Raw genomic sequence first — 55,474 nt, 5'->3', positions numbered from 1 at the left:
GCGACGTCCTGCCGACGGACCCCGAGGTGGCCGCGCGGACGCTGGCGCGGGTGGAGACCACCGCCGAGCAGAGCCTGACCGAGCTGCGCCGCATCCTCATCCTCCTGCGCGGGCTGGACGCACCGGAGACGCGGCCGCAGCCGTCGCTGGCGGACCTGGACGACCTGGTCGCCGGGTACGGCGCGGCGGGACTGCCCGTCCAGGTGGAGATCTCCGGGGACCGGCGGGATCTGCCGAGCGGGGTGGAGCTGTCGGCCTACCGGATCGTCGAGGAGGCGTTGACCAATGCGCTGAAACACGCCCAGGCGACGATGGTCACGGTATCGCTGCGCTTCGGCGGGACCGATCTGGAGGTGCGGGTGCTCGACGACGGGACGGGGAACGGAGAGGCAGGGCACGGTGAAGCGGGGCCTGGAGGGCACGGCCTGGTCGGGATGCGGGAGCGGGTCGCGGTGCTCGGCGGGGAGTTGGAGACGGGCCGGGGCCCCGGTGGCGGGTTCCGGGTGGCGGCGCGCCTGCCGCTCGGGGAGGGCGCATGACGATCCGGGTGCTGATCGTCGACGATCAGGAGCTGATCCGGATCGGTTTCCGGCTGTTCCTGCAGACCCAGCCCGACCTGGAGGTCGTCGGCGAGGCCGCCGACGGCCGCGAGGCGCTCGCCCGAGCCGCCGACCTGTGTCCCGACGTCGTCCTGATGGACGTCCGGATGCCGCGCATGGACGGCGTCGAGGCGACCGCCCGCCTCACCAGCACGTCCCGTCCGCCGCGAGTGCTGGTTCTGACCACCTATGACCTGGACGAGTACGTGTTCGGCGCGCTCAGGGCGGGCGCGTCGGGGTTCCTGCTGAAGGACGCCCCCCGCGAACGACTTCTGGAGGCGATCCATGTCGTCCACGAGGGTCAGGCGCTGCTGTCCCCGTCGATCACCCGGCGCCTGATCGAGGACTACGCCGAGCGCACCGATCCGGTCACGCCGTCACCCGATCTCCTGGCCGGTCTGACCCCGCGCGAACGCGAGATGCTGCTCCTCGTGGCGCAGGGCCTGTCGAACCAGGAGATCGCCGCCCGGCTCGTCGTCACCGAGGCCACCGTCAAGAGCCACGTCGGCAGCGTGTTCGCCAAACTCCACCTCCGCGACCGGGTCCAGGCCGTCGTCCTGGCCTACGAACACGGCATCATCGTTCCGGGCCGCCGCGCCCCCTGACGTCCGGCAGAGGCAGGCGAGGCGGCGAAACCCAGCATGCCTCCGCGCAGAGATCGCCTCACCGCGGGGTGGTGGTCAGGTCAGGCAGGCTCGCGGCAGGCAGAACTCGGCAGCTTGCCCGCCTTGGGCTCGGTCGTGGGGCTGAAGACCAGAGTCGGCTGCAATCCGCCGAAGCCTTCCCGTGGTCCGATCTCCACCGCGCCGTCGTCGGTGTCGAGCACGACGAAGTCCAGCACCTCGCACCAGAACGCCGCCAGCCGCTGCGGATCCCGGCAATCGACCACCAGTTCGGAAATGCGACAAGCCATGAGCGGCACCCCTGCGACGCGTCGACCGCACCCAGCCGATCCTTAAACGGCCCAGGGTCGCTACCGGCCACGGCGATGGCGCCCCGGGGCGATGCCGTATTCGCGTTTGAAGGCGTTGGCGAAGGCGTATTGCGACGTGTAGCCGACTTGAGCGGCCACCGCGCCGAGAGGGGCGTCGGAGTCGCGGAGCAGGCGTGCCGCGGTCGCCAGGCGCCACCAGGTCAGGTACGCCAGCGGCGGTCGTCCTACCGAGGTCGTGAAGCGGCGGGAGAAGGCGGCGCGTGACAGTCCCGCCTGCGTTCCCAGCGTGGCGACGGTCCAGGGGTGGGCCGGGTCGCGGTGGATCGCGGCCAGGGCCGCGCTGATGGCCGGGTCGGTGAGCGCCGCCGCCCAGCCCGTGGCCTCGCCCGGCGCGGGCTGCTCGGCGAGCCACGCCCGAAGTATGTAGAGCAGAAGGGTGTCGAGCAGGGCGGGCACGATGGCGTCCGTCCCCGGCTGCGGTCGCTCCAGCTCCGCGCCGAGCAGGTCGACCGCGGCGCGCAGGTGCGGATGATGCCCGACGCGGGCGGGCAGGTGCAGGAGCGGCGGCAGATCGTCCAGCAGCGGGTGGCTGTATCCGGCGTTCAGTTGGTAGGCGCCGCACAATGTCACCGTGGCCGGGGCGTCGGCGTGCACGCGGCCGACCGGCGCGGCGGCGTACCTGCGTTCGAACCTCGGGTCGTCCTGCGGGTCGCAGACATGGTCGGCGAGCGGTGTGGACGGGGCGTCGGCCAGCCCGTGCTCGCCTCCGTGCGGGAGGAACAGCACATCGCCGGCGGCCAGCGGAAACGGCTCACCCTTCGGTGGGATCACCCAGCAGGGGCCGCGCAGGACGATCTGGAAGCCCGCCGCTCCCGGGACCGTCCTGAACCGCTGCCCCCACGGGGCCTGCCATTCCACGAGGGCCGACCGCGGCTCACCGGTGCGCATCACCGCGATCACGTCGCTCAGCACGTCCACCCGAGAAGGCTAGCCGCGTCTTGGGCGAGAGACGCTTGCGTATGAATTCGAGATCAACACGCATTGGTCGTCTGAGCGTCGGGCCTTACGGTCGAGACGACCGAAGATCACTAGATGACGGGGGCGGCTCATGGCGGTTCGGCGGGACTCGATGATGATGGCGGCTCGCGTCCACGCGTACGGCGGGCCGGACGTGATCCGCTACGAACGCGTGCCCCGTCCGACCCCTGGGCCGGACGAGGTGCTGGTGCAGGTGGCCGCCGCCGGGTTCAACCCCTCGGACGTCGGGTTCCGGGCAGGCCTGATGCGGGACATCGTCCCGCTCGACCTCCCGTTCACCCTGGGTGCCGAGGCCGCCGGGACGATCGTCGAGAAGGGAGAGGGCGTCGAACACCTGCACACCGGTGACGCCGTCGTCGGACGGCTCGACAAGAGCGGCGCCGCGGCCGAGTACCTGACCGCGCCCGCCGCTCTGATGGTGCGCGCTCCCCGCGACATCCCGCTCGCCCATGCGGCGGCGCTCCCCGTCGCCGGACTCACCGCGTGGCAGGCCGTGTTCGAGCACGCGCGCCTCGGGCCAGGCACACGTGTCCTCGTCAACGGCGCGGGCGGCGGGGTCGGGATGTTCGCCGTCCAGTTCGCCCGGCACGCCGGCGCGCACGTGATCGCCACCGCGAGTCCGCGGAGCGCGGAGCGGGTTCGCGGCTACGGCGCCGAGCAGGTCATCGACTACACGCGGGAGCGCCCGCACGAGGTCCTGGACCGTCCCGTGGACGTGGTGCTCAACCTGGCCGCGATACCGCCCAAGGAGGCGGCGGAGCTGTGCCGGGCGGTCCGGCCGGGCGGAGCACTCGTCTCGATCACCGTTCCGGTGGAGCCTTCGGCCGGAGCCCAGGTGACGACCGAGCACTTCGTCGCCCGCAACGACCCCGATCGGCTGGCCGAACTCGTCACCCTCGTCGACAAGGGCGTGATCCGCGTGGACGTCGCCGCCGCCCGCCCGCTCGCCGAGGTCGCGGCCGTGCACCGGGACGCCGAGGCAGGACGCGGCAGCGGCAAGACCATCCTGATCCCGTGACGCTACGTCCGCGTCCAGGTGGTGAGGCGAGCGCCGCCGGCGGCGACGGCCCGGCCGTCCGGGCTGACGGCCACGCACGTGACCCCGGGCGTGGCGCCGTTCTGGAGCCCGGCGATCCTCCTGCGCCGGGTGACGTCCCACAGGGTGACGGTGCCGGTTTCGGAGCCGGTCGTGAGGACGCCGCCTCCGCTGGACGCGAGGCAGGTCACGCCAGAACCAGGCCCGGCCAGGGTACTGATCGTTTTGCGCACGGCGACGTCCCAGAGCGTGACCGTCCCGGTGCCGGTCGAGGTGGACAGGACCGCCTACCGGATCGTGCAGGAGGCGCTCACCAACACCGCCCGGCACGCCGGGCACCGCCACGGTCCCCGGCGCCGGGCTGCTCGGCATGCGCGAGCGGGTCACCGCCCTCGGCGGCCGCCTGCGCGCGGAACCGCGGAGCGAGGGCGGCTTCAGCGTCCAGGCCGAACTCCCCGTGGGCCGGCCGTCGTGATCCGTGTCCTGCTGGTCGACGACCAGCCGCTCCTGCGCGGCGGGTTCCAGGCGCTGCTCGACGCCGAGGACGACATCGAGGTGGTGGCCGAGGCCGCCGACGGCGAGGAGGGCCTGGCGCTCATCAGGGAGCACTTGCCCGACATCGCGCTCATCGACATCCAGATGCCGGTGATGGACGGCATCGAGGCGACCCGCCGCATCGCCGCCGACCCGGCGCTGGCCGGGGTGCGCGTCGTCATCCTGACCAACTACGGGTTCGACGAGTACGTCTTCAACTCGCTGCGCGCCGGTGCTGCGGGCTTCCTCGTCAAGGACATCGAGCCGGAGGACCTCCTTCACTCGGTCCGCGTCGCCGCGCGCGGTGACGCGCTGCTCGCGCCGTCCATCATCCGGATGCTGATCGGCCGGTACGTCGCGGTGCCGCTCGGCACGGACGCCGGGACGGCGCTGAAGGAGCTGACCAACCGCGAGCGGGAGGCCGTCGCCCTGGTCGCGCGGGGCCTGCCCAACGACCAGATCGCCGCCCGCATGGCGATCAGCCCGGTCACCGCGAAGACCCACGTCAACCGGGCCATGGCCAAGCTCGGCGCCCGCGCCCAGCTCGTCGTCCTCGCCTACGAGTCCGGCCTGGTGTCCCCGCGGACCTGACCGGGTGAAGACTGTCGGGCATGGAGTTCTTCGTCTACCACCGCGACCGTCCCGGCTCCCGGGAGCTGCGCGAGAAGCTGCTGGAGGAGCACTGGTCCTACATGGACCGGTACGCGGCGGAGATGATCGCCCGCGGCCCGACCTTCGACGGCGAGACGCTCACCGGCAGCGTCCACATCGTCGACCTGCCGGACCCCGCCGCCGCCCGCGCGTTCGCCTTCGACGAGCCCTGCTACCAGGCCGGCGCGTACCGGGACGTCCTGATCCGCCGGTGGCGCAACCGGCTCGCCCGCACCATGTGGGACTTCCCGGGCGACCTGACCGGCGGCTACCTGGTGCTCGGCCTAGGTTCAGGCGAGGCCACCGACACCACCCCGCCCGGCCAAGACGGCCTGATCGCCTACGGCCCACTCCTGTCCGACGACGCCACCACCTGGCTCGGCACCGCAGCCCTCGTCCAGACCCCGGCCCCGCAAACGGCCCGCGCCACCCTCACCCCGGACCGCTACGCCGCCCTAGAAACCCACCAATGGCAACCCGGCGGCCGCCGCTGATCACCCCGCCCCCATAAAGAATTCCCGACGCCCGAATTCTCCGCGTGCCCGCGGCGGCCAGAACGACGATCAAGCACTGGCCGGTTCTGGCAATGTGTGCAATCGGCCACGGACCGGGTTGCGCCACAGCGTTAGCGTCCAGTGAAAGCCCGTTGGGGGGAGCCAGGGACGGCGAACACTGGAGATCCTTTTTCGCAAGGTTGGCCGCAATGTCAGATCGCCTCTTGGAGGCGCACCTGCACGAGGTCCTTTACAAACATGGGACGAGGGTCGATGCGGGCAGCCTGCGAACGTACATCAACGAGTTCCTGCCGGCGGAGTACCGCGTCGAGGTGGCCAGCTACGACCGGGAACGCGATCGCGTCCCGCCCCGGTGAATCGGCCGAGGCGCCCCTGAGCGTGGAGGTGGACATCGCCGAGGTCGATATCGGCAGGAGAGTGGCGCGGGCGTACACATGCGACGACCACAGGAAGCTCGACATCTTCCTTTCCGGCGGGAACGAGATCTTGCTCAACGAGGTCACCCCGGGACGCCGGCTCCATCTCGAAGGACGGGTACTGGCCGGGCGCAGGGAGTTCTACGATTCGCTGCTCGACCGGCTCAAGGTGCCCCGCAACGGCCATCTGCTGGAGATCGGCGGGGTGCGCATCCCGGATCCGGCCGCGCGGACGGAGGAGTTCCTCGAGGACGAGCACTATTCGTTCGTTCTCTCCCCGATCCACGGCGATCTTCACGCCGGAAACGTCCTCTTCGGCGGCGGCGGATTCGGGATCATCGATTACGCCAGGATGCGCGAGCGGTTTCCCGCGCTCTACGACATCGCGTACCTCTTCGCCGACCTCAAGTCGCGGCTCGTCGCGGACCGGTTCGACATGCCCACGCTGGCCGCCCTGGAGCGGTCGCTCATGGACGGTGATGAGCGCGGCTGGATGCGGCGACTTGTCCAGAGAAGTCGGAATCGCCAGCACATTCGTCAGCTATCGCTGTTCGAGTACAAGAATCTTCCGGAGGAGATAATGTTTTTGGGGAAGCCGACCACGTTTTATTCACTCATGGGGCTGATCCTGTTGGGGCGCCTGAAATTCGATGTGCCGGAAGTGGAGAAAAGGGCCTGTCTGGTGCTGGCCCATTATGCGTTCGAGAGGGCTCGATGACCCGGTTCATCTTTATCTGCTACGCGTTGGACGGCGAGCATCTCGACTTACTCCGGGAGCGGCTGAGGCTCATCGCCCTGGGGGCCGGCGACGTCGGCCTGCAGACCTACGCCCACATCCGCGACGCGCAGAACTGGCACACCGGGCACCTGTCCAAGAAGGAGGTCCTCGAGGCGGCGTTCGCGCGGATCTCCCAGGCCGACGCGGTCCTGCTCGACCTCACGAGCAGCGCGGGGTCCAAGCGCGTGGGCCTGAACATCGAGGCCGGGTACGCCAAGGCACTGGAGAAACCGATCCTCGCAGTGTGGCATAAATCAGACAGGCCACCCATGACCACCGACCTCGCCGACTACGAGACCTGGTACGAGGAGAAGGCCGGGCTCAGAGCGGCGGTCCGCCGACTGCTCACCCAGGCGCGGTTGACATCCGTCACACCCGCTTGACGGTCACCTTCGCGGTTCCGGTACGTAGATCCAGCCGTCCTCCTCGAACCCTTTGTCGGGAAGCCGCACCGACACCCGGTCGAAGGCGTCCGCGGCCAGCCGCCCGTATCCGTGGGCGATGACGTCCCGAAAGATGACATCGGACACGATGAGGGCGAGGTCGGCCTCCTGATGGTCGGCGAGCGCACGGCGCAGGGAGGGGGAGTCCAGGAGGCGGTGGACGGCGATCGTCGACTCCCCGAGCCATCCGTTGATGCCGCTGCTGACGTGGCCGCGGTGCAACGCCGCCCTGATGCGCAGCCGGGCATGCGCGTTCAGGTCCGCGTTGGTCTCGGCCAGCGCGTCGACCAGGCCCTCGATGAGCCGCGGGATGACGCGGCTCTCGTCCAGGGCGGCGGGCAGGACGTCGAACTGGCCGTCCCCCGACCTCTGCAGGTCGGTGTGCGCCGTGGGCAGCCCCGCGTGGCGGCGGGCGTCGTCGAGCAGGTCGACGAAGCGCCGCTGAGCGCGGGCCGCCTCCGGGGTGCGGAAGCGGCTGAACCGCTCGATGTCCGCCGCGAAGCACAGCCGCACTCCCGACGCCGCCGGGGCGGTCTTCTCGGCCGGCCGGGCCGGGCTCGCGATGGGCGTGCGCTCGCCCGGCAGTGTCAGGGCGAACCGTGCGGGCTCGCGGCCATGCGCGTGCTCCACCCGGCGCGATGCCCGGACGACCGACACGTCCGCGCGCAACGCGCCGGTCAGTTCCGGCAGGGCGACCGGCGCGCTGACGACGGCCTGCACGAGGTAGCCGACCGGCTCGCCGCCTGCGGCCGACCGCCCGGCGGGTTCGGTACTGCCGAAGAAGAGGCCGGCGGCGTGGCCCTCCAACTCCGCCGACGAATACGCCAACCGCCCCGCGTCTGAAGGCGGGCGTTCCCGGGCCGCCGGTCTTGCCACGGTCGCGGTCGTACCGCCCTCGCCGTCGTCACCGAACCGCTCTTGCAGGGGGTGCAAGGCGAGCACGGTCACCCGCCGGTCTTCGAAGCACACCCGCAGGTACACCCCGGCGTACCGGGTCCGCGACGGCGGCCGGCCCAGAACGCACGCCAGCCGCAGGCCGAACAGGTCGTGGCCCTCGGGAACCGGCTGAGCGCCCAGGTGGTCGGGAAGGGCGGGGATGGCGTGCACCCGGGGCCTCTCGATATCGACGCGGGTCACCCGGACGAGACGCGACCGCCGAACGGTGCACACGTCGACCGTCGCCAGAAAGCGGTCGCGGGCCAGCGGACGACCGTCCGACTTCGTGGCGTCCTCATCGGACCATGGGAAGATCCGCATGAAACCGCCTGTCGCCGATGAGGTAGGCAGCGTGTCCGCCGATCAGCGCGGCGCCGCTGCGGCCGTGCGCGATCTGGTCCGACGAGGCGCAGATCACCGCGGGCACCCCTTCGTCCATCCCGGACGCGACCAGCGACCGGCAGAGCCGCGCGATCGCGTCTCCGTTCAGGATCGGCTCGTACACCTCCAGGTGGCGTACCTGCCGGTAGGCCCTGCCCGGCCTCGCGGGAACGTCCTCGACCACCGTCCGGACGTGTTCGAAGCGGGCGCCGAACGTGTCGGGCACCAGGTGGTGGAGCTCGGATTCCGCCAGTTCCTCGGCCAGCTCCCGCCGCAGGCACTCGGTGGCGTCCTCCCGGTAGGCGCCGGTGGAGAACCATCTCTGGAAGGCGCCCAGGGATGATGCCGGCAGAAATCCCCTCAGGTCCGAGCGCATGTCCTCGGCGAGGGGAGCGGCGCGGTCGGCACGGTATCCGAGGGCGTCCAGGATCCGCGCCGCGGGCCGGAAGTACTTGTAGACGCCACCCGGCGGATTGAAGGATCCGGGACGGCTCGGCGAATGCAGCAGCACGTGCCGGTCGTCGTCCCTGATCCGCAGCAGCGCGGCGAACGACACTCGCATCTCGCGCCGCTCACGCCGGCCTGCCGCCATCTCGCTGACCTCCCGCCTCCATCCTGCGCCGTGCCGCCATCGGGTTCTGTGGCACTTGCCATAGAACCCGGAGGTTCCTGTGAGGAGTGGACGGGAGGGTGACCGCCGCGTCGCCGACCTGCCCGACGGGCTTACGGAACCGGCGTGATGCCGCCGTCGATGCGGAGGTTGATGCCGTTGACGTAGCCGGCCAGGGGGCTGGCGAGGAAGGCGACGGCGGCGGCGATGTCGTCTTCGGTGCCGAGGCGTCCGCTGGGGTTCGGGGCGTACTCGGCCAGGACCTCCGGCTCCAGCTCGCGCCATTCCGCCGGGCGGCCCTGGGCGGCGGCGCGGTCCTCGAACATGCGGCGCATGCCCTCGGTGACGATCACGCCGGGGCTCACGGTGTTCGCGGTGATCCCCGACCCGGCGAGGTGGCGGGCGAGGCCGGTGGTCATGTTGACGACGGCGGCCTTCGCGGCGGAGTAGTCGACCATGTTCGGGAGGGGCGTGGTCGCGGCGCGGCTGCCGACGTTGACGATCCGTCCCCAGCCGCGCTCGCGCATCGGGGGGACGAGCCCGCGGATCAGCCGCACCGCGGACACCACGTTGCCGTTCATCGCGTCCAGCCAGGCGGACGGCTCGGCGGTCTCCCAGTCGTGCTCGGCGAACGGGCCCGCGTTGTTCACCAGGACGTCCACGCCCCAGCGGCGGGCCCGCGACGCGACCTCGGCGGCGGCCTCGTCGTCGGTGAGGTCGCCGAGCACGACGTCGCACTCGCCGCGCACGCTCTGCGCGACCTCCGAGGCCCGTCCCTCGTCACGGCCGTGCACCAGGACGGCGCAGCCCTCGCCGGCCAGCCGGCGGGCCACCGCCGCGCCGATCCCGCCGCTGCTCGCCGTCACCAGTGCGCGCCGTCCCGAGAGTCCGAGGTCCATGGCCGGAACCCTAGGCGGAGCCTCCGACAGGGAGGTCCGAGGACGCGGACACCTTGACGGGCGCCGGCGCGGGACCGTCCTCGCCGCGGCGGCGGAGCCCGAACCAGACGAGGACCGCGCTGGCCAGCGTCACGGCCACGTTCACGCTCAGCGCGAAGTGGAAGCCGGTCAGCTCCCCGCTTCGCGTCGCGGCGACCGCGCTGAGGATCGGGACGCCCGCGGTGATGGCGACCTGCTGCGTCATCAGGGTCAGCCCGGTCGCCAGCCCCTGCTCCTCGTTCGGCAGGCCCGAGGTCCCCGTGACGGTGTACGCAACGATCGCGCTCACGTGCCCGAAGAAGCCGATGAACAGCGCCGGGATCAGGATGACGAGCGCGATCCGGCCGGTGCCGAGGAACACCAGGGGCAGCGTCGCCAGGCCCTGCACGGCCAGGCCCGTGGTCAGGACGGCCCGCCCGCCGAAGCGCCCGATGACCCGTCCGCCGATCACCCCGGCGGCGACGGACGCCAGGCCGGGGACGCCGAAGACGGCGCCGGTGGCGAGCGGCGAGAAGCCGAGGACGTTCTGCAGGTAGAGCGTCGTCAGGAAGATCATCGCGGGCTCCATGACGAAGATGACGAGGCCCGCGTAGTTGCCCCACTTCACCGTGGGGCGGCGCAGGATGCGCACCGGGGCGAGCGGGGCGGGCGAGCGCAGCTCGATCACCCAGAAGGCGGAGAGCAGCAGGACGCCGGCGATGGCCGCGGGGACGTTCCGCTCGACGACCGCGTAGATCACGGCCAGCAGGCCGCCGGTCACGGTCACGGCCCCGGGCAGGTCCAGCCGTGTCCGGGCGGGACGGCTGCTCTCGCCGATCAGGGCGGGGGTGGCCACCAGGATGGCCACCGCGACCGGGACGTTGATGAAGAACGCCGCCCGCCAGCTCAGCAGACCGACCAAGGCGCCGCCGACCAGCGCGCCGACGGTGAAGCCGGCGGACAGCAGGGCGCCGTTGAACCCGAGGACGCGCTCGCGCAGCGCGCCCTCCTCGAACGTGCTGGTGATCAGGGACAGCGCGGCGGGCGCCGCCATCGCGGTGGCGAACCCCTGCAGCGCGCGAGCGGCCAGCAGGGTCTCGGGGCCGGACGCGAAGCCGCCGAGCAGCGAGGCCGCCGTCAGCAGCGCCATCCCGGCCAGGAACAGCCTGCGGCGGCCGAACAGGTCCGCCATCCGGCCGAACACCAGCGTGAAGCCGGCCGCGGGCAACGCGTAGGCGGACGCGATCCAGGACAGGTCGGTCACGTTCAGCCCGACGCCCTCCCCGACCATCGGCAGCGCGACGTTCAGGATCGAGAAATCGACGGACAGCATGAACCCGGCACCGAGCAGGACGAGAACGACCAGGCGCTGCCGGCCTTCGATGCGCGGAGGTGACATGGCTTCAGTGGGCATGCGAGAACACACCTTCCACAAAGAACAGAAATGCGCAGGTGGGGTGGTCAGGGGGCGTCTTGCTCGGCTTCTTCGGCGATGCGCTTGATGTTCGCCAGGCGGCGGTCCCAGTCGGCCGCGAGCGCGGCCATCCACCGCGCCGTCGCGTTCAGGGCGGCGGGACGCACCGCGTAGCGCACCTCGCGTCCGACCCGGCTGCAGGTGACCAGCTCGGCGGCGTCCAGGACGGCGAGGTGCTTCACCACCGCCTGCCGCGAGACGGGGAGCCGTCCGGCGAGCGTGGTGGCGGTGGCCTCGCCCTGTTCGGCGAGGAGATCGAGCAGGCGGCGCCGCGTCGGATCGGCCAGCGCCGCGAAGACGCTGTCGACCGACGCGACGCCGTCGCGCGGGGTGTCGGTCACGCGGCCTCGGCGCGGGACTTGAAGGCGTCCAGGACCTGGGGCCAGCCGCCCGAGTTGTCCTCCAGCGCCTTGCGGCGCAGGTCCTCGGAACCGGCCAGCAGCGCGAACCCGCTCTCGACGACGCGGAGCCGCGTCTTGGCGCCCTCCGGGGTCAGCGTGAACTCCACGAGGGTGCTGTTGTCGTCGCGCAACTCTTCTCCGGGAAAGGCGCTGGCCCAGCGGTAGGCGACGTACGTCGGCGGCTCGACCTTCTCCACACGCACGGGGAAGTCCCCGTACTCGGAGTTCTTCGCCACTGTCGACTCGCCTTCCTTGGCCGCGCCGGTCGGGCCCGGCTCGTCGTTCACCCAGAACCCGGGATCGGTCACCAGCGACCAGACCCGCTCCAAGGATGCCGCGATCAGGGTTTCGCGTTCAATCCGGTCCTCACTCATGTGATCGCTCCTCACTCGTACCGTTGTTGCAACCACAGGGTTGCACATGAGCCATCGAGGCGCAACCCTACGGTTGCACTACCGGCATGTCCGGCATCAACAAGGCGGGGCGTCCGCCAGAGGAAAGACAGGACCGGCCGGACGGGCTTCACTCGCGGTGACGCGACCGCGAGAGGAGCCGTCCCATGCCGGAGAAGCCTGGTTCGGAGTTCTGGAAGGACCTCAAGCCGATCGAGAACTCGCAGAAGCCGGACGCGCTGCCGGAGGTGTACCTGCCCAAGGTCGCCACCGACGACGACCGCTACTACGTGCCGTTCACCGACACCGTCGGATCGAGGCCGCTGTGGATCAACGTGAAGGACAACACGTGGTCCGACATCCTGCGGTCCAAGGAGGCCGGGCTCGTCAACCGGCACTACCACCCGCACGAGGTGTTCGCCTACACCATCTCCGGCAAGTGGGGGTACCTCGAACGCCCCTGGACGGCGACGGCGGGCGACTTCGTCTACGAGGCGCCGGGCGAAGGGCACACCCTCGTCGCCTACGAGGACGAGGAGCCGATGAAGACGCTGTTCATCGTCAAGGGCCCGCTCATCTGGCTGGACGAGAACGGCGACCCGGACGGCTACTTCGACGTCCACGACTACATCGACATGTGCCGCAAGCACTACGCCGAGGTCGGCCTGGGCGCGGACCTCGTCGACTCGCTGTTCCGCTGAGCCTCCCGGCCACGACGTAGGCTCCGCCCGAGGACACCCCACCTCGGGAGGAGCAGACCATGCCGGCGCCCGCACCGATGATCTCCCAGGCCAGCACCGAGGACGTCGACCCGCGCGACCGCATCGACTACTGGGAGGACTACAACCGCAGGGCTCTGGTCGGGCTGGCCTGCACGTCCTACTCCGAGCAGGGGCTGCTGGCGCGGCAGGCCAACTTCCGGCTCGGGGACGTGCGGCTGGCCGACATCAGCGGCAACGCCCACGCCATCGAACGCACCCCGCAGATCGCCAAGGCCGTCCCGAAGGAGTCGGTGTTCGCGTCCCTGCTGGTCGAGGGCGAGGCGGTCTTCCTGCACGAGCACGGCTGCCTCGCCGCCACGGCCGGGGACCTCGTCCTGTACGACACGCGCCGCCCCTACCTGTTCGGGTTCTCCTCGTCCATGCGGCAGTTCCTGGTCGACGTCCCGCGCGAGGTGTTCGCCGAGCGGTGCGTGGCGGGCGGCGTCCCCGCGCCGATGGTGTTCGGACGCGGTACGGCCCGGGAGGGCGAGCTGCTCCGGACGCTCCGCTCCGTCCTGGAGGCGCCGCACGCGACCGCCCGGGACGGCGTCCTGGACCTGCTCGGGCTCCTGGCCGCCGAGCGCGCCGGCGGACGTCCCGCGCCCGCCGCGTACCGGACCCGGCTGATCGTCGCCGAGGACTACATCGAGCGGCACCTGCACGACGCCCGCCTCTCCCCCGGCCGGGTCGCCGCCGCGCTCGGGGTGTCGGTCCGGCATCTCGGCCGGATCTTCGAGCCGGCGGGCACCACCCCGTCCCGGCACATCCTGGAACGCCGCCTCCGGCGCGCGCACGGCGACCTCACCGCGCCGGACGCCGCCCGCGGGACCATCGCGGACGTCGCCTACCGCTGGGGCTTCTCCAGCCAGGCCCATTTCGCCCGCCACTTCCGGGCCCGGTTCGGCCGCACCCCCTCGGAGGTGCGCGCGGAAGCTTGCGCAGGTGAACGCCCACCTGAAGGATGAGCACGACACTCCAAACAAAGGCGGCAACGTGGACATCACGGTCAGCTACCAGCCCACGCCGGACGAGGTGGTCCGGGCGTTCACCCGGGGTCTCCGGCGCCAGCTCACGGCTCTGTACGCGGTCCTGGTGTCGGCCCTGCTCGTGGGCTCCGCCGTCTTCTTCCTCACCGGCGAGCTGAAGCTGGGCATCGCGCTGCTCGTGTCGTCGGTCCTCGCGCCCCTCGCGGGCAACTGGTGGCTGCGCAAGCGCGCCAGGCAGCAGCTCGCGTTCCTCTGCGTCCCCACGACGCTGCGGGTGACCGAGGAGGGCTACGAGGCCCGCACCGACCAGTCCACCACGATGATGCGCTGGTCGATGCTCTCCGACGTCGCCGCGACCCCGGAGTTCTGGGTGCTCTTCGTGAACAAGCAGCCCGCCGCGTTCCTCCCCAAGGCCGCCTTCGACCCCGCCCAGCGCGCCGAGATAGACGGCTTCCTGGCCGCCCGGACGCCGGTCGGAGCCAAGTGAGCCGCGTTCCACGGCTCGCCACCACGTACAGCCTCTTCGTCCCGGACGAGGAGACCGCCCGGAACGGCGCCCAGGAGCTGGGCGCCCGCGGCCACGCGCTCGTTCGCGTCGCCCCCGCGCCCGGCTCCGGATGGCGGATCGACAGCCTCGACGAGGGGCCCTTCCCGGACGACGACGAGACCTGGTGGACGGCCGCCGAGAGCCGGATCGTCTCCCGGTTGAGCGAGGACCTGGGCGGTACCGTCCGGCTCTCGATGGCCTTGCCGGAGACGGCCCGCCGCTTCCTCCCCGAGGGAGAGACGATCTGCGACCGGACCGCCGGGCAGGTGCGGGACGCGCGCCTGTCGGCGCTCTCCTCCGAACCGGCCCGCGCGCCACGCCCTGTCATCGTCCACGATCTCGCGAACCCGGAGCCCTCGGACGGCCCCACGGGCGAGCCCGTCGTGCTGCTGGGTCTGGACGACGTCGACTGGGCGGCGCTGACCGGCGCCTACGGGCCGGCGGACGACGTCCCGGACATCTTGCGGGGCCTCGCCGCCAACGACGAGGCGTGGGACGAGTTCACCGAGGAGTACTTCAGCACGGTCGTCCATCAGGACACCTGCTACGACTGCACCTCGGAGACCGTCGGGTTCCTCGTGCAGCTCGCCCGCGCACCGCGGCTGACCCCCGAGTACCGCCTGGACCTGCTGATCCACCTGGCCTACATCGCCACCATCGACCCCGTGCCGGTCACCGCCGAGGCCGGCACGAACGAGGCCGGCTCGTACGAGGCCGGCTCGTACGAGGCCGGCTCGTACGAGGCCGCCTCATGCCGGGCCGTCATCGAGCGGATTCCCGACCTCATGGCGCTCTGGCCGGACGCGTCCGCGTCGGCACGCGCCTGGCTGATCGTTCTGGCGGCCCTGGGCATGGACGGTGGCGCGCCGCCCGAGTTCGAGGCGTTCCGGCGTCGGGTCGAGGGGCCGAGCCCGGCGCTGGACCTCGCGCTCGCCCTGGTCTCCGGCGACGAGGACGGCGCGCTCAAGCTGACGATCGCCGCGGCCTCATGGGACCAGCGGGTCCCGCCGCTGCTGGAGGCTCCGATCCCGCTGCGGGCCCGCCATCTGAAGGTTCTCGTCCACCTCGCCCTGGAAGAGCTCACCCCGGCGAGGTAGCCGTTTCAACGGCCCTGGAAGTCGGGGGGACGGTTCTCCAGGAAGGCCGTGATGCCTTCCTTCGCGTCGTCGGTGGCGGCCAGGTGGACGAGTTCGCCGAGCAGGTGCTCGACCTGGTCCTCCAGGGGGCGGCCTTCGATGGCGAAGAAGGCGTCGCGGCCCCGGCTCAAGCCCAACGGGCTCTTGGACGCGATGACACGGGCCAGCTCGTCCACGCGGGCGTCGAGGTCGGCGCGCGGGACGACCTCGGTGACGAGGCCGATCTCGCGGCCCTCGGCGGCGGTGATGCGGGCGCCGGTGTAGTAGAGCTTGAACGCGTGCTTGGGGGCGACGTTCCGGTTGATGATCGCCATGATCATCATGGGCCAGAGGCCGACGTTGACCTCGGGGGTGGCGAGCTTGACGTCGTCCGCGGCGATCACCAGGTCGCACGCGGCGGCGAGGCCGAGGCCGCCCGCGACGGCGTGGCCGGCGAGCCGCGCGATGATCGGCTTGCCGAGCGCGGGGAAGGCGGTGAACAGGCGGAACGGCGCGCTCTCCCGGATGGCGGAGGCGTCGGCGACCGAGCGGCCGTCCGCCTGGGCCCGGCCGAGGCCGCCGAGGTCGGCGCCGGCGCAGAACGCGCGGTCGCCGGCGCCCGTCAGGACGATCACCCGGACGCCGTCGTCGGCCTTGGCGCGCTCGAACGCGTCGAGCAGCTCGCCGGTCATCCGGTCGCTGAGCGCGTTGCGGGCGTCGGGGCGGTTCAGCGTGATCCGCGCGATCCGCTCGTCCACCGAATAGAGGATCGTCTCGTACATGCCCCGCCCCTTTTCCGCCGGTGAACCGCGAACCGCCCCTCAGAGCATGCCGCATGCTCCGAGAGGCGGTGCCGCGCGGTGCGTCAGACGCGCTCGATGATCGTGGCGTTGGCCTGGCCGCCGCCCTCGCACATCGTCTGGAGACCGTAGCGGCCCCCGGTGCGCTCCAGCTCGTGCAGCAGCTTGGTCATCAGGATGCCGCCGGTGGCGCCCAGCGGGTGCCCGAGGGCGATCGCGCCGCCGTTGGGGTTGGTCTTCTCCAGGGACGCGCCGGTGTCGTGCGCCCACGCCAGCGGGACGGGGGCGAACGCCTCGTTGACCTCGAACACGTCGATGTCGTCGATCTTGAGGCCGCCGCGGTCCAGCGCCTTCTCGGTCGCCGGGATCGGACCGGTCAGCATGTAGACCGGGTCCGAGCCGCAGACGGCGAGGGTGTGGATGCGGGCGCGCGGCGTCAGGTTGTGCCGCTTGACGGCCTCCTCGGACGCGATCAGCAGCGCGGACGCGCCGATGGAGATCTGCGAGGCGACGGCCGCGGTGATGACGCCGCCCTCGCGGAGGGTCTTCAGCCCGGCCATCTTCTCCAGCGTGGTGTCGGGGCGGGCGCCCTCGTCCTTGGACAGCCCGGCGATGGGGGCGACCTCCCGGTCGAAGTAGCCGGCCTCGATGGCCTTGGCGGCGCGCTGGTGGCTCTCCAGCGCGAACTTCTCCAGGTCCTCGCGGGTGTGGCCCCACTTCTCGGCCATCATCTCCGCGCCGCGGAACTGGGAGATCTCCTGCATGCCGTAGCGCTCGGCCCAGCCCTCGCCGTACGGGAAGGGCATGCCCTTCTCCAGGGCCATGGCGACGGACGAGCCCATCGGGACGACCGCCATCTGCTCGATCCCGGACGCGACGACGAGGTCCTGGGTGCCGGACAGGACGCCCTGCGCGGCGAAGTGGATCGCCTGCTGGGACGACCCGCACTGCCGGTCGATGGTCACGCCGGGCACGGTCTCCGGCAGCCCGGCCGACAGCCACGCGGTGCGGGCGATGTCGAGGGACTGCGGGCCGACCTGCATGACGCAGCCGGTGATCACGTCTTCGACCGCGGAGGGGTCGACGCCGGTGCGGTTGACGAGCTCCTTGAGCACGTGGGCCCCGAGATCGGCGGGGTGGACGTCCTTCAGGGCGCCCTTCTTGGTACCGACGGGGGTACGGACCGCGCCGACGATGTACGCCTCGGCCACTGCGCCTCCAAGTTGTGGGGTTCCGTCCCGAAACCGAGTGAGATTCGGTCGTCAGTATGAGATTACATCCCCGAGGGCGCAACACCATGTGAGCTGAGTCTCGGACGCCATGCCCATCCTCCGCTCCGCGGCCTGTGGCTACCCGCCCCGCTCCGCGGCCCGCGGCTCGGGGCGCAGGACCGCGCCGTCCGCCTCGTCGCCGAGGGACGCCTCGGCGAGCCGCCGCAGGACGTCCGCCAGCTCGGGATGCTCCTCTGGTGCCCACCCTTCCAGGTGCCGGGCGAGGCCCTCGCGGCGCGCGGCGAACAGGCGCCCCGCGGCGGCCTCCCCGGACGGCGTGATCGCGAGGACCCCGTCCTGCCGCCGGACGTACCCGGCGTCGACGAGCAGATCCACGTACGGGCGGCCGTGTTCGACGGCGACGCCCGCGCGGTCGGCGAGGTCCTGGCCGCTGACCGTCCCGTCCTTGGCGATCCGGCACAGCGCCCACACGCTGCCCGCGGGCAGCGAGACCCCGGAGAGCGCGCCCAGCCGGTCGTAGAGCTCGAAGGCCGTGGCGTCCTTGCGCATCAGCTCGCTCAGGGCGCGCTCGATCTCGTGCCTGGACGACCGGACGGTCGGCGCCGCCCCGAAGCCCTCGCCGTAATCGCGCGCCTGCGCGGTCGCCCGCAACGGCACCTCGCGCAGGAACCACGTCAGCACGCACGCGACCGCCACCACCGGGACGGCCCAGAGGAACACCGAGTCGATCGACTGCGCGTAGGCGTGCAGGACGTCCTGCTTCACCGCCGCGGGAAACCCGTCGAGCACGCCGGGATCGCCCTGCACCGCCGCAGGGTCGAAACCGGGCGGCAGGACCCGCGCCAGATCCTCGACCTGGTCGGCCAGCCGGCTGCTGAAGACGGACCCGAACACGGCGACGCCGAACGACCCGCCGATCTGCCGGAAGAACGTGACGCCGGACGTCGCGGAGCCGAGGTCCTTGTACGACACCGCGTTCTGGACGGCGATGACCAGCACCTGCAGGACGAGCCCGAGCCCGAAGCCGAGCAGCGCGAACCGCAGGCTCATCGAGAGCGTGGACGAGTTCTCGTCCAGTCGCGAGCACAGGTACAGCGCCACCGCGATGACCGGGGCGCCGATCACGGGGAACACCTTGTAGCGGCCGAACCGGCTGATCAGCTGGCCGGACCCGACCGAGCTGACCAGCAGGCCGAGCATCATCGGCAGCAGGTGCACCCCGGACAGCGTCGGCGAGATGCCGTGCACCACCTGGAGGAAGATCGGCAGGAACGTCAGCGCGCCGAACATCGCGAAGCCGACCGCGAAGCTGATCGCCGCGCCGAGCGCGAACACCGGGTTCGCCAGCAGCGCCGGCGGCATGACCGGCTCGGCGGCGCGCCGCTCGACGAGCAGCCACACCGCGATGAGGGCCACCGAGCCGGCGGCGAGCCCGATGATCGGCGCCGACGCCCAGGCGTAGCGCGTGCCGCCCCAGGTCGTCATCAGCACGAGCCCGACCGCCCAGCCGACGATCAGCACCGTGCCGAGGTAGTCGATGCGGTGCCGCTCCCGCTCGCCCGCCGCCCGCAGCACGGCGGCGATCACCGCGAGTGCCAGCACCCCGATCGGCAGGTTGATGTAGAACACCCAGCGCCACGACAGGTTGTCGACGAACCAGCCGCCGAGCAGCGGCCCGCACACGCTGGACACGCCGAACACCGCGCCGAACAGCCCCTGGTAGCGCCCCCGCTCGCGGGGCGGCACCACGTCCCCGACGATCGCGACGGCGAGCACCATCAGCCCGCCGCCGCCGAGGCCCTGGAGGGCGCGGAACCCGATCAGCTCCGTCATGTCCTGCGAGAGGCCGCACAGCGCCGACCCGACCAGGAACAGCACGATCGACGCCTGGAACAGCCGCTTGCGCCCGTACTGGTCGCCGAGCTTCCCCCACAGCGGCGTCGAGGCCGTGGCCGCCAGCAGGTACGCCGTCACGACCCACGACAGGTGGTTGAGCCCGCCGAGGTCGCTGACGATCGTCGGCAGCGCCGTCGACACGATCGTCTGGTCCAGCGCCGCCAGCAGCATGGCGAGCATGAGGGCGCCGAGGATGACGTAGAGGTCCCTGCCCTTCGGCATGGCCCGCTCGTCCCGCGCCTCCATCGCCGCAGTCATGCCGCCCCCTGCCGCCCGCATGCCGGGTGTGCTGGGGCAGGTCTACCCAGCGGGGAGACCGGATCACCCCGGCCGGCGGCGCGGGGGGCGGCAGGGGCGGCGGGTCAGTGCAGCAGGTCGCGGACGACCTTCGCGGCCCCCACGGCGGCGGCGCCGCCCGCCACCGCGACGGTTCCCGCGGTGACCCAGATGGGGAGGCCCTTGCGGGTCTTCAGCCCGCTCACGAGGTCGAGCGAGTCGACGGCGAGACCGAGCCGCGCCCACATCCGCCGCCCGGAGTCCTCGCCGCTGAGCAGGTAGCCGGCGCCGACGGCGATCTCCCGGGCACCGAACATCCGGACCATGTAGTCGCGGCCCGGGTCGGCGCCGCCGCTCAGCCCCGCCACCTTCACGGTCAGCCTCGGCGCGGCGAACGCCGCGACCCCGAGGGCGACCCGTCCGCGCGCCAGGGCGGTCATCATTTCGTCGACCTTGTCCCGGCCGTCTTCTTCCTTCGCATCTGCCACACCTGTGAGATTAGCGGCCCCCACTCATCCCTCAACCGGCAGGTAACCCGTTCCTTACACGTCTATCGTCAGAGGAGGCGGCACTCCCCCGGAATGAAGGTGGCCATGGAAGGCATCCTCGCCCTCATCGTCGTGTCACTCCTCGCCGCGTTCTGCGTGCGGTGGGCCGCGGTGCGGCTCCGGCTGCCGATGCCCACCCGGGCCGCGGTGATCATCGTGTTCGTGCTCGTCGTGCTGGCCCTGTACGGGCAGTACCTCCAGGGCTGAGCGGAGCGAACCGGGGTGACCGGCCGGTGAAATTTTCCGGCCGATCACGAACCTCCCGGGCCGGCCGTGAGTCATAACAGGCGAAACCGGCTTCACGCTCGTTCGACGCCCTCCCCGGGCCGATGCGTCTCACCCGCCCCGGTGAGTCCCCCGGCGCGCATCCCCCGCGGCGGACGCGAACGGTACCCCGTCCGGCGAAGCCGGCCCGAGCCGAGGGAGAGCACCCGTGCCGCATCCGGCGACCACCGTCCAGGAGACCGGTGGCACGATCGCCCCGCACCTCAGGCGCCTGCTGGAGTTCGTCGAGCCCGACCGCGACGACGTCTGCCTGGACGTGGCCCGCGGCGGCGGCCCGATGCCGGCCGCGCTCGGCCCCCAGGTCCGGCACATGACCGCGGTGGACGCGATGCCGGCGCCGTCCGCGGCCGACCGGCACCGCGACGGCGGCCGGATGGGGACGGTCGAGTTCGGGACGGGCCCGGTCCGCATCACCGGCGACGCCCGCACCCGCGAGGTGCGCGGCCGCACCGCGGGCGGCACCCGGGCCGACGGCGACCTGTTGCCCGCGTCCGCGACGCGCGAGGAGCGCAGACCGCGCCGCGGCGGCCCCGACCAGCGCACCACGATCAAGGCGGACGCCGCCGCGCTGCCCTACCGGGACAACTCGTTCTCCCTGGTGACGGCCCGTTTCTCGCTCTACAACCTGGGCGACCCCGACCACGTCCTGCGCGAGCTGCTGCGGGTGTGCCGGCCCGGCGGCCGGGTCGTCATCGCCGACCTCGTCCGCGGCAACCTCGCCGGGCCCGAGCGCGACCGGATCGAGCGGCTCCGCGACCCCGGCCACCCCGGCACCCCGTCCATCGCCCGGCTCACCGAGATGATCACCTCGGCGGGCGGGAGCATCCGGCGCCTGGACGTGTTCACCGTGGAGCGCCCCGTGGAGCCGTGGCTCGCCGGGACCGGCGAGGCGGCGGCCGAGCGGATCCGCACCGCCCTCCTCAGCGAGGTGGACGGCGGCCCCCGCACCGGCTCCAAGCCCCGCATCATCGGCGGCGAGCTCTGGTTCACCCAGTCCTGGGCGCACGTGGCCGCCGAGCCGATCCCCTAGACGAGACGATCTACGGGATGAGCACGGCCGCGCCGGTGAACCGGTCCGCCGCCAGGTCGGCCAAGGCCCGGTCCGCCTCGTCCAGCCCGTAGGCGTGCGTCGTGACGGCGACGTCCAGGCGCGCCGCGAGCTTCAGGAACTCCTCGCCGTCCGCCCGCGTGTTCGCCGTCACCGAGCGGACCTGCCGCTCCTGGAACAGATACCGCTGGTAGTCCAGGGACGGGACGTCGCTCAGGTGTATCCCGGCGATCGCGCACGTCCCGCCGCGGTCGAGGCGTTCCAGCGCCGCCGCGACCAGCTCCCCCGCCGGCGCGAAGACGATCGCCGAGTCGAGCGGCGCCGGGCCGGCGTCGAACGAGTCGCCCGCCCATGAGGCGCCGAGGTCGCGGGCCAGCTCGCGGGCGGCCGGGCTGCGGGTGAAGACGTGCACGTCGGCGCCCTCGGCGACGGCGATCTGCGCGGCCAGGTGCGCGGAGCCGCCGAACCCCCAGATGCCGAGCCGCCCGCCCGGCGGCAGCGCCGCGCGCCGCAGCGCCCGGTACCCGATGATCCCCGCGCACAGCAGCGGCGCGGCGCGGACGTCGTCCAGCTCGGCGGGCAGCGCGTAGGTGTAGGCGTCGATGGCGACCGCGTACTCGGCGTAGCCGCCGTGCGCGTCCCAGCCGGTGTACACCGACGCCGGGCAGAGGTTCTCGGCGCCGCGGCGGCAGAACCGGCAGGCGCCGCACGTCCCGCGCAGCCACGCTACCCCGACGCGGTCGCCGGTGCCGTGCAGGCAGCCGGGGCCGGCGGCCACGACCTCGCCGACGATCTCGTGGCCGGGCGTCACCCCCGGCAGGTGGACGGGCAGGTCGCCCTCGGCGACGTGCAGGTCCGTCCGGCAGACGCCGCACGCGAGCACCCGCACCAGCAGGTCGCCGGGGCCGGGGGACGGCACCTCGCGGTCGGCCCGCCGCAGCGGCCTCTCCGCGATCGGTGCCGGCTCGCGGACCGCCCACGCGCGCATCAGGGCGGCGTCAGCGGCAGCTCGAACCAGACGGCCTTGCCGTCCGCCGTCGGCCGGGCGCCCCAGCGGGTGGCGAGCTGGTCGACGAGGTACAGGCCGCGCCCGCCCTCGTCGGTCTCGCCGGCGCTGCGGATCCGGGGCAGCCGCATGTCGGAGTCGAACACCTCGACCCAGATCGCGTCGTTGCCGCGCCGCAGCCGGAGCCGGAACTCCTTGGTGGGCGGCTCGCGGCGGCCGAGCTCGGCGCCGAGGTTCCAGTCGTCCTCGTCGAACGCGCCGCCCTCGAACGGGTCGCCGTCCAGCGCGCCGAAGTCGGTGTTGAACTGCACGGGCGGCGGCGCGCCGAGCGGCTCGCCGCCGCGCCCCGGCGGGCCCGCCGGGACCGGGACGGCCATCTCGCGGCGCGGCGTCGGCGTCGCGGTGGCGTGCAGGACGACGTTGGTGACGACCTCCGACACCAGCAGGCACGCCAGCTCGGCCTGCTCGTCGAGCATCCCCCAGCCGGCGAACGCGTCGGCGGCCATCCGGCGCGCCTCCGACACCATGATCGGCTCGGCGGTGAAGGTGCGCTCCTCGACGGCCAGCTCCTCTCCGGCGGTGCGGATCACCACGATGGCGACGTCGTCGTCGATGTCGCCCGGCACCGCGTCGTAGGCGGCGTTGGCGATCGCCTCGACGCCGCCGCGGGCGACCTTGGCGACGGCCGCGCGGACCATCTCCCGCGACTCCTCGCGGGTGTAGTGCTCGCCGTCGTCGCGGGGCCGCCGGTCGATGAGGCCGTCGGTGTAGAGGACGAGCGTCGAACCGGGCTTGAGCTCGGTCGTCTCCTCGTTGAAGAGGATCTCGCCGCCCATGCCGGGCGCGCGCAGGCCGAGCATGCCGCCCTCGCTCTCGAACGGCAGCTCGCCGACCTCGCCGTCCACGATCAGCAGGGGCGGGTCGTGCCCGGCGTTGGCGAACTCCAGGACCCGCGACCACGCGTCGTACACGAAGTACGTGCAGGACACCAGCGGCGGGCGGACGAGGTCGTCGCTGTTCCAGCCGGACCGCATCCGCTCGGGCCGCGTCATCGTCCGGACCCACTCGTCCAGCTTGCGCAGGATGTCGGCGGGCGGCTTGTCGTCCTGCGCGAAGGCGCGCAGCGCGGCGCGGAGCTGGCCCATCACGGCGGCGGCGCGGGCCCCGCGGCCCTCGACGTCGCCGATGACGAGGCCGACGCGGCCCGCCGACAGCGGGATGACGTCGTACCAGTCGCCGCCGACCTGGGTCTGGATGCCGTGCCCGTGCGACTCCAGCGGGCGGGCCGGCTCGTACCGCCACGCGATCTGCAGGCCGTCCAGCGGGGGCGGCCGGTCGCCGGGCAGCAGGTGCTTCTGGAAGGCGAGCGCGGTGTCGCGCTCCTCCTCGAACAGCAGCGCGTTGTCGACGGCGAGCGCCACCCGGCTGGCGATGGCGCCGATCAGGTCGCGGTCGAAGCCGTCGTAGTGCGGGTCGGGCCGCTTGGACAGGTTCGACAGCGCCAGGCTCATCACGCCGAGCAGCTCGCCGCGCACCAGCAGCGGCGCGGAGATCAGCGAGGTGATGCCCATCTCGTCGCCGAACCGCTGGGACGGCTCGGCCGGCGCGGTGTAGCGGTGCTGGATCATGTCCTCGACGAGGACGGCGTCGCGGCGGTCCATCGCCTTGGCGCTCGGGTGGCCGGCCGGGTAGGAGACGGGCTCGCCGACCTCCGCCCACGTGCCGGGCGGCGGCGTCCAGTCGCCCGCGTGCCGGGACACCCGGCGGTGGAGCCGGTCGCTGCTGTACAGGTCGATGAAGCAGTGGTCGGCGAACTGCGGGACGAGGGTGTCGGCGACCCGGCGCAGGGTGCTCTCCAGCTCCAGGGACCCGGCGAGCCGCTCCCCGATCCGCTCCATCAGGCCGTAGCGGTCCTGCTCGCGCTGGTTGGAGCGCAGCGCCTCGCGCGCGAAGATCACGACGCCGTCGACGGCGCCGGACGGGTGCCGCAGCGGGACGGCGTGCGCGCGGGTGTAGACGGTGGTGCCGTCGGCGCGCAGGTTGCAGAACGTCCCCTCCCAGACGCCGCCCTTCAGGACGTGCCTGGCCAGCTCGGTCGCCTGCTCGTGGTCCTCCTCGGCGATGCCGAGCGAGAGGACGGAGTGGCCGATGATCTCGTCGCCGCCGAACCCGAACAGCTGGCGCGCGAAGGCGTTGCCGTAGATGACGTTGCTGAAGCGGTCGCAGACGATGACCGCCATCTCCATCTGGCTGAGGACGGTCTCGGGCGGCAGATACGCCTCGTCAGGCGCTTCCCCCCACTCGTTCATCTCCCCATCCCGGTAACACTCGCCATCCCCGCCCCGATGATCACCGGGCGTCGCGGCATCGACCTCTTGCGTATCCGCCTCGTCGTATTGAACGACGAACAGGCCGCCGGGATACGCCCGGAACGCGCGGTGTTATGGAGATCTTCGGTATAGACCGTCGGGACGGATGCTCGCACGCCGACCGTGTCAGCGCCTGCTGACGAAGACGTGCTCGGCGATGTCGCGCTGCAGCTCGGTCGCTGGACTGTCGTCCTCGTCGTCACTGATCACCCGTACCCCGTCATCGGTCGCCCGGAGAATCACCTCTCGTCCCGGTTGTATCCCTATCTGCTTGAGTCTAAGCATCAGGTCGCTGTCGCTCTGCACCTGCTCGCTGATCCGCCTGATCACCGCGCCGGCGCCCGCCGGGCTCGCCACCGCGGTCATCACCGACAGCGGCGCGGTCTCGGTGTCGTCGCCGTGCCCGCCGAGCTCGTCCAGGCCGGGGATCGGGTTGCCGTGCGGGCAGGTGGTCGGGTTGTCCAGCAGCGCGACGAGGCGGCGCTCGACGTCCTCCGACATCACGTGCTCCCACCGGCACGCCTCGATGTGGACGTCCTCCCAGGGCAGTCCGATGACGTTGACCAGCAGGCATTCGGCGAGCCTGTGCTTGCGCATGACCCGCGTGGCGAGGCCGCGACCTTCCTCGGTCAGCTCCAGATGCCGATCGCCCTCGACCCGCAGGAGCCCGTCGCGTTCCATCCGCGCGACCGTCTGGCTCACCGTCGGGCCGCTCTGGGAGAGCCGCTCCGCGATGCGCGCGCGAAGGGGAATGATCCCCTCCTCTTCGAGCTCGAAAACCGTCCGGAGGTACATCTCCGTGGTATCGATAAGGCCGTGTGAGGTCACAGCTCCCTCCAGTCTTATGGTCGGAAGTCTACTTGCTCGGACCCCACGTCGCCGGGTCCCCCGAATATCCCCGTGAAGCCGGGTACTGGGAAACGCAAGATGAACGCGAAACCTTCCCAGGACGCGGAAGCGTTCCTGCCAGAGACGCCCGAGGAGCGGTCCGATCTGGACGCGCTGCGCGAGGCGGCGGCCGGGTGCCAGGGGTGCGGCCTCTACCGGAACGCCACGCAGACGGTCTTCGGTGAGGGCTCCCCCGGAGGCCGGGTCGTGCTCGTCGGAGAACAGCCGGGTGACCAGGAGGACCGCAAGGGCCACCCGTTCGTCGGCCCCGCCGGACGCGTCCTCGACCAGGTACTTGAAGAGGCCGGGATCGAGCGCGGCGACGTCTACATCACCAACGCCGTGAAGCACTTCAAGTTCAAGAGGCAGGAAGGCGGCAAGCGGCGCATCCACGAACCGCCGAACGCGGGCGAGATGCGGGCGTGCCGCCCCTGGCTCCTGGCGGAACTGCGGCTTCTCGACCCGGACGTGGTCGTCGTCCTGGGCGCCACGGCCGGCAAGGCGCTGCTCGGGTCCTCGTTCCGGGTGACGAAGCAGCGCGGGCGCCTGTTCCCGATGCCCGATCTGGAGACGCTCGGCACCCCGGCCGCCGCTCGGGAGATCGAGGACGCGCCCGCGGGCACGGGCGGCGCGCGGCTGCTCGCGACGGTCCACCCGTCCGCCGTCCTGCGCGCCGACGACCGCGAGGCGATGTACCAGGGCCTGCTGGACGACCTGAAGGTCGCCGCCTCAGCCCTGCACTGACGCCTCAGCCCTTCATCGACAGATCAGCCCTTCACCGACACGGTCTGGGCGGTGCGGGTGTCGTAGCGGAGCAGGGCGGGGACGGCGAAGCCCGCGACGACCACCAGCACGGCACAGGCCAGGCCGCCGCCCACCCACGACGCGGTGGCCCCGGCGAGGCTGGCGGTCGCGCCCGCCCGGACGTCCCCGAGCCGCGGACCGCCCGCGACGACGACGGTGAAGACGCCCTGCAGCCGGCCCCGCATCTCGTCCGGCGCGTACGTCTGGAGCATCGTCTGGCGAAAAACCGACGAGACCAGGTCGGCCGCGCCGCCGACGGCGAGCAGGACCACCACCAGCCACAGCTGGTGGGACAGCCCGGCGGCGGCCACGGCCAGGCCCCAGATCGCGATGGACACGACGAGGGCGATCCCCTGCCGGTGCACCCGTCCGATCCAGCCGGACGACAGCCCGCCGAGGAAGGCGCCGATCGCGATCGCGGCGAACAGGTACCCGACCGCCCCCTCGCCGCCGAAGCGGGTCTCGGCGACCTCGGGGAACAGGGCCCGCGGCATCGCGATCGCCATCGCGATGATGTCCACGACGAACGACATCATCAGCACCGGCTGCGTGGACAGGAACCGGAGCCCGTCGAACACCGACCGCAGGCCCGGGGCGCGGCCGGTGTCGGCGAGCGGCGGGATGGCGGGGAGCCGCAGCGCCGCGTACAGCGCGACGGTGAACAGCACGGCGTCCAGCGCGTAGGCCGCGCCGTAGCTCCAGCGCGCGAGGATGACGCCCGCGAACAGCGGCCCGGCCAGCCCGCCGCCTTGCAGGATCGTGAAGTTCAGGGTGTTGGCGGCGGGGACGAGCCGCGCGTCGAACAGCCGGGGGATGATCGCGCTGCGGGTCGGCGAGGACACCGCGAACCCGATCGCCTGGATCGCCACCACCGCCATGATCAGGGCGAGGTTCTCGATGCCGAGCAGCGCCTGGACGAGGAGGAGCAGCGTCGCGACCCACATCACGCAGGACGCGACGAACAGCAGCCTGCGCCGGTCGACGTGGTCGGCGACCGCGCCGCCCCACAGCCCGAACACGATCAGCGGGACGAGGTTGACGAACCCGAGCACGCCGACCCAGAACGACGACCGGGTCATGTCGTACACCTGGACCGGGACGGCCACCGCGGTGACCTGGAAGCCGATGAACGACACGCCCTGCCCGAGCCACAGCCGGCGGAAGGCGGGAAGCGCGAGCGGCCGGGTGTCGATCGCCAGGCCGCGCAGGCGTCCCCGGCGCGCCGTCCCGCCGGGTCTCGCGGGCTCCTCCGGTCCGGGGGCGGGGTCGGTGGTCTCAGACTTTCCGGATTTGCCGGAGTTGCCGGACGTACCGGACGCCGCTGACGTGCCGCTGTCAGGACCGTCGCCGGGGGTTGGCTGCTGTTCCGTCACGGAGACAGTCTCTCGACCGTCCATTCTCCCGGATCCGATGGGGTCGCCCTGCGGTAGCGGATGCGGTCGTGGAGCCGGTCGCGGCGGCCCTGCCAGAACTCGACCGACTCCGGGACGACGCGGTAGCCGCCCCAGAAGTCCGGCAGCGGGACGGCGTCCGCCCCGTCGTCGTCCGGCGCTCCCGGGGCCCGTCCCTCCGCCGGGTCCGGCCACCGCCGGGCGGCCTCGGCGTAGCGGCGCTCCAGCTCGTCCCGTCCGGAGATGACGCCGGACTGGTTCTCGCTGGCCCACGCGCCGAGCCGCGACCCGTACGGGCGCGTCCGGAAGTAGGCGGCCACCTCGTCCCGCGACAGCTCGAACACCGGTCCGGCGACGCGCACCTGCCGGTACATGGGATGCCAGGGGAAAACCAGCGCCGCGCGCGGGTTCTCGGCGAGATCGCGGCCCTTGTGGGACGTCAGATTCGTGAAGAACCGGAACCCCTGCGGCCCGTACCCCTTGAGCAGGACGGTCCGGGCGCTCGGGACGCCGTCGCCGGACGCGGTCGCGAGGATCATCGCGTTCGGCTCGACCAGCCCGGAGGCGTGCACGTCGGCGAACCACGCCGCGAACAGCGCGAGCGGATCGGCGGGGAGCGCCGGCTCCGACAGTTCGCCCCCCTCGTAGGATCTGCGGAGCCGTGCAGGGTCGGGCGTTGGGGAACTCACAGCGTCTGAGCCTCTCACCTGGTTCTTGTGCAACTCACATGACCCCTGGGTACTGGTCGGTAAGGCGGACAAGGTTCAATGGCACGGCACCGCCTTATCACTCTTGGGGACGAAAGGCAGGACGACATGTCCGACTTCAAACCCGGTCTCGAGGGGGTCGTCGCCTTCGAGACGGAGATCGCCGAACCGGACAAGGAGGGCGGCGCCCTCCGTTACCGGGGCGTCGACATCGAGGAACTCGTCGGCCGCGTCTCCTTCGGCGACGCCTGGGGGCTCCTGGTGGACGACAGCTTCGACCCGGGACTGGCCCCCGCCGACCCGCACCTGCTCCCGGTCACCTCCGGCGACGTGCGGGTCGACGTGCAGAGCTCCCTCCCCACCCTCGCCACCGCGTACGGGATGCGGCCGCTGCTCGACATCTCCGACGAGCAGGCCCGCGCCGACCTCGCGCGGGTGTCGGTCACGGCCCTGTCGTTCGTCGCGCAGTCCGCGCGGGGCGTCGGCGTGCCGATGGTCTCCCAGGACCGGATCGACGAGGCGAAGACGATCACCGAGCGGTTCATGGTCCGCTGGCGCGGTGAGCCCGACCCCAAGCACGTGCGGGCCATCGACGCGTACTGGGTCTCCGCCGCCGAGCACGGCATGAACGCCTCCACCTTCACCGCTCGCGTCATCGCCTCCACCGGCGCCGACGTGGCGGCCAGCATCTCCGGCGCGATCGGCGCCATGTCCGGCCCGCTGCACGGCGGCGCGCCGGCCCGCGTCCTGCCGATGATCGAGAAGGTCGAGCAGCTCGGCGACGCCCGCAAGGTCGTCACGAACATCCTCGACTCCGGCGATCGGCTGATGGGCTTCGGGCACCGCGTCTACCGCGCCGAGGACCCGCGCGCCCGGGTGCTGCGCCGCACCGCCAAGGAGCTGGACGCGCCGCGCTTCGAGGCCGCCAAGGCCCTGGAGGACGCGGCCCTCGCCGAGCTGCGCGAGCGCCGCCCGGACCGCCCGATCGAGACGAACGTGGAGTTCTGGGCCGCGGTGATCCTGGACTTCGCCGAGGTCCCGACCGCGATGATGCCCGCGATGTTCACCTGCGGCCGCACCGCGGGCTGGGCGGCGCACATCCTGGAGCAGAAGCGCACCGGGCGCCTCGTCCGGCCGAGCGCCCGCTACACGGGCCCCGGGAGCCGCTCGCTCACCGACGTGCGCGGCGCAGCGGAGATCCTCAAGCGCTGACCCCCCACCCCCGCAGGACGCGCCTGAGGCCCCCGGCCGGACCGGGGGCCTTTGCCGTGCCCGGGGCCGCTCCGCCGTGCCCGGGGTCACTGGGACGGCGCGCCGCTCCGCCCGTCCCCGGGCGGGCAGTCGGCCTTCCCCTGCTCGCCCGCGATGAGGCGGCCGCACACCTGCCGGACCTCGGTCGTGCCGTCCCGCTTGATCGTCGCGAGGATCACCGGGCGGTCGATGACCTGGTGGCCGGTGGCGCGCGAGCCGAACCGCAGGACGCCGCTCGCCCCGTTGGGCAGGACGTCGTGGTCCGGGTCGTTCAGCGCGGCGAACACCGAGCCCGCCGACGGCAGCGCCTCCTCCTGCCAGTACACCCTGCTCGCCACGGTCGCGACGAGGGTCGCCGCGTCGTAGCTGACGGCGGCGCGGGTGATGGACGGCCGCCGCCCGGTCGCGTCGTCGTGGTCGGTCATCTTCCGGACGGCCGGGTCGTAGTCGGAGTAGAACGTCTGCGGCGGCTGGTCGCCGATCCAGCGCCGCGTCCACGCCTCCCGCGCGGCCAGCGGCGTGAAGTACAGGTCGAAGGTGCCCTTGCGGCCGATGTCCTCGGCGTTGTCGCTGACGTACTTGGCGATCTCGTCGTCCGCGAGGACCAGCGGGCGCTTCGGGCAGGACAGCTCCAGGACGTTGATGAACGAGCGGAACTCGTCCGACCTGCCCGCGTAGTAGAACAGGTCGGGCTGGTTCCGGCACGCCTCCCGGACCGCCTTGTTCAGCTCGCCCGGGTTCTTGTACGGCCGCATGAGCGCCTTGCCGGGCCGGAACGACTTCCGGAAGTCGTCCGCCAGGTTCGCGCTGTAGATGTCGTCGGGGTCGCCGTCGTAGATGACCACCGCGTCGTCCGCCTTCGTCCCGCCGACGGCGCCGTGCCGCGCCCAGTACGCGGCGTGCTCGGCCGTCCGCGCGTTCGGGGACGCGAGCCGGAAGTAGTAGGGCGAGAAGCCGGCGTCGCCGTCGAGCAGGGCCGTCCCGTCGTAGCTGTTGGCGGTCCCGACCAGCGGCAGCGCCGACTTGGCCAGCAGCCTGATCGCGTCCTGCGTCTGCCGCCGGCTCTGCTCGAACCCGATGACCGCGACGATGGAGCGGTCCTTCAGCGCGAGGTCGCGGATCTGCTGGGCGACGTGCACGGCGTAGCGGAACCTGGCGCCCGCGTTGGCGATCAGCACCCGCAGCCGCAGGTCGTCGCCCTCGGCGGCGTCGTTGAACCGCTGCTGCGCGATCGCCAGCCCGATCAGCTCGCCCTGCACCCCGGCGAGCAGGTCGATCCGCTTGTTCTTGATGGACGGGTCGGCCGTCACCGGGCCCAGGTAGACGACCGTCGCGTGCGGCTTGCCGGACTCCTTGACGTGGTCGTTCTGCGACTCGATCGCGTCCAGGACCTTGTTCAGCCGGTTGTCGTTGTTCTCGCCGCCGGAGTCCGGGCCGAAGCGGTACGACCCGTCGGTGAGGCCGACGCACTCGCCGTTCGCCATCCGCCGGATGCCGAACGGCGAGCAGTACCGCACCGCCTGGACGGAGATCACCGTGATGGACGCGGCGGCGACCGCGACCATCGCGATCCACGGCAGCGCCGGATGGGCGATCCGCGGGCGGCGCCGCACCGGCCGGACGGGCGGCAGGTCGCCGCCCGGGTCGCGGGTGATGTCGACGCGCAGCTCCCGGCGCGAGCCGAGGGCGCCGACGCGCCGCTGCTCCCGCGTGTAGCGGTCCCACAGGCCGCGCGCGGCGATGACGCTCTGCGGCTCGCCCGACGACATGTCCACCCGCACGGCCTGCGCGAGCCGGTCGACCAGCCGCGGCCCGGACGGGGCGGACGGGTCGTCGTCGGCGGGGGCGGTCGGGTCGACGCCGGCGACCACGACGAGCGGGTCGAAGCCGGCCAGCCCGTCGCTCGCCTGGCTGTCGGCGCGGACCCGCTCGACCAGCTCCACGAACGTCACCCCGGGATGCCCGGCCGACAGGTGCTCGAAGATCAGCACCGGATAGCGGACGCGCGCCCACGCCGCCCGCCGGTAGTCGCGCCGGTAGCAGCGGCGCAGGTCCTCCAGGAACGCGGCCACGAGCAGCAGGTCGAGCTGCTCGCCGTGGTCGTCCGGCTCGACCGGGCGCGGGTCGAACACCCCGAGCGCGAACCCGAGGAAGCCGGTGGAGTCGCGGTCCACGTAGGGCTGCCGGAGGAACCAGCCGAACCGGCGCACCCCGAACCAGCCGCGCGTCCGGGCGACGATCTGCACGGTCACGAACGCCAGCCCGATGACCGCGGCGAGCACGGCGGACGCCAGGTCGAGCGCCGCCGCCGTCCCGGCGCTGATCAGCGCGACGGCGGCGACCCCGATCGGCGCGATCTGCTCCAGGAACGACAGGAACGTGGCGGGCCTGCCGCGCACCTCCTCCAGGTCGCGCAGAACGTCCCGCCCGCGCCGCCGGATCACGCGGTTCAGCTCCCGCCGCCGGGCGTTCTCGTTGTCGCCGACCGGCGGCTGCGTCAGCCTCCGCACCAGCAGATGGTTCTCCCGCTCGGCCGAGGACACCCCGCGCGGCGGCGGCCGGTCCCCCGCGAGCCGGATCTCGCGCAGGTCGCGCAGCCACAGCGCCATCTCCAGCAGCGTGAACCGCAGCGCCGGCTCGCCCCGGGCCCGGCTGCTCGGCTGCGACAGCTCCCGCTTGGCCTCCCGCAGGACGCCCGCGACGTCGGTGGCGGGCGTCTCCGCGGCGATGTGCGACACCGGCGCCCGCTCGTCCTCGCATCGGGACTTGAGCATCTCGGCGGCGTGGGACGCGGCGCGGCCCGGCCCGAGCAGCAGCAGGAGGGGCCGCAGCCGCTCCCGCCACCGCCACGGCGGCCGCTCCCGCAGCCGTTCGAACAGGTCGAGCACCCCGCGCAGCCGGTCCTCGCTCAGGACCCTGTCGCCCTCGCCCGCCATGCGCCAACGCCTCGCTCTCGCCCTCGGCCCCCAGCCGCTCCTCGAATCTCGCCCCCGACGCCCCTCTGGGGTTGGACGCGGTCCAACGCCAAAAGGATCGAAAGTTCTTGCTGATCACACGTCCGGACACGAAACCCGGCCACTTTGCCATCATTGGCGCCATGAGTGAAGCCCCCGACGAGCCGCTCGACGGCGACATCGGCCCCGCGCCCGGCGCGGCGGCGGACGCGCGGAAGGCGGACACACGAAAGGCGGACACGGCCGAGGAGCTCCGCCGCTACGAGGCGGAACGCGAGGCCCGGCGCCGCCGTACCAACGCGGTGTCGGGGCGCGTCGCCGCGGTGGCCGCCGCCCTCCTCCTCGCGTTCCTGACCTACGACTCGGCGAACACCGCCATCGAGGCCCACTCCAAGGGCGACGACTGGCTCTACCCGCCCGCCACCGTCGCCGCCGTCTGCGCGGTGGCCCTCATCGCCCTGCTCAGCTGGGCCTGGCGCCGCCGCCGTCTCGGCATGTGACCCGCACCGCGATCTTCCTCGCAGGTCAGATACCCTCGGGTGAGTGACCGACAGTGCGAATCCAGCCATTGACATTCCCGCCGATCTCAAGCCCGCCGACGGCCGTTTCGGGTGCGGTCCGTCCAAGGTCCGGCCCGAGCAGCTCGCGGCACTGGCCGAGTCCGGGTCGGCCTACATGGGCACCTCCCACCGGCAGAAGCCGGTCAAGTCGCTCGTGGGACGCGTCCGCGAGGGGCTGGCGCAGCTCTTCTCGCTGCCCGAGGGGTACGAGGTCCTGCTCAGCAACGGCGGCACCACGGCGTTCTGGGACGCGGCGGCGTTCGGGCTCGTCCGGCAGCGTTCGCAGCACCTGACGTTCGGCGAGTTCTCCAGCAAGTTCGCCAAGGTCACCACGGGGGCGCCCTGGCTGGGGAACCCGACCGTCATCTCCGGCCCGCCCGGCACGCACCCGGAGGCGTCCGCCGAGGAGGACGTCGACGCCTACGCGCTCACCCACAACGAGACCTCGACCGGCGTCGCCATGCCGATCAGGCGCCCCGCCGGGACGACGGCGCGGGAGGGGCTCGTCCTGGTGGACGCCACCTCCGGTGCGGGCGGCCTGCCCGTCGACGTGTCGGAGACCGACGTCTACTACTTCGCGCCGCAGAAGAGCTTCGCGGCGGACGGCGGCCTCTGGGTGGCGCTCGCGTCCCCGGCGGCGCTGGAGCGCATCGACGAGATCGCGATGTCCGACCGGTACGTCCCCGAGTTCTTCAACCTCAAGACCGTCGTGGACAACTCCGCCAAGGACCAGACCTACAACACCCCGGCCGTCGCCACGTTGCTGCTCCTCGCCGAGCAGATCGAGTGGATGAACGGCCAGGGCGGCCTGGAGTGGACGACGTCCCGCACCGCCGACTCGTCGCAGCGGCTCTACACCTGGGCCGAGAAGACGGCGTACACGACGCCGTTCGTGGTCGACCCGGCGCAGCGCTCGCAGGTCGTCGGCACGGTCGACTTCAACGACGACGTGGACGCCGCGGTCGTCGCCAAGACGCTGCGCGCCAACGGGATCGTCGACACCGAGCCGTACCGCAAGCTCGGCCGCAACCAACTGCGCATCGGCATGTTCCCGGCGATCGACCCCGACGACGTCGAGGCGCTGACCGCCTGCGTCGACTACATCGTCGAGCGCCTCTAGCGGCGAGCGGAAACCCTCGGGGGCGCCACGCCGCACCCCCGAGGGAAGTCTCCCCCTCGCTCAAGCCCTGCCTGCCCGAGGGGGACGACCCCCCACACCCCCCGGTTCGCTGCGCTCAAGCCCTGCCTGCCCGAGGGGGGACGACCCCCCACACCCCCCGGTTCGCTGCGCTCAAGCCCTGCCTGCCCGAGGGGGGACGACCCCCCACACCCCCCGGTTCGCTGCGCTCAAGCCACGGTCAGGAGGCCGCCGGTCCCGCCCTCGCGCTCGATGACCCGGTGGAGCAGCCCGGCGCGGTCGCGCTCGGCGTCGGCGTCGGCGAAGCCCGTCCACACGCGCGGGTCCATGTCGGTGTCCCGGGCGGTCGGGACGAAGGCGGCGGTCATGAGCACCTCGGGCAGGTCGCGGCGGCCGGGACGGCGTTCCATGCCGACCTTCAGGTAGGTGCCCTCGCGCAGCATGACGACGGTGGCGAACCGGACCCGCGTGTGCCGCTCGACGTCCCGGAACCAAGCCGGGTTCGACGCCCAGTAGATGTTCTGGTCGGTGTCCACGGCCACGGCCAGCGGGCTGAGCGCGCCGCGGGCCAGGTGCACCTCGGTGGGACGGTCGCGGTCGACCCACGCCAGCGCGACCCGTCCGACCACGGCTTCGAGGACGCGGGTGACGTCGGACGGCGTCCGGCAGCCCGCCAGCAGCTGGAAGAGCGGCTCGCTGTCGGTCGTCCCGGCCGCGGGCGGCAGCGCGTACCGCGAGCGCAGGCCGGCGGCGTCGATGTCGCCGTTGTGCGTGGCGACGACGCCGGCCGGCGTCCGGGCGGACCGGTCGAGGCACGCCGCGGCGGTGCCGGGGACGACCATCGGGCTGGCGTTGTCCGCCTCGACGGGGGAGCCCTGCGTCGCCCAGCGCGTGTGGCCGAGCGCGACGGGCGCCCGGTCGAGCTCGGCGAGGAACTCCGGCCGCCAGATCCCCGAGAAGCGCCCGCGGCCCTTCACCACCCGGCAGCCCCCGACACCGGCGGCCGGCCCGCCTAGCACCGTCCCGCCGAGCCCCGGACGCCCGCCGAGCAGCGCCAGGCCGGCCGAGTCGGTCCCGCGCTCCTCCGCGAGCGCGCCCAGCGTGACGAACACGTCCGACGCCCGGCCCGGGTCGTCGGCGAAGGGCGAGCGCACCACCCCGAACAATCCACACATGCAGGATGAGATGCAGAAGACGGGCGGACGGTTCGCGCCGGGCACGCGGCCGAATAAGCTCATGGTCGTGAACCGCGCGCCCCAATGGCTGCTCCCCACCGTGCTGACCGCGCTCGTCCTGGCCGTGGTCGTCGGTGCGCTGCTGAGCTGACCGGCGCGGGGATCACATGATCGGCGGGGCGGGGAACGGGGATGATCAGGTCATGCGAGCACGCCGTCCCACCGCCCGTTCCCGATCCCGCGCCGCCGTCGCGGTCATGGTCGCCGGCGCCGCCGTGTGCGCGTTCTCCCCCGCCGCGTCCGCGGCCCCGGGGAGCGCGGCCCGCGACGACGAGGTCGCGTTCACGATCAAGGACCCGCGGATCACCGAGTCCAGCGGGCTCGCGGCCAGCGCGCGCCATTCCGGGGTGGTCTACACCCACAACGACTCCGGCGGCGTCCCGACGGTCTACGCGCTCGGCCCGGACGGCGGCGTCAGGGCGGTCCTCACCCTCGCCGGCGCGGGCGCCCGCGACTGGGAGGGCATCGCGATCGGCAAGGACGGCCGGGGCCGTCCGGCCCTCTACGTGGCCGACATCGGCGACAACCTCGGCGGCGCGTGGCCCTACGTGACCGTGTACCGGATCCCGGAGCCGTCCCGGCTGCGCAGCCAGACCCTGCGCGCGACCCGGTTCCGGATGAAGTACGAGGACGGGCCGCGCAACGCCGAGACGATCATGATCAATCCGCGGACGAACCGGCTCTACATCGTCAGCAAGCTGTTCGGCGGCAGGGTCTACGAGGCGCCCGCGCGCCTGCGCACAGGTGGCGTCAACGTGCTGCGGAAGGTCGGGGACGCCCCCGCCATCGCGACCGACGGCGCGTTCTCCCCCGACGGGCGGACCTGCGTGATCCGCACCTACTTCGGCGCCCGCGTGTACTCGGTCGGAGCCGGCGGCAGGCCCGGCAAGACGCTGGAGTCGATCAACCTGCCGACGCAGGCGCAGGGCGAGTCGGTGACCTACGCGGCCGACGGCGAATCCCTGCTGGTCGGGTCGGAGGGCAAGAACCAGCCGGTCTACCGGGTGCCGCTGCCAAAGAGGGCGCTGCCGTCGCCGTCCGCCTCGCCCGGCAACGCGGGGACGGCGGGGAACACCGAGGACGGCCGCCGGGACGCGTCCAACACCCGGATCGGGCTGTTCCTGGCGCTCGGCATCGCGGCGGCCGTCGGATACGGGCTGAAGCGGAAACGGAAGTGACCCCCGGAAGCGTTGTGCCGGGAGTGGAGCGCCCGACCTGACCGGCACGATGGAAGTCGGTTCCGTCGGGCGAGCGGATCGCGGAAGGGGGCGACGGTCCCGCGGGGACCCGTGTGAGGATGCGGACTGTGGAGCATGAGCTGGTGGGCCTCGCCGGTCCCGGCGGCCGGTGGCGCCCCGTGGCCGCGGGCCCGTTCACCGTCCTCGCGGTGGCGCTGGCGCTGCTGCCGATCCGGCCGGTCTGGCTGTGGGCCGCGCTGATCGGCGCCGTGGCCGCGATCCCGTGGCTGCTGGGCGCTGTCCCGGACGCGCGCCGCCGCCGTCCGCGGCCCTACTGGCGGCTGTCGGCGGCCGGTCTCGAACGCGTCGGCCCCGGCGGGCTGACCATGGTCTCCTACGAGCGGTCCCGGATCGACGGCCTCGCGATCACCACCGGCGACGGCGTGCTGACGGTGTTCCACCGGTTCGGGCGCACCGCGGTCGGCGGGATGACGGCGATGGGCCTGGAGCCGCTCGCGGTGTTCGTGACGGCCCGCCGGCTCGGCATCCCCATGCACGTCCTGGACGGCGAGGCGAGCGACCTGCTCGACCCGGCGCTGGACGAGGCGCTGCGCGCGTCCGGGCTGCAGGACGACGTCCCGGGCGGCGGGCCGCTGCCGCGCGACCACGCGGCGGAGAAGCGCCTGCTGGACCAGGAGGCGGCGCTGCTGGCGGCGGCGCACGAGCCCCCCGCCGCGACGCCCCAACCCCGCGAGCCGCGCGACGAGCAGCGCCTGGACACGCCCGAGCCGCTCCCGAGCCGCCGCCGGATCGTGGCCCTCGGCGCCCTGACCGCGCTGCTCGGCGGCGTCATGATCATCCGGATCGCGGTGGACGGGACCGGCGAGTTCGGCGCCCGGCTCGCCGCGGGCTGCTGGGCGCTGGCCGCGATCGGCGGCGTCCTCGCGGCGCGCCGGCGGCTGCTGCGCGCCGCGCAGGTCCGCTGGACGATCACCGCGGAGCGGCTGCTGGTGCGGGCCCGTCCCGGCCGCCGCCGCGAGATCCAGAACCTGCCGGCCGGGGACGTCGCGGCGGTCGTCGTCGGGCCCGGCCTGCGCCTGGACCCGGTGAGCGGCGAGCCGCGCCGCGCCGACCTCGCCGCACTCGCGTTCGGGCACCGGCTGGAGCTCGTCGCCCGGCTGCCCGCGCACGGCCTGGACGGCTTCCAGCTCGCGCACGCCCTCGACGACCACGGCTACCGGGTCATCACGCCGGGGGCGCGGGCGCCGCGCCGTCCCGACTACGGGCTGGAGGGGCTGCCGGAGATCTTCGCGCAGGTGCCCGGCGGCCGGCTCGTCGTCGCCGACGACGGGCTCGGCTGGGCGGACGCCGCCGGCGACGTCGTGCTGAAGATGCCGCAGGACCGCATCGGCGGCATCGAGCTGCTCACCATCGCCGGGCACGCGTGGGTGCGGCTCTACGACTCCGACGGCGAGGAGTTCTTCGCCGCGCCCCTGTCGGCGCTGCGGATCTCCCGCACCGACCTGCGCGACTCGGCCCGCCGCGCCGGGCTGCCCGTCAACGACGCCGAGTACGACGCGTACCTGAGCGCGGCGTTCCACTCGGCCGTGTCCACGCTCGCCGCCGATCCGGAGCCCGCAGCGGCGGCCGTGCCCGCGCAGGCCGCGGGCCCGGCGGCACAGCCGGACCTCGCCGAGGGGCACGACCTCACGTTCCCCGCCTCGGCGCCGCCCAGCCCGGTCACCGCGCCGGGCGCGCTCCTGGACGCGACCCGCCGCTCCCGCATCGGCACGTACGGGATGAGCGTCCTGCTGTGCGAGGCGGTGGCGCTGCTGGGCGCGGTCTGGCTCGGCCCCGACCTCGGCGGCTTCAACGCCACGGCGAGCTGGTCGGTGCCGGCGGGGCTGGTGATCGGGCTCTTCGGCTACTGGCTGTACGACCGCAACCGGTCCCAGCTGCGCGTGTCGTCCGCCGGGGTCGCCGTGGTCACCCGGCGCGGCAGGGTCGAGTGGGATCTGACCCGCGACCGCATCGGCGGCGTCGGCATCGACGAGGCGGGCGAGCGGATGCCGCGCCTGGTGGTGTGGGGGCCGTCCGGCCGGGTGCTGAGGCAGATCACGTTCCCGCCCGACCTGGACGCCCTGCGCCGCGCCTGCGAGCGCTACGGCGTCCCCTGGGGGCCGCCGGACGCGGACCGGCCCGCGCCCCCGCCGCCGGAGCTGTGACGCAGCGACCACGTCTTCAGCGGCTCGTACGTCACCTGGCTGTAGTCCTTGCCCGGCAGGCGGCTGCGCATCAGGTGGACGGACTCGGCCGTCCACGACGCGCCGGCGAACGAGGACAGCGCCTCGACGAGGCTCCGGACGTCCACCGGCCGCCGTGTCCGCGCCAGCGTCATGTGCGGGCGGAACCCCGCGTGCTTGTCCGGGAGCGTCCCGACGCGGCGCCCCGCCGCCGTCGTGGACGCGGCGAGCCGCGCCAGGCGGCGGCGGTCGCCGTACAGGCCCGTCCACAGGACGCGGGCGTGCGCGCCGCTGCCGGGGAAGGCGCCCGCGCCCGCCAGCGACAGCGCCATCCGCTCGTGCCGGCCGACCGCCCGCTCCAGCCTGGGCAGCAGCCGCTCCAGAGTGCGGTCGTCCACCTCGCCGAGGAACGTCAGCGTGACGTGCATCAGGTCGCGGCGGATCCAGCGCAGCCCGGGGACCGCGTCCGTGTGCGGCCGGACGGCCTCTTCGAGCTCGTCCAGAACGTCCGGTGGCGGCACGAGCGCCACGAAAAGCCTCATGAGAGCGTCCGGAGGGCCACGCCGCAAGCTTTTCAGCAGGTGGTCGCCCTTGTCACGCGAACGGGGTCACCCTTCGGCGGCCCGCGGGCGGCGGAGCCGGGCCAGGACGGGGCGCGCGTCGCCGTCCTCCCCGGGCGCCCGCCGCAGGGCCAGCGCCCCGACCGCGAGCGCGGCGAGGACCGAGACCAGCCCGCCGAGGACCAGGCCCGTCCGCGCCCCGTAGTGCTCGGCGAGCCAGCCGATCGCGGGGGCGCCGACCGGGTTCGTCCCGAGGAAGACCAGCATGTACAGGGCCATCACCCGGCCCCGCATCTCGGGCGCGACGCCGAGCTGGACGGTCGCGTTCGCCGCGGTCGTGATCGTCATCATCGCGATGCCGGTGGGGACGAGCAGCGCCAGGAACGACCAGTACGTCGGCATCAGCCCGGTGAGGACCTCCAGCGTGCCGAACGCCAGGCCCATCGCCACGAGCAGCCGCAGCCGGGGCCGGGCGACCCGGCGGGCCGCCAGCAGGGCGCCGCTCAGCGCCCCGACGGCGAGCATGCTGGACGCGAGCCCGAACGCGGACGCGTCGGTGTGGAAGACCTCCTTCGCGACCAGCGCGACCGTGGTGGTGAAGTTCATGCCGAACGTCGCGAGGAACCCGACCAGGATCAGGACGAGCATCAGGTCGCGGCGCCCGCGCACGTACCGGAGCCCCTCGCGGAGCTGCCCCTTGGCCCGCTTGACCGGCTCCGCGTGGTGCAGGTCCTCCGTCCGCATCGCGTACAGGCCGAACAGGACGGCGCCGAACGACGCCGCGTTGACCAGGAAGACCGGCCCGGTGCCGATGAGGGCGATGAGCACGCCGGCGACGGCGGGGCCGAGCAGCCGGGCGCCGTTGAACGTGGCGCTGTTCAGCGCGATCGCGTTCGGCAGGTCGCGCCGGCCGACCATCTCGACCACGAACGCCTGGCGGGACGGGTTGTCGACGACGGTCGCGACGCCCAGCCCGAACGCCAGCAGGTACACGTGCCACACCTGCGCCGCGCCGGTCACGACCAGCACGCCGAGGATGAGCGCGAGCACGCCCATCGACACCTGCGTCATCATCAGCACCCGCCGCTTGGGGTACCGGTCGGCGATCACACCGCCCCACAGCCCGAACAGCAGCATCGGCAGGAACTGAAGCCCGGTGGTGATGCCCAGCGCCGTGCCGCTGCCATGGGCGAGCTCCAGGACGAGCCAGTCCTGCGCCACCCGCTGCATCCACGTCCCGGTGTTCGAGACGACCTGCCCCGCGGCGTAAAGCCGGAAGTTGTGATTCCGCAACGACCGAAACATCCCAAGCCGCCGCTCCGACTGCTCCCCCGCATCGTCCAGGGGCACGTCTTTGGCGACCTTAGCCGCGTCGCCTACGACCGCGCCTTCCTGCGCCGTGTCCGCTGGGGCCGTGTCCGCTGGGGCCGTGTCCGCTGGGGCCGTGTCCGCTGGGGCCGTGTCCGCTGGGGCCGGGTCTTCTGAGGCCGTGTCCTTTGGGGGTTTCGCGGTGGTCGCCTTGTGCTCGACAGCCTCGAGCACTGCGGGCTCGGGGGTGGTGGGTTGGAACGTTCCGCCGGAGCGGGTGCGAGTGGGGGCTGGGGCGGGACGCCTGCGTGGGAGGGCGAGGGGTGTCCGGGCGGCGGCGCGGGCGGGGTGTACGGGGCGCCGGCCGCGGGGGCCGCGCGTCGCGGTCCCCTCGGGTTCGCCGGGGCCTTCGTTAGCAGAAGTCATTACCAATGCTAACGGTAAGGGCGGAACCGGCATTCCGGCAAGGGGGTGTCTGCACGATCACACCCGCGGGCCACGCCTTTGAGGCCGTGCGGTCAGGAACGGCTGAGCTTGTCGATGATCGGCGCGGCGCGGCGCAGGATCTCCCGCTCGGCGTCGGTCAGCTCCCCGAGCCGCTTGGCGAGCCACGCCTCCTTGCGGCGCCGCTCGTCCGCCAGCAGGGCGGCGCCCTCCTCGGTGGCGCTGAGGACGACCTGGCGGCCGTCGGTGGGATGCGGGCTGCGCGCGACGAGGCCGCGCTCCTCCAGGTGGGCGATCACCCGGGTCATCGAGGGCGGCTGCACCTTCTCGTGGTCGGCCAGCTCGCGGGGCGTCATCGACCCGTGCCGCTCGATGGCGGCGAGCGCGGCGAACTGCGTGAGCGACAGCGGGCTCGGGCCGCCGCCCGCCGCGGAGGGGCGCAGCGTGCGCAGCCGGCGCGACAGCCGCGCGATCGAGATGCGCAGCTCCTCGGCCAGGCCCGGCGCGGACGCCGTGCGGCCCCGGATCGGTGGCGTTGTCATCGTCATTGCTCTCCCGTACTGCCGCCCATGCTGCCACGCCGCCGCTTGACACTGTCGCTAACCTCATTAGCCTATCGGCTAGTGCAAAGAAAGGACGGTGGGTGGTCCATGCCCCGTGCGGGTCTGTCCCCGGAGGCGGTCGTGGACGCCGCCGTCGCCGTCGTGGACGCCGGCGGTCCCGGTGCCCTCACGCTGGCGGCGGTGGCGGGGAGGGCCGGGGTGGCGACCCCCTCCCTGTACAAGCATGTCCGTAATCTCGCCGAGTTGCGACACCTGGTGACCGTGCGCGTCATGAACGAGCTCACCGACCGGCTCGGCGAGGCGGCCCTGGGACGGTCCGGCGACGACGCCCTGCGGGCGCTCATGCGCGCGTACCGGTCGTACGTGGTGGAGCACCCCGGCCGCTACGGCGCGATGGAGCAGACGGCCGCGCCGGAGAACGACGCGGCGGCGGAGCGGCTGCTCAACGTCCTGTTCGGGGCGCTGCGCGGCTACGCCCTGGAGGGGCCCGCGCTCGTCCACGCGGCGCGCTGCCTGCGTTCGGCCGTGCACGGGTTCGCCGTCCTGGAGGCCGCGGGCGGCTTCGGCCTGCCCGAGGACCTGGAGGCCAGCTATGAGCTGCTCATCACCATGATCACCGGAGGCCTGGACGGCGCGCGCCACGTAGCCTGATCGCATGAGCCCTCCGCGCCGCCCGGACCCTCCGCCGATGCAGACCAACGACGTCCGTATCTCGGCCGCGGGCGCGGTCGCCTGGGCGGTCGCGCTCGTCGTGCTGCTCATCGTCGGCCTGCCGTCGGAAGACCGGTGGTGGCTGTGGGTGTGCGGGGTCGGCATCGGGATCGGCCTGTTCGGCGTGTGGTACATCCCCCGGCTCCAGGCCGGACGTGCCCGCCAGGAGGCCGCCCGCGCCGCCAAGCGCGACACGGCGGTCTAGGGCTCCAGGTCGTCCTCGGCCAGGAGGGCGGGCAGGGATTCCGGCTCGCGCAGGACGGCCTCCAGCAGGAGGCGGTCGCCCCAATGGCCGCTGGACCAGGCGAGAGCCCGCGCCAGCCCTTCGGCGCTGCTCGCGTGCATCTGGCCGTCCCTCGTCCACCAGGGGACGTTCTGGCCGTCAACGACCAGCCGCTCGTGCGCGAGGTAGTCGGCGGGAGCCTCCGGTAGGACGGCCATGACCGCGTCAGGGACGGGACGCTTCTCGCCCCCCGACTCGACCGCACCCGGGATCTCGTCACCCGCCCGTGGCAGGTCCAGGAGTTCGGCGAGGCGCCCATCGCGGCCTCGGGCGGCGATGACGAGCGGCTGGCCCTGGAGGAGCGGCAGGAGGTCGGGGCTGTCCAGGACGAGGGCGTCCTGCGCGTCGACGACCTCCACAGCGCCGTCCACGACCGCTCGGACATGGTCGGGTGGCTCGACGGCCGCTTCCGCTGCGTCGGCCAGGGCCGTCCAGAGCCGGCCCAGCTGGGCGCGGGCCACGGACCGCCCAGGGTCCGCGAGCCGGTCGAGCAGTTCTTGGGCGCCTCCCGGCTCGTCGAGCAGCTCCGTGAGCGACGTGCGGACGCCCAGGGCGAGCAGGAGCCGTTCGTCCAGGCCTTCCGGCGCGAGGTCGTAGAGGCCGGCCAGCGACTCGTCCCCGCCCAGGCGGAACTCGCCCGGCCTGCGGCCGCGCAGGACGGGGTGACGGCTCAGCCACCACGCCGTGTAGGACGGGGCGGCCACCCGCCGGCCGTTGTGCAGGGTGACGTGGGCGGGGTCCACGATCGCGGCTCGCCACGGCGGTCCGGCAAGGACCCGGAGCGCCGCCGCCCAGTCGTCGACGAGTTCCAGGTCGCGGACGGCCGTGAACTCGGGGACGAGCGGCGGAAGGTCCTGGGGGCCGATCCGCCTGAGCACGTCGTCCGCCCAGAGGTCCTCGCCATCGAGGTCCAGGGTCTCGGCCTCGTCCGCGAGGCCCGTGAGGTTCACGTCCTCGGCCTTGGCGAGGGCGAACCCGTCCAGGACCCCGGCCGCCGCGAGCGTCCCGGCGCCCCACCGGTCGACCAGCTCGCCGGAGACCACGCCGAACGGGGCGTCCTCGGCCATGATCGCCCGCAGCGGGCTCTCCGGCAGCAGCAGCTCGCCCGCCGGGTACAGGTCGCCGTCGTCGCCGGGGAGGGCCAGCTCGGCCAGCCACGGCTCCTCGCCCGGATCGACGTGCGCGGCGGCGACCAGCCCCAGCACGGCCTCGGCGACCGCGTCCGGGTCGTCGGCCTCGAACGACTCCTCGACGGCCGCCCGGACGGCCGCGTCGGCGAGCACGGCCCGCGGCCCCGCCTCGACGGCGCCGAGCCGCACCAGCAGCGGATGCACGGCCTCGGGGTGGACGAACCGCAGCCCGAGCGCGTCCAGCCCGGCCGGGTCGACGCCGTCCGCGATCAGCAGCCCCCGCGGCCCCCGCACCACGCGTCCCGCCGCGCCGCCGGACGGCATGCCATCGGCCCCGGAGCCGGCCAGCGGCACCGGGAGAGCCCCCAGAGCGTCCGTGGCGGCCCCGGCGAGCGCCTCGTACGCCCGGTGCCACCACGCGGGCTCCCGGTCCACAGCGGCCAGCTCATCGATCACGTCGGCCAGCTCCACCCGCCGGACCCCGAGCGCGGCCAGCGCCGGGCTCCGCGCGGGCCACTCCGGCGGCAGCAGCCCGCCGACCACGGCATTCTCGCCGCCGAGCACCTCGACGAACGCGGCGGGCGCGTCCACGGCCAGCGCGTCCCGCCCGCGCGTGCGATGCGGCAGCAGGGGCGCCTCGGGCAGCCGCTCGCGGATCCCGCGCCGGATCCGCGCGTCGAGCTCCCCGGCGCCGACCGGCCCTGGCACATGCCCGAGCACGGCGGGCGAGACGGGCAGATCGCTCAGCAGCCGCACATAGGCGTCCGCGGCCTGATCCGCGAGGAACTCGGTCAATGCCCCAGGGGCGACATGCCTGCGGTCGGGCGCGAGCGGAAACGACGCGATGAGCAGCGCGTTGAAATCAAGCCGCTCGTCACTGGGCGTGGGCGCATGCAGGACGCTGGGCGTCCCTTCCGGGAGCCCGTCCTCTGGGAGCGCCCACCGCACCTGCCAGAACGGACGCCCCCGCTCCTCCACGGGACGGTCCGCCAGAAGCGCCGCAGGAATCTCCCCGTGCGCTTCGAGGGTCCGCCAGACGCCCCCGTCGATGACGACCTCGCCCGGTCCAGGACGTTCGGCGGTCAACGTCCGCGCGTCTCCGTCGACGTCCACGCGCTCCAGCGCCGGCAGGGCCAGCATGAGCGCCGCGCCGACCTGGTCGAGCTGCCGCCGGACGGACGCCACCGCCTCGTCCCGCAACGGCAGCCGGACCACCGTGTCGAACCCGGCGGGCACCTCCGGCGGCTGCTCCATGGCGAACGGCAGGCGCAGCAACGGCACATGCCCGCCCCGTCGCTCCAGCTCGTCGGCGAGCCCGGGGACGGCCTCCACGAGCTCGCGAGCCCGCGGCAGCGACCACTCGACCCCTGCGCGACCGGGGCCGGACGGCATCGTCGACGCGATGGCGGGGGCGTCGGTGACGGCGACGACCGCGGCGAAGCCGACGCCGAAGCGGCCCGCCGTGCCCGTCTCGTCCCGCTTGGCCGACGCTCGCAGCGTGGAGAGGGCCTCCACGCCGGCGGCGTCCAGCGGGGCGCCGGCGTTCGCTGCGGTCAGGACGGTGCCCTGCGAGGTCGTGCGAAGGGTCAGCCGCAGATGGCCGGGGACGCCGGCGCGCAGGGCCGCGTCGGCGGCGTTCTGGGCCAGCTCGATGACGAGGCGGTCCCGGTAACCGCCGAGGGCGTGGTCCTCTTCGGCGTTGGCGTCCTCGCGGAACCGCGCCGGGGACTCGCCCCAGGCGCGCACGACCCGCTCGCGCAGGGTCCGCGCGCCGAAAGCGTCGTCCAGTCGGCTGGTGTCCGGCATCGGATCAGCTGTGGCCGAGCGCCTCGTCGTCGAGGGACGCGGTGTCCTCGCCGGCCGGGACGATCTCGTAGCCCAGCTCGTCGATCACGGGCGGGTTGTGCTCGGACGCGGCCGGCAGGCTGACGGCCTCGGAGTGGGCGCCGCAGCCGTGGTCGGCGGACACGACGCGGCCGTCGTCGGGCGCGTACTCGTTGGCGCAGACCCCGAAGACCTGCCGCAGCTCGCCCGCCAGCGCGACGAAGAAGCCGCAGGTGGAGCACTGGGCGGGCGCGGACGCGGCGATGGGCGCGCGGGGGCCGGCGACGCCGTCGTACCAGCGGGTCGCGGCCTCGTCGCGCCCCTCCCGGGACAGCACCCGGACGCGGCCGAGGCCGAGCTCCCACTGGGCCTCGCGGTCGGTGGAGTCGTCCACCTGCGTGAAGCCGGGGGCGAGCCGGGCGTCGTCGGGCGCGGTCGGCAGCAGGTCGCCGGGGCCGAGGTCGCCGGGGCGCAGCCGCTCCAGCCACGGCACCCACGGCGGGGCGAGGAGGGCGTCGTCGCCGGGGAGCAGCACGCACTCGCTGACCGTGACGTTCCTGGCGCGGGACGCCCGGGTCACCGTGACGGCCCAGCGCCAGCCGCGGTAGGCGGGGTCGAGGCAGGCGAAGTAGTGCGTGACCACGCGGTCGGCCTCGGCGCGGACGCCGAGGTGCTCGCCGACGTCACGGGGGCCGGCGGTGTCCTCGGCGGCCTCGCGGGCGAGGTCGACGGCCTCGGCACAGGCCGTGTCGACGGCGGGCGTGCGGGTCCGGCGGGCGGCCCCGGACGTGGCGCGCGCGGCGGCGGGACGCGCGGGGCTGGTTTGACGCTGTGGGCTCACATGTCGATTCTCGCCCATGCGAGCAGGTGACCGAGCCCACCCCCTCCCGCTGAACGGGGAGAGGGGTGGAGGCGGGTTCGCGGGGTGAGCCCGCATCCTCGCGGGGAACGTACTCTCAATTGAGCGACTCCGATGGCCGTGCCACGAGGAACAGCAGGGGCGACCGCAGGGGAGAGATCAGGGCGCATGGGGAACCGCACACGGGCGGGACGGTCCGTACGCGCCGTCGCAGGGGGTGCGGCGCGCGCCTGGCGCGGCGCCCTCTCGGCCCTTCTCGGGACGGGACGGCTCACCCGCCGCGTCACCCACGCGCAGGGCGCGGGCCGCAGCGGGCTCGGCAGCCTGATCGAGGCGTCGGCGTTCAACTCCGCCGGCGACGCGCTGCTGACGGTCGCGCTCGCGGGGACCCTGTTCTTCGGCCTGGACGTCAACCAGGCGCGCGGCCAGGTGGCCCTCTACCTCGTGGTGACGATGGCGCCGTTCGCGCTGGTCGCCCCGCTGATCGGCCCGGCGCTGGACCGGGCGCGGCACGTCCGCCGGTACGCGATCGCGAGCACGTTCGTGATGCGGGCGCTGCTGTGCTGGGCGATGGCGAGCGCGCTCCCGCACGGCGACCAGGTCACGTTCCTGCCCGCCGCGTTCGGCGTGCTGGTGCTGTCGAAGGCGTTCGGGGTGCTGCGGGCGGCGGTCACCCCGCGCGTCCTGCCGGACGAGATCACGCTGGTGACGGCGAACGCCCGGTGCTCGTTCGCGGGCCTGATCGCCGCGTCGGTCACCGCGCCGATCGGCGCCGGCCTCGCCGTGCTGATCGGGCCGGGCTGGGTGCTGCGCATCGGGACGGCCGTGTTCCTGCTCGGCGTCGTGTTCACGATGCGCCTCCCGCAGCATGTGGACGTCCCGGAGGTCGAGCCGGCGGAGCAGGACGGTGACGGGCCCCGCCGCCGCTTCCTGGCGCTGCCGCGCGTCGGGCCGGTCGTGGCGGAGGCGATGGAGGCCAACGCGGTGCTCCGCGCGTTCTCCGGCTTCCTGATCATCTATCTGGCGTTCCTGCTGCGGCAGGAGCGGTTCGACCCGGTGTCGCACCATGTCGCGCTCGGCCTGCTCGCCGCGTGCGCGGGCGCCGGCGGGCTGATCGGCACCTCGCTCGGCGCCTGGATGAAGGCGCGGGCGCCGCGGTTCATCGTGTCGGCGACGCTCGCGTCGGTCACCGCCGTCACCGCCGCCGGCGCCGCGTTCTTCGGGCTGTGGGCGGCGCTCGCGGTGGCGACGGCGGCCGGTCTCGGCCAGGTGCTCGGCAAGCTGTCCATGGACGCGGTGGTGCAGCGCGAGATCGGCGAGGAGATGCGCTCGTCCACCTTCGCGGTCTCCGAGACGCTGCACCAGCTCAGCTGGGTGCTCGGCGGGCTGCTCGGCCTCGGCATGTCGATCGTCGCGGACGGCCGGGTCGCGCTCGCGATCGTCGCCGCGGCGCTGGCGGTCGCGTTCGGGCTGCTGGTGTCGCGGCAGGCCGGCACGCCACGGCGGGCGCCGCGGCGGCCCGGCCGCAAGACCACGATCAAGGACGCGCATCCGGAGATGCACACCTGATCATGGTCATGGCCGGCCGCGCTCAGCGGCACGGCCCGCGCACGGCCCGCGCTCGGCCCGCGCTCAGGGGGCCAGGTCGTCCGCGACGGCCCGCAGCACGGTGGCGATCTTCTTCGCCTCCGCCGGGGCCGGGTGCTTGCCGCGCCGGTAGGTGTTGGAGATCCCGTCCAGCAGCTTGATCAGGTCCTCGGTGATGACGACCATCTCGTCCGGCTTCTTGCGCCGCTGCTTGGCGATGGTCTTCTCGACCGACGGCAGCGTCTCCAGCACGCGGACCTGCAGCGCCTGCTGGCCGCGGCGCCCCTCGACCACGCCGAACTCGATGCGCTGGCCCGGCCTGAGCGTCGTGACCCCGCCCGGCAGAGCCGATGAGTGCACGAAGACCTCACCGCCGTCGTCGCGGGTGAGGAAGCCGAACCCCTTGTCGGAGTCGTACCACTTGACCTTGCCAGTCGGCACCGGAGACCTCGTTCGGTAATCGTCCTGAATCGCCCCCAAGATTAGTGCCTCGCCGCGGGCCGGTGAACACGCCGGGTGCCCCCGCGACGCCCTAGGGGCAACGCCTTAGAAGCTATCCGGGGCGGCAGACGAAATCACCCCAATATCGCCGCGGATCAGCCGGCGCGGAACCCGCCGAGCCATTCGGGGAAGGCCAGCAGGTCCGGCAGGACGACGTCCGCGCCGTAGGCCGTGAGGGCCGCCGAGTCGAACGCGCCGGTCGCCACGGCCACCGCCACCGCGGACGCGGCCCGCGCGGCGTCCACGTCGCCGGTGTGGTCGCCGATGTAGGCGCCGGCTCCGTGCTCGCGCAGGACGGTGCCCTTGTCCGCGCCGAACAGGCCGCCGACCACGGCGTCCGCCCCCAGATCGAGGTGGCGGACGGTCCGCTCGGTGTCGGCCTGGTTCTTGCCCGACACCACGACCACGCGCCCGCCCATGGCCCGCACGGCGTCCAGGGCGGCGACGGCACCCGGCATCAGGAGTGTCGCCGGGATCGCGATGCCGGCGTAGATCTCCCGGTAGCGGGCCGCCATCGCGGGCACCTCGTCCGGCGGGAACCAGTACGCCAGCTCCTCCTCCAGCGGCGGCCCGATGCGGCGCACCACGAGGTCGGTGTCGATGGCGACGCCCGTCTCGGCGGCGATAGACGCGTAGACGGCGCTGATTCCGGCGCGGGTGTCGGCGAGGGTCAGATCCAGGTCGAATCCGATGGTGAACCCGGATTCCGGAGATGTCGGAAGATCAAGGTCGAGCACGTCCACAGCGTACGGGGCTGGACACACGCGAGGACCCGCGCTCTCCTGGTAGTGGCGATGCGACGGGATCCGAGTAGGAGAGCGCGGGACCGTGATGCGGATATACCCGGGCCTCCGACCACAAACCAGTTGACCAGGGAAAACACAGCACCCGAACACCCCACCCCAGCCCCAAGGACGATCACTCGCCCGTCCGCCCGCCACGGAGGAACCGGCGAAGGAGGCCGATCATGGCAGAGACCCAGACCGAGACGGGCGGTGACCACCGCGCCCCGCGCACCCGGCGGTTCACGGCCGGTGCCGCCGCGGCCCGCCGCCGCGCCGCCGGCCTGCTCGCCGCCGCGATCTCCGTCGTCACGACGGTCGTGGTCGCGATCCTGGCCGTGCACATCGTGTTCGTGGCGTTCGAGGCCAACACGGCGAACGACCTCGTCCGCTGGTTCGGGGACCGCGCAACCGACCTCTGCTGGCAGTTCAAGGACGTCTTCCAGCCGGAGAACCGCAAGACGGAGGTCGCCGTCAACTACGGCCTGGCCGCCCTCGTCTACCTGGTGGTCGGCCGCATCCTGGTGAACCTCGCCCGGAGGCTCTGACCGCACCCGTCCGGGCTCTGCCCGCCCTTGCCGGCCTCACTCGCGGCCGGGGAAGCGGACCTTCTCGAAGGGCCAGGCGGTGGTCACCCATGTACGGACGAACTCCTCCAGTTCCTTCTCCAGGATGGAGTTCTCCTCGTCCGCGCGGACCCAGAACACCACGACGGCGTCCGCGTCGCGGGTGTCGGACGGGGCGACGTGGATGCGGCCGAGCTGCCGCTCCCCGTCCGGGGTGATCACGACGTAGCTGAAGGAGCGGCGCAGCTGGCCCTCCTTCTGCAGCCAGGCGACGTCGATCAGAGCCTGCTCGAAGGTGAACTCCCGGTCGGGCCAGCCCCACTCGGGGCCGAAGCGGCCGGCCAGCCGGTCCAGGCTGCCGATCACGGCGCCGTAGTCCTTGACGGCGTCGTGCACGGTGATCGGGCGGATCTGGAAGTCGGGCCCGGCCACCAGAGTGGGCACCACGAAGTCCTCGGGCAGGAAGGCCCCGTCGGCCGCCTTCCGCGGAGACTTGAACATCGCCGACCTTTCCGACGACGCCCCTTCCGGCGAGCGGGGCGCTGACGATCGCACTCTAGCCGCCCCGGGCGCGACGTGAGCGGCATCACCGATTCGGGCGTGCCGCGCGCGACCCGGCGACCGGCCGCATCAGGATGCCTTAGTGTTCTTGCGGAGGAATTCATCACCATGACGACATCTACGCGCGATCGGATCGTGGCCGAGTCGCTCCGGCTGTTCGCGGACCGGGGCTACGCGGCGACCTCGGTCGCCGAGATCGAGGCGGCGGCGGGCCTGTCGCCGGGCGCGGGCGGCCTGTACCGGCACTTCCGCTCCAAGGAGGAGGTCCTCGCCTCCGCCATCCGCGAGCACATCGAGCGCACCCGGCGGCAGATCAGCGACGTCCTCGACCAGTCGACCGCCTACGCGGGCCGGCCGCTGGAGATCCGGCTGCGGATGACCTGCCAGGCGGGACTCGCCAAGATGCGCGAGGAACAGGACCTCATCCGGGTGCTGTTCCGCGACCTCGACCAGTTCCCGAAACTGGTGGCCGAGATGCGCGAGGGCATCGTCAACCCGCTGTACGACGGGATCGCGACCTGGCTGGCGGCGCAGCCGGAGTACGAGGGCGTGGACGAGGACTGGCCGGCGATCGCGTCGATCCTCGGGGGCGCGGTGGTGAACTACTGGCTCGCCAACGAGTCGATGTACGAGCCGCCGACGCGCATCGACGAGAAGCGGTTCGTGGAGAGCTGGGCGCGGCTCGGCCTCGGGCTGGTGCACCTGGAGCGCACGCCTGCCACCTGACCTGCGTGGTCCGTGTTCCCCACCGCGTGCGGGCTTCTACCCTTGGAGCCCCGCGCACCCGCGGTATGCACGCGACATATGGTTGGGAAACAGATGGAAACGTACGCGGATTGGTTGCGCGCGCGAGGCGATGACGAGCTTCGCGCGCTCCTGTCCGCGCGTCCCGAGCTGCTCGCCCCCGTCCCGGCCGACCTGACCGCGCTCGCCGCCCGCGCCGCCACGCCCGCCGCCGTGTCCCGCGCGCTCGACCGGCTGGACCGGTTCACGCTCGCCGTCCTGGAGGCCCTCCTCGTCCTGCCCTCGCCGGCCGGGCCGGACGCGCTCGCCACCGCCCTCGGCTGCACGCCCGAGCAGGCCGCCGACGCGCTCGGCACGCTCCGCCGCTACGGGCTCGCCTGGGGGAACGACGCGCCGAACACCGCGCCCGGCGTCCGGCAGGGCCTGCCGCACCCGGCCGGGCTCGGCCCGCCCGTCCAGGAGGTCTTCGCGACCTACCCCGTCGAGCGGCTGACCGACCTCGTCACCGACCTGGACGGGGAGCCGCCGCGCGGGTTCACCGACTCCGCGCGGCTCCTGCGCCGGCTCGCCGACCTGCTCGACGACCCCGGCCCGCTGATCGACGACGCCGGGCCCGACGCGCGGGCCGCCCTAGAACAGCTCGCCTGGGGCCCGCCGGTCGGGCGCGTCGCCGACGCCCGCCGCCCCGTCCGGATCGACACCGCCGCCACGCCGATCGAGCGGCTCCTGGCGCGCGGCCTCCTCGCCGCCGAGGACGACCGCACGGTCACCCTGCCCCGCGAGATCGCCCTGCACCTGCGCGGCGGGCGCCTCTTCCGGGACGTCCCGGCGGAGCCGCCGCCGCTGCCCCCGGCCGCGGCGGCGCGGGGCGAGGACGTCGTGGTGCGCGCCGCCGCGGGCGAGGCCTACAACGCCGTCCGGCTCACCGAGGAGCTGCTGGAGCGCTGGGGGCTGGAACCGCCGCCCGTCCTGCGCAGCGGCGGCCTCGCCGTCCGCGACCTGCGCGCCGCCGCGACGCTCCTGGACGTCCCCGAGTGGAAGGCGGCGCTGCTCGTCGAGGTCGCCTACGCGGCGGGACTGCTCACCCGCAGCGGCGACCTCGACGGCGAATGGCTGCCCACCCCCGCCTACGACCTGTGGCTGATGCGCGACACCGCCGGGCGCTGGACGGAGCTCGCGCGCGGCTGGCTGAAGTCCGACCGCGCCGCCGGGCTCGCCGGCGAGCGCGACGACCGCGACCGGCTCATCAACGCGCTGAGCGAGGCGATGGTGCGCAGCAGCGCGCCCGCCACCCGGCAGGCGGTCCTCGACATCCTCGTCGGCGCCGGGCGCGGCGTCGTCGTCGGCGAGGACGCGCTCCGCGAGCGGCTCACCTGGCTGCGCCCCCGCCGCGGCGGGCCGATCCGCGACCGGCTCCTCGGCTGGACGCTGCGCGAGGCGGCCGCCCTCGGGCTGACCGGGTTCGGCGAGCCGGCCCCGTTCGCCCGCGACCTGCTCGCCGGCGACGACCCCGAGCCCACCCTGGAGAAGTACCTGCCCGCGCCCGTCGACGAGATCCTCATCCAGGCCGACCTGACCGCGATCGCGCCGGGCCCCCTGGTCACCGACCTCGCCCGGGAGCTCGCGCTCGCCGCCGACGTCGAGTCCACCGGCGGCGCCACCGTCTACCGGTTCACGCCCGAGTCGATCCGCCGCGCCCTGGACGCCGGCCGCACCGCCGCCGACGTCACCGACCTGCTCTCCCGGCACTCGGCGACCCCGCTCCCGCAGCCGCTCACCTACCTGATCGACGACGTCGCCCGCCGGCACGGCCATCTGCGCGTCGGCGCGCTCATGTCCTACGTCCGCACCGACGCGCCCGCCACCCTCGACGAGATCCTCGCCGACCGCCGCGCCGCCCCGCTGCGCCTGCACCGCCTCGCCCCGACCGTCCTCGCGTCCGGGCTGCAGCGCGGCGACCTGCTCGACGGCCTGCGCGCCATGGGGCTCGCCCCGGTCGCCGAGGCGCCCGGCGGCGGCGTGATCGTGACCCGGCCGGACGCGCAGCGCGCCGAGCCGCCGCCGACCGCCGAGATCGTCCGGCTCCGCCCCGGCTCCCGCACCGACGACACGATGATCGCCGCCGCCGTGCGGGCGCTGCGGGCCGGCGACGAGGCCTCCGTGCACGGCGCCGAGCAGGCCCGGCAGGCCCCGTCCGGCGACCCGCCCCGCTCCCCGGCGATGGCCACCATCGAACTGCTCCGCGCCGCCGTCGAGCGCGGCGGGCGCGTCTGGATCGGCTACCTCGACCAGCAGGGGCAGGCGTCCAGCCGCATCGTCGAACCCGTCCGCGTCGAGGGCGGCTTCCTGACCGGCTACGACGCCACCCGCGCCGCCGTCCACCGCTTCGCGCTGCACCGCATCACCGGGGTCAAGGAACTCGACGACGCCTCCTGAACCGTCCGGAAACGGCTGTCCGCATGCGGCCCCTCCCGGGGACGGGAACCGGCGAACGTCGCATACGGTCCAAGCAGTGACCCTTCGGACCGATAGCGTGTCCGGGCGAATGGTGTGAGGAGGCTCCCGATGAGCGGATACGGCGGGCGTCCGCCGTCGGGCTGGGACGACCCGTACGGCGGATCCCAGGGCTGGGACCCTGGCGGCACGTACGGGCAGGGCTACGGATACGGCCAATCCGGATACGGCCAACCGGGGTACGGCCAGCCCGGATACGGCTACGGGCCGCCGGGCGTCCCGTACCAGCCCGCGAACAACGGCTCCACCATCGCCGCCCTCGTCTGCAACGCCGTCGCGATCCTGGTGTGCTGCAACATCGTCGCCATCCCCGGCGTCATCACCGCCGCGATCGCCCTCGGCCGCACCCAGACCGACCCGCCGTCCGCCCGGAAGCTGACGATCTGGAGCTGGTCCCTCTTCGGCGCGTCCGTGGCCCTCGGCGTCATCGTCCTGATCGTGTACATCGTCATCGGCGTCACCGCGTCCGACCCGGACTACGGCTCGTCCAGCGGTATCTGACCGTCCCCACGCCCCGGCCGCCGTGAGACGCGCCGGGACGGGTCGGCGCGTGCCGTAGCACGCCGGGACGCGCCGGGCCGGGACGGGACGGGGTCTCCCCAGCAATCGGCCAAAATCCAACGAAACTGTCTGTGACCTGCGGCGATGCAGGTTGGGGGTGCTTACGGCGGGGCCGCGGCTTTCTCGTCGTGGTCGCGGAGCATGCGTAGGACGGTCGCCGCCGATGGTCTTGCCGCGTCTGCGGGCCGACTCGTGGCCCTCCAGGGTGCGGTCGCGGATGTACTCGCGCTCCATCCCCGACAGCGCCGCCAGCACGGTGAACACCACCCCCGACGGGTCGTGCGAGCCCTGCAGCTCGGGGGCACTAGCCGGAACCGGGCGGTGTGAGACTGGGCGACCACCTGCCCTTGGCGGTGCGGCACGGCGAGCCGGGCGGAGCGGCGCAGGTGGACATGGGGCAGGCGTGCGCCTCGTTTCACAGGCGAGGACCTATGAAACGGCCGAGTCCTCGAGTCTTGCGGGTTCCTTGGGGTGCTATGACGGCCAGAGCGACGGAGTGTTCACCTTCGGGACGCGCCGCGAAGCCTTCTCCCTTGATGTTGGAGGTGTGGATGGGATGCGTGCGCGAACTGTACGGCGATGGACAGGCCGCCTTCAGCGCGTACGTTGGCGGTGAGGGTGGCGTGGTGGGCTTGGGCGACGGCGTTGACGATGGCGAGGCCGAGACCGTAGCCGTCGCGGCCGCCGTTACGATCAGGCGCCA

56 protein-coding genes and 1 pseudogene (2 of these 57 only partly in view) are annotated in these 55,474 nt (G+C 73.2%); 28 read left to right on the top strand and 29 right to left on the bottom strand.

Annotated features, from left to right (window positions below; translation table 11 throughout):
- Positions 1–539: the final stretch of a sensor histidine kinase gene (locus tag K8Z49_RS36190; protein WP_412516274.1), read on the top strand. The gene continues 598 nt to the left of window position 1, outside the view; 539 of the gene's 1,137 nt are visible here — the last part of the coding sequence; its start codon lies off the left edge, out of view; it ends in the stop codon at positions 537–539.
- Positions 536–1,204: a response regulator gene (locus K8Z49_RS36185; RefSeq protein ID WP_412516273.1), complete on the top strand. Its 669-nt coding sequence runs from the start codon at positions 536–538 to the stop codon at positions 1,202–1,204. The genes K8Z49_RS36190 and K8Z49_RS36185 overlap by 4 nt, the downstream gene beginning before the upstream one ends.
- A gap of 113 nt (positions 1,205–1,317) precedes the next feature.
- Here the strand turns inward: K8Z49_RS36185 and K8Z49_RS36180 are convergent.
- Together K8Z49_RS36180 and K8Z49_RS36175 are read right to left on the bottom strand one after the other, a co-directional pair.
- A pseudogene (locus K8Z49_RS36180) lies at positions 1,318–1,512 on the bottom strand (VOC family protein); the annotation flags it as partial.
- Positions 1,513–1,572: 60 nt separating this feature from the next.
- Positions 1,573–2,511, bottom strand: a complete 939-nt coding sequence (locus K8Z49_RS36175; protein WP_075024700.1) for an AraC family transcriptional regulator — start codon at positions 2,509–2,511, stop codon at positions 1,573–1,575.
- Positions 2,512–2,641: 130 nt separating this feature from the next.
- Between K8Z49_RS36175 and K8Z49_RS36170 the strand changes: the two genes are divergently transcribed.
- Positions 2,642–3,589: an NADP-dependent oxidoreductase gene (locus K8Z49_RS36170; protein WP_412516272.1), complete on the top strand. Its 948-nt coding sequence runs from the start codon at positions 2,642–2,644 to the stop codon at positions 3,587–3,589.
- A gap of 2 nt (positions 3,590–3,591) precedes the next feature.
- On the opposite strand, the gene K8Z49_RS36165 is transcribed toward K8Z49_RS36170, so the two are convergent.
- A complete protein-coding gene (locus K8Z49_RS36165) occupies positions 3,592–3,840 on the bottom strand; it encodes a hypothetical protein (protein WP_412516271.1) in 249 nt (82 codons plus the stop codon).
- A gap of 238 nt (positions 3,841–4,078) precedes the next feature.
- On the opposite strand from K8Z49_RS36165, the gene K8Z49_RS36160 reads away from it, so the two are divergent.
- The 5 genes from K8Z49_RS36160 (at position 4,079) to K8Z49_RS36140 (ending at position 6,884) form a co-directional block, all read left to right on the top strand.
- A complete protein-coding gene (locus K8Z49_RS36160) occupies positions 4,079–4,732 on the top strand; it encodes a response regulator (RefSeq protein ID WP_412516270.1) in 654 nt (217 codons plus the stop codon).
- 20 nt (positions 4,733–4,752) lie between these two features.
- Positions 4,753–5,286 (top strand): YciI family protein, encoded by a 534-nt coding sequence (locus K8Z49_RS36155; RefSeq protein ID WP_111832225.1) that lies wholly within the window; start codon positions 4,753–4,755, stop codon positions 5,284–5,286.
- 209 nt (positions 5,287–5,495) lie between these two features.
- Positions 5,496–5,663: a hypothetical protein gene (locus K8Z49_RS36150; protein ID WP_412516269.1), complete on the top strand. Its 168-nt coding sequence runs from the start codon at positions 5,496–5,498 to the stop codon at positions 5,661–5,663.
- A gap of 22 nt (positions 5,664–5,685) precedes the next feature.
- The gene (locus tag K8Z49_RS36145) at positions 5,686–6,441 is read left to right on the top strand and encodes a phosphotransferase (RefSeq protein ID WP_412516268.1); all 756 of its coding nucleotides are present in this window, start codon (positions 5,686–5,688) and stop codon (positions 6,439–6,441) included.
- On the top strand, positions 6,438–6,884 hold the full coding sequence (locus K8Z49_RS36140) for a nucleoside 2-deoxyribosyltransferase (RefSeq protein ID WP_021592772.1): 447 nt from the start codon (positions 6,438–6,440) through the stop codon (positions 6,882–6,884). The genes K8Z49_RS36145 and K8Z49_RS36140 overlap by 4 nt, the downstream gene beginning before the upstream one ends.
- Positions 6,885–6,887: 3 nt before the next feature.
- On the opposite strand, the gene K8Z49_RS36135 is transcribed toward K8Z49_RS36140, so the two are convergent.
- From K8Z49_RS36135 to K8Z49_RS36110, 6 genes are all read right to left on the bottom strand, one after another.
- Positions 6,888–8,201, bottom strand: coding sequence for a hypothetical protein (locus K8Z49_RS36135; RefSeq protein ID WP_412516267.1), 1,314 nt, complete (start codon positions 8,199–8,201; stop codon positions 6,888–6,890).
- Entirely contained in the window at positions 8,176–8,853 is a 678-nt protein-coding gene (locus tag K8Z49_RS36130) for a hypothetical protein (RefSeq protein WP_021592774.1), read from the bottom strand. The genes K8Z49_RS36135 and K8Z49_RS36130 overlap by 26 nt, the downstream gene beginning before the upstream one ends.
- 131 nt (positions 8,854–8,984) lie before the next feature.
- A complete protein-coding gene (locus K8Z49_RS36125) occupies positions 8,985–9,770 on the bottom strand; it encodes an SDR family NAD(P)-dependent oxidoreductase (RefSeq protein WP_412516266.1) in 786 nt (261 codons plus the stop codon).
- Positions 9,771–9,780: 10 nt separating this feature from the next.
- Positions 9,781–11,202, bottom strand: a complete 1,422-nt coding sequence (locus tag K8Z49_RS36120) for an MFS transporter (protein WP_412516265.1) — start codon at positions 11,200–11,202, stop codon at positions 9,781–9,783.
- 47 nt (positions 11,203–11,249) lie between these two features.
- The gene (locus K8Z49_RS36115; RefSeq protein WP_021592777.1) at positions 11,250–11,603 is read right to left on the bottom strand and encodes an ArsR/SmtB family transcription factor; all 354 of its coding nucleotides are present in this window, start codon (positions 11,601–11,603) and stop codon (positions 11,250–11,252) included.
- Positions 11,600–12,037 (bottom strand): SRPBCC domain-containing protein, encoded by a 438-nt coding sequence (locus tag K8Z49_RS36110; RefSeq protein WP_021592778.1) that lies wholly within the window; start codon positions 12,035–12,037, stop codon positions 11,600–11,602. Before K8Z49_RS36110 ends, K8Z49_RS36115 begins: the two co-directional genes overlap by 4 nt.
- A 185-nt stretch (positions 12,038–12,222) precedes the next feature.
- Here K8Z49_RS36110 and K8Z49_RS36105 point away from each other — a divergent pair, with 185 nt between their 5' ends.
- From K8Z49_RS36105 to K8Z49_RS36090, 4 genes are read left to right on the top strand one after another with little or no spacing between them, the layout of a single operon-like run.
- Entirely contained in the window at positions 12,223–12,756 is a 534-nt protein-coding gene (locus K8Z49_RS36105; RefSeq protein WP_021592779.1) for a 2,4'-dihydroxyacetophenone dioxygenase family protein, read from the top strand.
- Between the two features lie 59 nt (positions 12,757–12,815).
- A complete protein-coding gene (locus K8Z49_RS36100) occupies positions 12,816–13,781 on the top strand; it encodes a helix-turn-helix domain-containing protein (protein ID WP_412516264.1) in 966 nt (321 codons plus the stop codon).
- Positions 13,782–13,809: 28 nt separating this feature from the next.
- Positions 13,810–14,289: a YcxB family protein gene (locus K8Z49_RS36095; protein WP_021592781.1), complete on the top strand. Its 480-nt coding sequence runs from the start codon at positions 13,810–13,812 to the stop codon at positions 14,287–14,289.
- On the top strand, positions 14,286–15,446 hold the full coding sequence (locus K8Z49_RS36090; RefSeq protein WP_412516263.1) for a hypothetical protein: 1,161 nt from the start codon (positions 14,286–14,288) through the stop codon (positions 15,444–15,446). The genes K8Z49_RS36095 and K8Z49_RS36090 overlap by 4 nt, the downstream gene beginning before the upstream one ends.
- Positions 15,447–15,451: 5 nt before the next feature.
- Here K8Z49_RS36090 and K8Z49_RS36085 read toward each other — a convergent pair whose 3' ends face one another.
- From K8Z49_RS36085 to K8Z49_RS36070, 4 genes are all read right to left on the bottom strand, one after another.
- Complete coding sequence (locus K8Z49_RS36085) at positions 15,452–16,246, bottom strand: enoyl-CoA hydratase/isomerase family protein (protein WP_021592783.1); 795 nt, start codon at positions 16,244–16,246, stop codon at positions 15,452–15,454.
- An 83-nt stretch (positions 16,247–16,329) separates the two neighbouring features.
- A complete protein-coding gene (locus K8Z49_RS36080; RefSeq protein WP_021592784.1) occupies positions 16,330–17,475 on the bottom strand; it encodes an acetyl-CoA C-acetyltransferase in 1,146 nt (381 codons plus the stop codon).
- Between the two features lie 138 nt (positions 17,476–17,613).
- The gene (locus K8Z49_RS36075; RefSeq protein WP_412516262.1) at positions 17,614–19,650 is read right to left on the bottom strand and encodes a DHA2 family efflux MFS transporter permease subunit; all 2,037 of its coding nucleotides are present in this window, start codon (positions 19,648–19,650) and stop codon (positions 17,614–17,616) included.
- A 104-nt stretch (positions 19,651–19,754) separates the two neighbouring features.
- Positions 19,755–20,156 (bottom strand): hypothetical protein, encoded by a 402-nt coding sequence (locus K8Z49_RS36070; protein ID WP_033332308.1) that lies wholly within the window; start codon positions 20,154–20,156, stop codon positions 19,755–19,757.
- A 105-nt stretch (positions 20,157–20,261) separates the two neighbouring features.
- Here K8Z49_RS36070 and K8Z49_RS36065 point away from each other — a divergent pair, with 105 nt between their 5' ends.
- Positions 20,262–20,423, top strand: a complete 162-nt coding sequence (locus K8Z49_RS36065) for a hypothetical protein (RefSeq protein ID WP_177287920.1) — start codon at positions 20,262–20,264, stop codon at positions 20,421–20,423.
- Positions 20,424–20,649: 226 nt separating this feature from the next.
- The gene (locus K8Z49_RS36060; RefSeq protein WP_412516261.1) at positions 20,650–21,531 is read left to right on the top strand and encodes a class I SAM-dependent methyltransferase; all 882 of its coding nucleotides are present in this window, start codon (positions 20,650–20,652) and stop codon (positions 21,529–21,531) included.
- Positions 21,532–21,541: 10 nt separating this feature from the next.
- On the opposite strand, the gene K8Z49_RS36055 is transcribed toward K8Z49_RS36060, so the two are convergent.
- The 3 genes from K8Z49_RS36055 to K8Z49_RS36045 all read right to left on the bottom strand — a co-directional run bounded on the left by K8Z49_RS36055 (position 21,542) and on the right by K8Z49_RS36045 (position 25,752).
- Positions 21,542–22,537: a zinc-dependent alcohol dehydrogenase family protein gene (locus K8Z49_RS36055; protein WP_412516260.1), complete on the bottom strand. Its 996-nt coding sequence runs from the start codon at positions 22,535–22,537 to the stop codon at positions 21,542–21,544.
- Complete coding sequence (locus tag K8Z49_RS36050) at positions 22,537–24,864, bottom strand: ATP-binding SpoIIE family protein phosphatase (protein WP_024935637.1); 2,328 nt, start codon at positions 24,862–24,864, stop codon at positions 22,537–22,539. Before K8Z49_RS36050 ends, K8Z49_RS36055 begins: the two co-directional genes overlap by 1 nt.
- A 186-nt stretch (positions 24,865–25,050) precedes the next feature.
- Positions 25,051–25,752 (bottom strand): metal-dependent transcriptional regulator, encoded by a 702-nt coding sequence (locus K8Z49_RS36045; RefSeq protein WP_024935638.1) that lies wholly within the window; start codon positions 25,750–25,752, stop codon positions 25,051–25,053.
- Between the two features lie 99 nt (positions 25,753–25,851).
- Between K8Z49_RS36045 and K8Z49_RS36040 the strand changes: the two genes are divergently transcribed.
- Positions 25,852–26,556: a UdgX family uracil-DNA binding protein gene (locus K8Z49_RS36040; RefSeq protein WP_021596937.1), complete on the top strand. Its 705-nt coding sequence runs from the start codon at positions 25,852–25,854 to the stop codon at positions 26,554–26,556.
- Positions 26,557–26,579: 23 nt separating this feature from the next.
- Here K8Z49_RS36040 and K8Z49_RS36035 read toward each other — a convergent pair whose 3' ends face one another.
- The gene (locus K8Z49_RS36035; RefSeq protein ID WP_021596938.1) at positions 26,580–27,989 is read right to left on the bottom strand and encodes an MFS transporter; all 1,410 of its coding nucleotides are present in this window, start codon (positions 27,987–27,989) and stop codon (positions 26,580–26,582) included.
- Positions 27,986–28,696: a pyridoxamine 5'-phosphate oxidase gene (gene pdxH / locus K8Z49_RS36030; protein ID WP_021596939.1), complete on the bottom strand. Its 711-nt coding sequence runs from the start codon at positions 28,694–28,696 to the stop codon at positions 27,986–27,988. The genes K8Z49_RS36035 and pdxH overlap by 4 nt, the downstream gene beginning before the upstream one ends.
- Before the next feature lie 126 nt (positions 28,697–28,822).
- On the opposite strand from pdxH, the gene K8Z49_RS36025 reads away from it, so the two are divergent.
- Complete coding sequence (locus tag K8Z49_RS36025) at positions 28,823–29,926, top strand: citrate synthase 2 (RefSeq protein WP_021596940.1); 1,104 nt, start codon at positions 28,823–28,825, stop codon at positions 29,924–29,926.
- 86 nt (positions 29,927–30,012) lie between these two features.
- Here K8Z49_RS36025 and K8Z49_RS36020 read toward each other — a convergent pair whose 3' ends face one another.
- Positions 30,013–32,901, bottom strand: coding sequence for a hypothetical protein (locus K8Z49_RS36020; RefSeq protein WP_412516259.1), 2,889 nt, complete (start codon positions 32,899–32,901; stop codon positions 30,013–30,015).
- Between the two features lie 161 nt (positions 32,902–33,062).
- Between K8Z49_RS36020 and K8Z49_RS36015 the strand changes: the two genes are divergently transcribed.
- The gene (locus K8Z49_RS36015) at positions 33,063–33,419 is read left to right on the top strand and encodes a hypothetical protein (RefSeq protein WP_021596942.1); all 357 of its coding nucleotides are present in this window, start codon (positions 33,063–33,065) and stop codon (positions 33,417–33,419) included.
- Between the two features lie 43 nt (positions 33,420–33,462).
- Positions 33,463–34,599, top strand: coding sequence for a phosphoserine transaminase (gene serC / locus K8Z49_RS36010; protein ID WP_111832234.1), 1,137 nt, complete (start codon positions 33,463–33,465; stop codon positions 34,597–34,599).
- 227 nt (positions 34,600–34,826) lie between these two features.
- On the opposite strand, the gene K8Z49_RS36005 is transcribed toward serC, so the two are convergent.
- Entirely contained in the window at positions 34,827–35,774 is a 948-nt protein-coding gene (locus K8Z49_RS36005; protein WP_021596944.1) for a class II glutamine amidotransferase, read from the bottom strand.
- Positions 35,775–35,790: 16 nt separating this feature from the next.
- Between K8Z49_RS36005 and K8Z49_RS36000 the strand changes: the two genes are divergently transcribed.
- From K8Z49_RS36000 to K8Z49_RS35990, 3 genes are all read left to right on the top strand, one after another.
- On the top strand, positions 35,791–35,943 hold the full coding sequence (locus tag K8Z49_RS36000; protein WP_021596945.1) for a hypothetical protein: 153 nt from the start codon (positions 35,791–35,793) through the stop codon (positions 35,941–35,943).
- 52 nt (positions 35,944–35,995) lie between these two features.
- A complete protein-coding gene (locus K8Z49_RS35995) occupies positions 35,996–37,030 on the top strand; it encodes a hypothetical protein (RefSeq protein WP_412516258.1) in 1,035 nt (344 codons plus the stop codon).
- Positions 37,031–37,158: 128 nt separating this feature from the next.
- Positions 37,159–39,255 carry a hypothetical protein gene (locus K8Z49_RS35990; RefSeq protein WP_024935640.1) on the top strand — a complete coding sequence of 699 codons (2,097 nt, stop codon included), beginning with the start codon at positions 37,159–37,161 and terminating at the stop codon, positions 39,253–39,255.
- Here K8Z49_RS35990 and thpR read toward each other — a convergent pair.
- The 3 genes from thpR to K8Z49_RS35975 all read right to left on the bottom strand — a co-directional run bounded on the left by thpR (position 39,192) and on the right by K8Z49_RS35975 (position 42,127).
- Positions 39,192–39,815, bottom strand: coding sequence for an RNA 2',3'-cyclic phosphodiesterase (gene thpR / locus K8Z49_RS35985; RefSeq protein ID WP_021599323.1), 624 nt, complete (start codon positions 39,813–39,815; stop codon positions 39,192–39,194). The two genes, K8Z49_RS35990 and thpR, sit on opposite strands and share 64 nt — an antisense overlap.
- Before the next feature lie 66 nt (positions 39,816–39,881).
- On the bottom strand, positions 39,882–41,138 hold the full coding sequence (locus K8Z49_RS35980; protein ID WP_075024683.1) for an MFS transporter: 1,257 nt from the start codon (positions 41,136–41,138) through the stop codon (positions 39,882–39,884).
- Between the two features lie 521 nt (positions 41,139–41,659).
- Positions 41,660–42,127, bottom strand: coding sequence for a MarR family transcriptional regulator (locus K8Z49_RS35975; protein ID WP_024935641.1), 468 nt, complete (start codon positions 42,125–42,127; stop codon positions 41,660–41,662).
- Between the two features lie 108 nt (positions 42,128–42,235).
- Between K8Z49_RS35975 and K8Z49_RS35970 the strand changes: the two genes are divergently transcribed.
- Together K8Z49_RS35970 and K8Z49_RS35965 are read left to right on the top strand one after the other, a co-directional pair.
- Positions 42,236–42,799 carry a TetR-like C-terminal domain-containing protein gene (locus tag K8Z49_RS35970; RefSeq protein ID WP_021599320.1) on the top strand — a complete coding sequence of 188 codons (564 nt, stop codon included), beginning with the start codon at positions 42,236–42,238 and terminating at the stop codon, positions 42,797–42,799.
- Between the two features lie 4 nt (positions 42,800–42,803).
- Positions 42,804–43,064 (top strand): DUF2530 domain-containing protein, encoded by a 261-nt coding sequence (locus K8Z49_RS35965; protein WP_075024682.1) that lies wholly within the window; start codon positions 42,804–42,806, stop codon positions 43,062–43,064.
- Here K8Z49_RS35965 and K8Z49_RS35960 read toward each other — a convergent pair.
- A complete protein-coding gene (locus K8Z49_RS35960; protein WP_412516257.1) occupies positions 43,061–46,078 on the bottom strand; it encodes a sacsin N-terminal ATP-binding-like domain-containing protein in 3,018 nt (1,005 codons plus the stop codon). The two genes, K8Z49_RS35965 and K8Z49_RS35960, sit on opposite strands and share 4 nt — an antisense overlap.
- 4 nt (positions 46,079–46,082) lie before the next feature.
- Positions 46,083–46,937, bottom strand: coding sequence for a DUF3027 domain-containing protein (locus tag K8Z49_RS35955; protein ID WP_024935644.1), 855 nt, complete (start codon positions 46,935–46,937; stop codon positions 46,083–46,085).
- 186 nt (positions 46,938–47,123) lie between these two features.
- On the opposite strand from K8Z49_RS35955, the gene K8Z49_RS35950 reads away from it, so the two are divergent.
- Positions 47,124–48,524 (top strand): MFS transporter, encoded by a 1,401-nt coding sequence (locus K8Z49_RS35950; protein WP_083598517.1) that lies wholly within the window; start codon positions 47,124–47,126, stop codon positions 48,522–48,524.
- A gap of 63 nt (positions 48,525–48,587) precedes the next feature.
- Here the strand turns inward: K8Z49_RS35950 and K8Z49_RS35945 are convergent, their stop codons facing one another.
- Together K8Z49_RS35945 and K8Z49_RS35940 are read right to left on the bottom strand one after the other, a co-directional pair.
- Positions 48,588–48,983 carry a cold-shock protein gene (locus tag K8Z49_RS35945; RefSeq protein WP_021599601.1) on the bottom strand — a complete coding sequence of 132 codons (396 nt, stop codon included), beginning with the start codon at positions 48,981–48,983 and terminating at the stop codon, positions 48,588–48,590.
- 155 nt (positions 48,984–49,138) lie between these two features.
- On the bottom strand, positions 49,139–49,780 hold the full coding sequence (locus K8Z49_RS35940) for an HAD family hydrolase (RefSeq protein WP_052357631.1): 642 nt from the start codon (positions 49,778–49,780) through the stop codon (positions 49,139–49,141).
- A gap of 230 nt (positions 49,781–50,010) precedes the next feature.
- Here K8Z49_RS35940 and K8Z49_RS35935 point away from each other — a divergent pair, with 230 nt between their 5' ends.
- Entirely contained in the window at positions 50,011–50,373 is a 363-nt protein-coding gene (locus K8Z49_RS35935; RefSeq protein ID WP_021599603.1) for a hypothetical protein, read from the top strand.
- 36 nt (positions 50,374–50,409) lie between these two features.
- Here K8Z49_RS35935 and K8Z49_RS35930 read toward each other — a convergent pair whose 3' ends face one another.
- Positions 50,410–50,892, bottom strand: a complete 483-nt coding sequence (locus K8Z49_RS35930; RefSeq protein ID WP_021599604.1) for a hypothetical protein — start codon at positions 50,890–50,892, stop codon at positions 50,410–50,412.
- Between the two features lie 168 nt (positions 50,893–51,060).
- Between K8Z49_RS35930 and K8Z49_RS35925 the strand changes: the two genes are divergently transcribed.
- The 3 genes from K8Z49_RS35925 (at position 51,061) to K8Z49_RS35915 (ending at position 54,711) form a co-directional block, all read left to right on the top strand.
- Positions 51,061–51,678: a TetR/AcrR family transcriptional regulator gene (locus K8Z49_RS35925; protein ID WP_075024678.1), complete on the top strand. Its 618-nt coding sequence runs from the start codon at positions 51,061–51,063 to the stop codon at positions 51,676–51,678.
- A 93-nt stretch (positions 51,679–51,771) separates the two neighbouring features.
- Complete coding sequence (locus tag K8Z49_RS35920) at positions 51,772–54,132, top strand: helicase-associated domain-containing protein (RefSeq protein WP_412516256.1); 2,361 nt, start codon at positions 51,772–51,774, stop codon at positions 54,130–54,132.
- A gap of 129 nt (positions 54,133–54,261) precedes the next feature.
- Positions 54,262–54,711, top strand: coding sequence for a hypothetical protein (locus K8Z49_RS35915; protein ID WP_021597767.1), 450 nt, complete (start codon positions 54,262–54,264; stop codon positions 54,709–54,711).
- 560 nt (positions 54,712–55,271) lie between these two features.
- Here the strand turns inward: K8Z49_RS35915 and K8Z49_RS35910 are convergent.
- A protein-coding gene (locus tag K8Z49_RS35910) for a sensor histidine kinase (RefSeq protein ID WP_412516255.1) crosses the window boundary here: on the bottom strand, positions 55,272–55,474 show its 3' end. It continues 790 nt past the right edge of the window; only the last 203 of its 993 coding nucleotides appear in the window; its start codon lies beyond the right edge, outside the window — the gene reads right to left on this strand; its stop codon occupies positions 55,272–55,274.

Source organism: Actinomadura madurae, assembly GCF_047130825.1.
Lineage (GTDB): Bacteria > Actinomycetota > Actinomycetes > Streptosporangiales > Streptosporangiaceae > Spirillospora > Spirillospora madurae.
This window is presented reverse-complemented; position numbering and strand designations above follow the sequence as displayed.

Coding starts and splice junctions, on each gene's coding strand:
- K8Z49_RS36185 (WP_412516273.1), top strand. CDS start 536: ATGACGATCCGGGTGCTGATCGTCGACGATCAGGAGCTGATCCGGATC.
- K8Z49_RS36170 (WP_412516272.1), top strand. CDS start 2,642: ATGGCGGTTCGGCGGGACTCGATGATGATGGCGGCTCGCGTCCACGCG.
- K8Z49_RS36155 (WP_111832225.1), top strand. CDS start 4,753: ATGGAGTTCTTCGTCTACCACCGCGACCGTCCCGGCTCCCGGGAGCTG.
- K8Z49_RS36150 (WP_412516269.1), top strand. CDS start 5,496: ATGTCAGATCGCCTCTTGGAGGCGCACCTGCACGAGGTCCTTTACAAA.
- K8Z49_RS36140 (WP_021592772.1), top strand. CDS start 6,438: ATGACCCGGTTCATCTTTATCTGCTACGCGTTGGACGGCGAGCATCTC.
- K8Z49_RS36135 (WP_412516267.1), bottom strand. CDS start 8,201: ATGCGGATCTTCCCATGGTCCGATGAGGACGCCACGAAGTCGGACGGT.
- K8Z49_RS36130 (WP_021592774.1), bottom strand. CDS start 8,853: ATGGCGGCAGGCCGGCGTGAGCGGCGCGAGATGCGAGTGTCGTTCGCC.
- K8Z49_RS36125 (WP_412516266.1), bottom strand. CDS start 9,770: ATGGACCTCGGACTCTCGGGACGGCGCGCACTGGTGACGGCGAGCAGC.
- K8Z49_RS36120 (WP_412516265.1), bottom strand. CDS start 11,202: ATGCCCACTGAAGCCATGTCACCTCCGCGCATCGAAGGCCGGCAGCGC.
- K8Z49_RS36110 (WP_021592778.1), bottom strand. CDS start 12,037: ATGAGTGAGGACCGGATTGAACGCGAAACCCTGATCGCGGCATCCTTG.
- K8Z49_RS36105 (WP_021592779.1), top strand. CDS start 12,223: ATGCCGGAGAAGCCTGGTTCGGAGTTCTGGAAGGACCTCAAGCCGATC.
- K8Z49_RS36100 (WP_412516264.1), top strand. CDS start 12,816: ATGCCGGCGCCCGCACCGATGATCTCCCAGGCCAGCACCGAGGACGTC.
- K8Z49_RS36085 (WP_021592783.1), bottom strand. CDS start 16,246: ATGTACGAGACGATCCTCTATTCGGTGGACGAGCGGATCGCGCGGATC.
- K8Z49_RS36075 (WP_412516262.1), bottom strand. CDS start 19,650: ATGACTGCGGCGATGGAGGCGCGGGACGAGCGGGCCATGCCGAAGGGC.
- K8Z49_RS36065 (WP_177287920.1), top strand. CDS start 20,262: ATGGAAGGCATCCTCGCCCTCATCGTCGTGTCACTCCTCGCCGCGTTC.
- K8Z49_RS36055 (WP_412516260.1), bottom strand. CDS start 22,537: ATGCGCGCGTGGGCGGTCCGCGAGCCGGCACCGATCGCGGAGAGGCCG.
- K8Z49_RS36050 (WP_024935637.1), bottom strand. CDS start 24,864: ATGAACGAGTGGGGGGAAGCGCCTGACGAGGCGTATCTGCCGCCCGAG.
- K8Z49_RS36040 (WP_021596937.1), top strand. CDS start 25,852: ATGAACGCGAAACCTTCCCAGGACGCGGAAGCGTTCCTGCCAGAGACG.
- K8Z49_RS36025 (WP_021596940.1), top strand. CDS start 28,823: ATGTCCGACTTCAAACCCGGTCTCGAGGGGGTCGTCGCCTTCGAGACG.
- K8Z49_RS36020 (WP_412516259.1), bottom strand. CDS start 32,901: ATGGCGGGCGAGGGCGACAGGGTCCTGAGCGAGGACCGGCTGCGCGGG.
- K8Z49_RS36015 (WP_021596942.1), top strand. CDS start 33,063: ATGAGTGAAGCCCCCGACGAGCCGCTCGACGGCGACATCGGCCCCGCG.
- K8Z49_RS36000 (WP_021596945.1), top strand. CDS start 35,791: ATGCAGGATGAGATGCAGAAGACGGGCGGACGGTTCGCGCCGGGCACG.
- K8Z49_RS35995 (WP_412516258.1), top strand. CDS start 35,996: ATGCGAGCACGCCGTCCCACCGCCCGTTCCCGATCCCGCGCCGCCGTC.
- thpR (WP_021599323.1), bottom strand. CDS start 39,815: ATGAGGCTTTTCGTGGCGCTCGTGCCGCCACCGGACGTTCTGGACGAG.
- K8Z49_RS35980 (WP_075024683.1), bottom strand. CDS start 41,138: ATGTTTCGGTCGTTGCGGAATCACAACTTCCGGCTTTACGCCGCGGGG.
- K8Z49_RS35975 (WP_024935641.1), bottom strand. CDS start 42,127: ATGACAACGCCACCGATCCGGGGCCGCACGGCGTCCGCGCCGGGCCTG.
- K8Z49_RS35970 (WP_021599320.1), top strand. CDS start 42,236: ATGCCCCGTGCGGGTCTGTCCCCGGAGGCGGTCGTGGACGCCGCCGTC.
- K8Z49_RS35965 (WP_075024682.1), top strand. CDS start 42,804: ATGAGCCCTCCGCGCCGCCCGGACCCTCCGCCGATGCAGACCAACGAC.
- K8Z49_RS35960 (WP_412516257.1), bottom strand. CDS start 46,078: ATGCCGGACACCAGCCGACTGGACGACGCTTTCGGCGCGCGGACCCTG.
- K8Z49_RS35950 (WP_083598517.1), top strand. CDS start 47,124: ATGGGGAACCGCACACGGGCGGGACGGTCCGTACGCGCCGTCGCAGGG.
- K8Z49_RS35935 (WP_021599603.1), top strand. CDS start 50,011: ATGGCAGAGACCCAGACCGAGACGGGCGGTGACCACCGCGCCCCGCGC.
- K8Z49_RS35930 (WP_021599604.1), bottom strand. CDS start 50,892: ATGTTCAAGTCTCCGCGGAAGGCGGCCGACGGGGCCTTCCTGCCCGAG.
- K8Z49_RS35925 (WP_075024678.1), top strand. CDS start 51,061: ATGACGACATCTACGCGCGATCGGATCGTGGCCGAGTCGCTCCGGCTG.
- K8Z49_RS35920 (WP_412516256.1), top strand. CDS start 51,772: ATGGAAACGTACGCGGATTGGTTGCGCGCGCGAGGCGATGACGAGCTT.
- K8Z49_RS35915 (WP_021597767.1), top strand. CDS start 54,262: ATGAGCGGATACGGCGGGCGTCCGCCGTCGGGCTGGGACGACCCGTAC.